Annotated in this window: 47 protein-coding genes and 1 tRNA gene; 29 read left to right on the plus strand and 19 right to left on the minus strand. The window is 64.5% G+C overall.

Going from position 1 to position 47,034, the window contains the following annotated elements; translation table 11 throughout:
- On the plus strand, window positions 1-538 hold a 538-nt coding region (locus tag WDA27_10505; protein MFA5891358.1), incomplete at its 5' end, for a M48 family metallopeptidase.
- Window positions 539-544: 6 nt separating this feature from the next.
- On the opposite strand, the gene WDA27_10510 is transcribed toward WDA27_10505, so the two are convergent.
- Window positions 545-1,303, minus strand: a complete 759-nt coding sequence (locus tag WDA27_10510) for a maleylpyruvate isomerase family mycothiol-dependent enzyme (protein ID MFA5891359.1) — start codon at window positions 1,301-1,303, stop codon at window positions 545-547.
- Window positions 1,304-1,339: 36 nt separating this feature from the next.
- Here WDA27_10510 and WDA27_10515 point away from each other — a divergent pair, with 36 nt between their 5' ends.
- Window positions 1,340-1,819, plus strand: coding sequence for a hypothetical protein (locus tag WDA27_10515; protein ID MFA5891360.1), 480 nt, complete (start codon window positions 1,340-1,342; stop codon window positions 1,817-1,819).
- Here the strand turns inward: WDA27_10515 and WDA27_10520 are convergent.
- Both WDA27_10520 and WDA27_10525 read right to left on the minus strand, forming a co-directional pair.
- The gene (locus tag WDA27_10520; GenBank protein MFA5891361.1) at window positions 1,816-2,508 is read right to left on the minus strand and encodes a hypothetical protein; all 693 of its coding nucleotides are present in this window, start codon (window positions 2,506-2,508) and stop codon (window positions 1,816-1,818) included. The genes WDA27_10515 and WDA27_10520 overlap by 4 nt on opposite strands.
- Window positions 2,505-3,662, minus strand: a complete 1,158-nt coding sequence (locus WDA27_10525; protein ID MFA5891362.1) for a zinc-dependent metalloprotease — start codon at window positions 3,660-3,662, stop codon at window positions 2,505-2,507. The genes WDA27_10520 and WDA27_10525 overlap by 4 nt, the downstream gene beginning before the upstream one ends.
- Before the next feature lie 77 nt (window positions 3,663-3,739).
- Here WDA27_10525 and WDA27_10530 point away from each other — a divergent pair, with 77 nt between their 5' ends.
- The gene (locus tag WDA27_10530) at window positions 3,740-4,786 is read left to right on the plus strand and encodes an SDR family oxidoreductase (GenBank protein ID MFA5891363.1); all 1,047 of its coding nucleotides are present in this window, start codon (window positions 3,740-3,742) and stop codon (window positions 4,784-4,786) included.
- A gap of 1 nt (window position 4,787) precedes the next feature.
- On the opposite strand, the gene WDA27_10535 is transcribed toward WDA27_10530, so the two are convergent.
- Entirely contained in the window at window positions 4,788-5,891 is a 1,104-nt protein-coding gene (locus tag WDA27_10535; GenBank protein MFA5891364.1) for an AsnC family transcriptional regulator, read from the minus strand.
- 38 nt (window positions 5,892-5,929) lie between these two features.
- Between WDA27_10535 and WDA27_10540 the strand changes: the two genes are divergently transcribed.
- Genes WDA27_10540 through WDA27_10550 form a run of 3 tightly spaced genes read left to right on the plus strand, consistent with a single transcriptional unit; the run spans window position 5,930 to window position 8,432 of the window.
- Window positions 5,930-6,103 carry a hypothetical protein gene (locus WDA27_10540; protein MFA5891365.1) on the plus strand — a complete coding sequence of 58 codons (174 nt, stop codon included), beginning with the start codon at window positions 5,930-5,932 and terminating at the stop codon, window positions 6,101-6,103.
- Between the two features lie 14 nt (window positions 6,104-6,117).
- The gene (locus tag WDA27_10545) at window positions 6,118-7,119 is read left to right on the plus strand and encodes a rod shape-determining protein (protein MFA5891366.1); all 1,002 of its coding nucleotides are present in this window, start codon (window positions 6,118-6,120) and stop codon (window positions 7,117-7,119) included.
- A 32-nt stretch (window positions 7,120-7,151) separates the two neighbouring features.
- A complete protein-coding gene (locus WDA27_10550; protein MFA5891367.1) occupies window positions 7,152-8,432 on the plus strand; it encodes a S8 family serine peptidase in 1,281 nt (426 codons plus the stop codon).
- Here the strand turns inward: WDA27_10550 and WDA27_10555 are convergent.
- Window positions 8,417-8,800 carry a hypothetical protein gene (locus WDA27_10555; protein MFA5891368.1) on the minus strand — a complete coding sequence of 128 codons (384 nt, stop codon included), beginning with the start codon at window positions 8,798-8,800 and terminating at the stop codon, window positions 8,417-8,419. The genes WDA27_10550 and WDA27_10555 overlap by 16 nt on opposite strands.
- A 76-nt stretch (window positions 8,801-8,876) precedes the next feature.
- Here WDA27_10555 and WDA27_10560 point away from each other — a divergent pair, with 76 nt between their 5' ends.
- From WDA27_10560 to WDA27_10615, 12 genes are all read left to right on the plus strand, one after another.
- The gene (locus WDA27_10560; GenBank protein MFA5891369.1) at window positions 8,877-9,953 is read left to right on the plus strand and encodes a PDZ domain-containing protein; all 1,077 of its coding nucleotides are present in this window, start codon (window positions 8,877-8,879) and stop codon (window positions 9,951-9,953) included.
- Between the two features lie 112 nt (window positions 9,954-10,065).
- Window positions 10,066-12,891 carry an ATP-binding protein gene (locus WDA27_10565; GenBank protein ID MFA5891370.1) on the plus strand — a complete coding sequence of 942 codons (2,826 nt, stop codon included), beginning with the start codon at window positions 10,066-10,068 and terminating at the stop codon, window positions 12,889-12,891.
- Window positions 12,888-14,114: a hypothetical protein gene (locus WDA27_10570; protein MFA5891371.1), complete on the plus strand. Its 1,227-nt coding sequence runs from the start codon at window positions 12,888-12,890 to the stop codon at window positions 14,112-14,114. Before WDA27_10565 ends, WDA27_10570 begins: the two co-directional genes overlap by 4 nt.
- Window positions 14,115-14,164: 50 nt before the next feature.
- The gene (locus WDA27_10575; GenBank protein ID MFA5891372.1) at window positions 14,165-16,981 is read left to right on the plus strand and encodes a UPF0182 family protein; all 2,817 of its coding nucleotides are present in this window, start codon (window positions 14,165-14,167) and stop codon (window positions 16,979-16,981) included.
- A 46-nt stretch (window positions 16,982-17,027) separates the two neighbouring features.
- Window positions 17,028-17,101, plus strand: a tRNA-Met gene (locus WDA27_10580).
- A 218-nt stretch (window positions 17,102-17,319) separates the two neighbouring features.
- On the plus strand, window positions 17,320-18,189 hold the full coding sequence (locus tag WDA27_10585; protein MFA5891373.1) for a hypothetical protein: 870 nt from the start codon (window positions 17,320-17,322) through the stop codon (window positions 18,187-18,189).
- Window positions 18,171-18,905: a hypothetical protein gene (locus tag WDA27_10590; protein MFA5891374.1), complete on the plus strand. Its 735-nt coding sequence runs from the start codon at window positions 18,171-18,173 to the stop codon at window positions 18,903-18,905. The genes WDA27_10585 and WDA27_10590 overlap by 19 nt, the downstream gene beginning before the upstream one ends.
- 142 nt (window positions 18,906-19,047) lie before the next feature.
- Window positions 19,048-19,425, plus strand: coding sequence for a histidine phosphatase family protein (locus tag WDA27_10595; protein ID MFA5891375.1), 378 nt, complete (start codon window positions 19,048-19,050; stop codon window positions 19,423-19,425).
- A gap of 442 nt (window positions 19,426-19,867) precedes the next feature.
- Window positions 19,868-20,173 (plus strand): hypothetical protein, encoded by a 306-nt coding sequence (locus WDA27_10600; protein MFA5891376.1) that lies wholly within the window; start codon window positions 19,868-19,870, stop codon window positions 20,171-20,173.
- Window positions 20,174-20,288: 115 nt separating this feature from the next.
- Window positions 20,289-21,194, plus strand: coding sequence for a DMT family transporter (locus WDA27_10605; protein ID MFA5891377.1), 906 nt, complete (start codon window positions 20,289-20,291; stop codon window positions 21,192-21,194).
- Complete coding sequence (locus WDA27_10610; protein ID MFA5891378.1) at window positions 21,191-22,627, plus strand: hypothetical protein; 1,437 nt, start codon at window positions 21,191-21,193, stop codon at window positions 22,625-22,627. Before WDA27_10605 ends, WDA27_10610 begins: the two co-directional genes overlap by 4 nt.
- Before the next feature lie 160 nt (window positions 22,628-22,787).
- On the plus strand, window positions 22,788-25,073 hold the full coding sequence (locus WDA27_10615) for a TIM-barrel domain-containing protein (GenBank protein ID MFA5891379.1): 2,286 nt from the start codon (window positions 22,788-22,790) through the stop codon (window positions 25,071-25,073).
- A gap of 6 nt (window positions 25,074-25,079) precedes the next feature.
- On the opposite strand, the gene WDA27_10620 is transcribed toward WDA27_10615, so the two are convergent.
- Window positions 25,080-26,072 carry a peptidoglycan DD-metalloendopeptidase family protein gene (locus tag WDA27_10620; protein ID MFA5891380.1) on the minus strand — a complete coding sequence of 331 codons (993 nt, stop codon included), beginning with the start codon at window positions 26,070-26,072 and terminating at the stop codon, window positions 25,080-25,082.
- 168 nt (window positions 26,073-26,240) lie between these two features.
- Between WDA27_10620 and WDA27_10625 the strand changes: the two genes are divergently transcribed.
- Entirely contained in the window at window positions 26,241-26,852 is a 612-nt protein-coding gene (locus tag WDA27_10625) for a sigma-70 family RNA polymerase sigma factor (GenBank protein ID MFA5891381.1), read from the plus strand.
- On the plus strand, window positions 26,816-27,058 hold the full coding sequence (rsrA, locus tag WDA27_10630) for a mycothiol system anti-sigma-R factor (protein ID MFA5891382.1): 243 nt from the start codon (window positions 26,816-26,818) through the stop codon (window positions 27,056-27,058). Before WDA27_10625 ends, rsrA begins: the two co-directional genes overlap by 37 nt.
- 11 nt (window positions 27,059-27,069) lie before the next feature.
- On the opposite strand, the gene WDA27_10635 is transcribed toward rsrA, so the two are convergent.
- The 8 genes from WDA27_10635 to WDA27_10670 form a co-directional block, all read right to left on the minus strand.
- Window positions 27,070-28,320, minus strand: coding sequence for an HD domain-containing protein (locus WDA27_10635; protein ID MFA5891383.1), 1,251 nt, complete (start codon window positions 28,318-28,320; stop codon window positions 27,070-27,072).
- Entirely contained in the window at window positions 28,289-29,554 is a 1,266-nt protein-coding gene (locus WDA27_10640; GenBank protein ID MFA5891384.1) for an HD-GYP domain-containing protein, read from the minus strand. The genes WDA27_10635 and WDA27_10640 overlap by 32 nt, the downstream gene beginning before the upstream one ends.
- Window positions 29,555-30,040: 486 nt before the next feature.
- A complete protein-coding gene (locus WDA27_10645) occupies window positions 30,041-30,274 on the minus strand; it encodes a helix-turn-helix domain-containing protein (GenBank protein ID MFA5891385.1) in 234 nt (77 codons plus the stop codon).
- A 235-nt stretch (window positions 30,275-30,509) separates the two neighbouring features.
- Window positions 30,510-33,221, minus strand: coding sequence for a BREX system ATP-binding domain-containing protein (locus WDA27_10650; protein MFA5891386.1), 2,712 nt, complete (start codon window positions 33,219-33,221; stop codon window positions 30,510-30,512).
- 362 nt (window positions 33,222-33,583) lie between these two features.
- Window positions 33,584-34,114 carry a DsrE/DsrF/DrsH-like family protein gene (locus WDA27_10655; GenBank protein MFA5891387.1) on the minus strand — a complete coding sequence of 177 codons (531 nt, stop codon included), beginning with the start codon at window positions 34,112-34,114 and terminating at the stop codon, window positions 33,584-33,586.
- Between the two features lie 23 nt (window positions 34,115-34,137).
- Complete coding sequence (locus tag WDA27_10660) at window positions 34,138-34,452, minus strand: TusE/DsrC/DsvC family sulfur relay protein (GenBank protein MFA5891388.1); 315 nt, start codon at window positions 34,450-34,452, stop codon at window positions 34,138-34,140.
- 13 nt (window positions 34,453-34,465) lie between these two features.
- Window positions 34,466-35,707 carry an FAD/NAD(P)-binding oxidoreductase gene (locus WDA27_10665; protein MFA5891389.1) on the minus strand — a complete coding sequence of 414 codons (1,242 nt, stop codon included), beginning with the start codon at window positions 35,705-35,707 and terminating at the stop codon, window positions 34,466-34,468.
- Window positions 35,704-36,384 carry a helix-turn-helix domain-containing protein gene (locus WDA27_10670; protein MFA5891390.1) on the minus strand — a complete coding sequence of 227 codons (681 nt, stop codon included), beginning with the start codon at window positions 36,382-36,384 and terminating at the stop codon, window positions 35,704-35,706. The genes WDA27_10665 and WDA27_10670 overlap by 4 nt, the downstream gene beginning before the upstream one ends.
- A 400-nt stretch (window positions 36,385-36,784) precedes the next feature.
- Between WDA27_10670 and WDA27_10675 the strand changes: the two genes are divergently transcribed.
- Window positions 36,785-37,462, plus strand: coding sequence for a hypothetical protein (locus WDA27_10675; protein ID MFA5891391.1), 678 nt, complete (start codon window positions 36,785-36,787; stop codon window positions 37,460-37,462).
- Window positions 37,463-37,465: 3 nt separating this feature from the next.
- Here WDA27_10675 and WDA27_10680 read toward each other — a convergent pair whose 3' ends face one another.
- Window positions 37,466-38,173 carry a DUF5317 domain-containing protein gene (locus WDA27_10680; GenBank protein MFA5891392.1) on the minus strand — a complete coding sequence of 236 codons (708 nt, stop codon included), beginning with the start codon at window positions 38,171-38,173 and terminating at the stop codon, window positions 37,466-37,468.
- Between WDA27_10680 and WDA27_10685 the strand changes: the two genes are divergently transcribed.
- The 7 genes from WDA27_10685 to WDA27_10715 all read left to right on the plus strand — a co-directional run bounded on the left by WDA27_10685 (window position 38,172) and on the right by WDA27_10715 (window position 44,228).
- Window positions 38,172-39,008, plus strand: coding sequence for an enoyl-CoA hydratase-related protein (locus WDA27_10685; protein MFA5891393.1), 837 nt, complete (start codon window positions 38,172-38,174; stop codon window positions 39,006-39,008). The two genes, WDA27_10680 and WDA27_10685, sit on opposite strands and share 2 nt — an antisense overlap.
- A gap of 113 nt (window positions 39,009-39,121) precedes the next feature.
- Entirely contained in the window at window positions 39,122-40,768 is a 1,647-nt protein-coding gene (locus tag WDA27_10690; protein ID MFA5891394.1) for an acyl-CoA carboxylase subunit beta, read from the plus strand.
- On the plus strand, window positions 40,768-41,097 hold the full coding sequence (clpS, locus tag WDA27_10695) for an ATP-dependent Clp protease adapter ClpS (protein MFA5891395.1): 330 nt from the start codon (window positions 40,768-40,770) through the stop codon (window positions 41,095-41,097). Before WDA27_10690 ends, clpS begins: the two co-directional genes overlap by 1 nt.
- Window positions 41,098-41,141: 44 nt before the next feature.
- Window positions 41,142-41,621 carry a DUF2017 family protein gene (locus WDA27_10700; GenBank protein ID MFA5891396.1) on the plus strand — a complete coding sequence of 160 codons (480 nt, stop codon included), beginning with the start codon at window positions 41,142-41,144 and terminating at the stop codon, window positions 41,619-41,621.
- 28 nt (window positions 41,622-41,649) lie between these two features.
- Window positions 41,650-42,516: a 3-keto-5-aminohexanoate cleavage protein gene (locus WDA27_10705; protein MFA5891397.1), complete on the plus strand. Its 867-nt coding sequence runs from the start codon at window positions 41,650-41,652 to the stop codon at window positions 42,514-42,516.
- A 1-nt stretch (window position 42,517) separates the two neighbouring features.
- The gene (locus WDA27_10710) at window positions 42,518-42,733 is read left to right on the plus strand and encodes a biotin/lipoyl-binding carrier protein (GenBank protein MFA5891398.1); all 216 of its coding nucleotides are present in this window, start codon (window positions 42,518-42,520) and stop codon (window positions 42,731-42,733) included.
- A gap of 55 nt (window positions 42,734-42,788) precedes the next feature.
- Window positions 42,789-44,228, plus strand: coding sequence for a histidine kinase N-terminal domain-containing protein (locus tag WDA27_10715; protein MFA5891399.1), 1,440 nt, complete (start codon window positions 42,789-42,791; stop codon window positions 44,226-44,228).
- 6 nt (window positions 44,229-44,234) lie between these two features.
- On the opposite strand, the gene WDA27_10720 is transcribed toward WDA27_10715, so the two are convergent.
- Window positions 44,235-44,438, minus strand: a complete 204-nt coding sequence (locus WDA27_10720) for a hypothetical protein (GenBank protein ID MFA5891400.1) — start codon at window positions 44,436-44,438, stop codon at window positions 44,235-44,237.
- Window positions 44,439-44,472: 34 nt separating this feature from the next.
- Window positions 44,473-44,718 carry a WhiB family transcriptional regulator gene (locus tag WDA27_10725; GenBank protein ID MFA5891401.1) on the minus strand — a complete coding sequence of 82 codons (246 nt, stop codon included), beginning with the start codon at window positions 44,716-44,718 and terminating at the stop codon, window positions 44,473-44,475.
- 173 nt (window positions 44,719-44,891) lie between these two features.
- Between WDA27_10725 and WDA27_10730 the strand changes: the two genes are divergently transcribed.
- The gene (locus tag WDA27_10730; protein MFA5891402.1) at window positions 44,892-45,632 is read left to right on the plus strand and encodes a glycerophosphodiester phosphodiesterase; all 741 of its coding nucleotides are present in this window, start codon (window positions 44,892-44,894) and stop codon (window positions 45,630-45,632) included.
- Here WDA27_10730 and WDA27_10735 read toward each other — a convergent pair whose 3' ends face one another.
- Together WDA27_10735 and WDA27_10740 are read right to left on the minus strand one after the other, a co-directional pair.
- Window positions 45,633-46,544: a diacylglycerol kinase family protein gene (locus tag WDA27_10735; protein ID MFA5891403.1), complete on the minus strand. Its 912-nt coding sequence runs from the start codon at window positions 46,542-46,544 to the stop codon at window positions 45,633-45,635.
- A complete protein-coding gene (locus WDA27_10740) occupies window positions 46,541-46,771 on the minus strand; it encodes an Rdx family protein (protein MFA5891404.1) in 231 nt (76 codons plus the stop codon). The genes WDA27_10735 and WDA27_10740 overlap by 4 nt, the downstream gene beginning before the upstream one ends.
- Window positions 46,772-47,034 lie beyond the last annotated feature (263 nt).

Below are 47,034 nucleotides of genomic sequence, written 5' to 3' on the forward strand. Positions count from 1 at the left end.
TGAACGGAGGGTGTCGCTCTCCGCATCCCGGAAGGTGTCTGATTTGAAGCTCAAGGTCGAGGTCGTTCGCAGCCCTCGTCGCAGTAAGACCATCGAGGCGACGAAGGAGGGCAACAAGGTGGTGGTCCGCCTGCCGGCGACTTTGACGCGCGCCGAGACTCGCAAGTGGGTGCGAGTGATGGTCGAGCGTATCGAGCAAAGCGAGCACGTGAGCCGTTTGAACGAGAAGGCCGACATCGAACGCCGGGCCCGCGAGTTGCACCAGCGGTACTTCGACGGTCGTCCGGCGCTGAAGCGCATTAGCTACGTAGCCAACCAGCGGGATCGATACGGGTCCTGCACTCCGGCCGACGGCACCATCCGCTTGTCTCACGTGCTGGCCGAGTTCCCCGACTGGGTTCGCGACTACGTCATCGTTCACGAACTCGCGCACTTGCGCGCTCCCGACCACTCGTCCTACTTCTGGCAACTGGTGCATCGGTATCCGCACGCCGAGCGCGCGCGCGGTTACTTGATCGCTAAAGGCATCGACGGCTGACTCGCGTCAGACCACGCGCCAGTTCTTCAAGAGGTTCTCTGCCGCTGCGTAGTCGCCTTCGATCTTGGTCGATGGTCGTACTGCTTCCAGAGAGCGTCGTCCCGTCGCCAGCAGCACTAGGTCCTCGGCGGCGAGGGTGACCCGCGAGGGGGCCTCGCCGGCGCGCGCCAGTTGCCAGCGGCCGTCCCGGCCGTCCACGACCCAGCGATCTTCGGCGCCCGTCACGGCGATCTCGACCGCGCTCTTTGCCGGCACCCGCAGGCGGTGAAGCGTGAACGGAGCAGCCCGAACGCAGAACTCGACCAGGAACGGCAGGCACGCGCTCCACAGAGGCTCCGCATCCAGCGCGTCGGTGAGGTCGTGGCCGTGCACGCTAAGGTCGAACAGCTGCAAGCGCACCAGTTGCGCGATCGTTGCGCAGCCGAACACTTGAACCGGCGCGCGCCACGTGTCGACGCTGAGGGCCTCCAGCGCGCGCTGTGTGGCCGTTCCGTGATGCCAGAGCGTCGCACGCACCGCTTCGCCCGGCAGCGGTCGCCACTTCTTGACCCCCTCCTCGGCGTCGATCGGCCCGGACTCGCGGATCTCACCGCGATAGACGCGGCCGAGTGTCAGGTCGCCTTCGAGCAGGTGTGCCAGGACGTCCTTGACCGTCCACCCCGGGCATGCCGTCGGTCGAGACCAGTCGTCGCCGGTCACGTTCGCGAGAAGCGCGAGCAGACTCGCTCGTTGGTCGCCGATCAGTGACGTGAGGGTTTCTCGCATGGCCGGCAGCATACGTTCGGTGGGTAAAGTACGGCCATGTTTCGCCGAGTTCTCTCCGCATTGATCCTTGTTGCCGCCACGGTGGCTTGTTCTTCGCAGGCCGTCTCGGACGGCGGCGCGAGCGCGAGCGCGACCGCAGCGATTCGCCGGGGGGCGTCGGTTCCGCGGCAGGCGCCGCCGGCGCGGATGTTCGCGGGAGTGGATTCGGTCGTCGGTGTCTTGACCCGGTGGTGTGTCGGGGATGACTGCACGCGGGGTACGAGGCGGCCATCGCGTTATCTGAAGGGCGACCCCGCCGGATTCGTTTACTTCGCAGTTGCTTCCGCGCCGGCGGCCGCGCGCGTGGAGGTGCGTCGCGGGAAGAAGGTGGTAGGGCGCGGGTCACTCCGCCCGGGAACGAGCATGGCCTACGCCCTCGATGTTCCTCCGGGACGGTACGTGGTCACGCTCATCGCCACATGGAAAGGCCGCGAGGCCCGATGGGTATTCGGCCTGACGGGTCCGTCAAGGACCTAGAGCATCTCCAGCAGGCGTCCGCAGTCCTGGGCGCCTGTGGAGTTCGAGAAGATCACCCAGCCGATGCGGTCGCGCACTGCCAGCGCGACGCGCTTGAGGTCCTCATCCTTGATCGTGGTGCGGCCCGATCGACCTCCGCGGAAGCGCAGGTACACGAACTCGCTCTCAGGGATGTCGTTCTGAGTAGGTTCGGTGACCGGGAGCGCACCGATGCGTTGGCACAGATCCAGTGCCTTTTGCTCAGGCCAGGATCCCGGTGCCCATTCCCACGCCAGGGCTAAGCCGGGACGCATCGCATGGGCAACGAAGTTCTCGAGGCGCATCGCGTGTTCGGCGGAAGATCGAAACGACGTGGGCGTCGGAAACACCACTGCTTGCGCGCTTAGGGCGCGCGCGAGCGCGTCGGTGTGCGTCCAGGCCTCGTCGGTCCAGCGGGACCTGTCGAAGTGGCCCACCGCGGCATGCTCGGGTGGAGGATCGGTCATCGTGCGGTATCGGGGGTCGTTGCGCCGGTGCGTGAGCACGTGCCAGCCGAGCATGGTCGCCGACCGGTCTCCAATGATTTGGCGGATCTCGGTCGCCGAAGGCAGGTCGACGAAGTCGGCCCCGACTTCGACATGGGGAGCCTGTGGCGCGGGGGCGCGCATCGAGCACGAGACCCCGACGAAGAGCTTGTCCGGATCGATCATCCGGCGACTCTTCGGAGCCAGAGTTCCGGTTCGGAGATCTCCTCGACGGCCGGCAACGCGTCGGGGTCGTCCCACATGCGGTTCAGCCGCGGCCACCCGCCGCGCGCCAGAACGGCGCGCACGAAGATCGCCGCAGCGCGGGGGTTCGAGGGTGCATCGAGTCCGATGAAGTCCCGCAGCAACCCACGTCCGGCTCCGCCCGTCGCAGCGCGGCGCGCGAATGCCTCAGCGAGGCGTCCGGCGTCGCCGGTACGGGTTCCCGCCTCCTCGGATGCGGCTGTTGTGTGCGCGTCCACCAGTGTCAGCAGTCGGTCTATGCGCGCAGCCGCAGCGGCGGTCTGCGGCGACGGCTGTGCCGCGAATAGGCCGCCTCGTTCGCCGAGGACCTCCTGCAGTCGCGCCGGATCGCTTAGATCCAGTTCCCGCAACTGCTCCATCCCTTGAGCCAGATCGACGTCCAAGGATGCGACGTAGTCGTGGTACTGGGCGAAGAAGTGGGCACGCAGCCAGTGGAAACCTTCGAAAGCCGTGCGGTGGGCCGCGGCGCGCAGTGCGACCCACTGGCGCACCAGCCTGCGATCGATCCGGTACTCGGTCGCGATCGCGTCAACGGTGTCGAGCACGATCAGCAGGCCGTCGTCTGAAACCGGCATCCCCAACTCGTGCGCGCCGGTGACCTCGCGCGCGAGTGTGCCCATGATCGTCCCGGCCTGGATTCCAATGAACATCGGAGCCATTTGTCCGATCGTTTGTGCGATCACCGCTTCGGGACCTGCTCCGCCGGGCATCTGGGACGTGATGGCGTTTGAGAACTTCGCCGAGATCGGCTCGATCAGCTCGCCGAACATCGAGGGGGCGCGGTCGGCCCAGTCGGCCGGAGTCGCGGCGCGCGCGGTGACCAAGTGGCCGGCCTCAGGCATGCCGGCGGTTTCGGCGAGCCACAACTCCGCGATACGCACATGTTCGGCGACTTCCGCATGGTCGGCGTCGTCGACGGCGGGTGCCGGGTTCTCTCCGGCCGCGATCGACACCCCGACCTGGCGGGCCAGGTCCCAGTTGATCGGACCTCCACTCCACGACAGTACCTTCGATAACTCGGCGAACAGCGGAACCCGCCGGAGCACGTCGGGAGGGAGGTCGAACGGATCGTCCATCGCCTTCATCCTAGTCCCATCGCCGTTGTCGCTGCCGGGCTGCGTAGAATGAGGACCCGAACCGTTGGGGGGACTGGATGAGCGTCGTTGCCGTCACGGGGGTTGCCGGATATCTGGGACAGCGATTGCTGTCGCGGCTGGAGGCTGATCGCCAGGTCGAGCGGGTGATCGGCGTTGATGTGTCTGAACCGGTGACGGGTTCGCCAAAGCTTGAGTTTCATCAGATCGACGTCCGGGACGCTCGCTTGTCCAAGCGGATGGCCGGAGTATCGACCGTCGTGCACCTCGCGTTCCAGCATGACCCCATTCGCGACGAGGAGCGCATGGGGTCGGTGAACGTGGAGGGGACGGCCAACCTGCTTGCGGCCGCGTCGGAAGCGGGAGTGAGCAAGATCGTCTATCCGTCGAGTTCGACGGTATACGGGGCGCACCCCGACAACGACTTCCCGCTGACGGAGGAATCCCCCCTTCGCGCGAATGAGGATTTCGCGTTCTCGCGACACAAGCTCGAAACCGAGGATCTGGTGCGGCTCTTCCGACAGGAGCACCCCGGGGTCATCGTCACGCTGTTCCGCTCGGCCGTTGTGTTCGGCCCGGGCATGGAGAACTTCGTGTCGCGCATGCTCGAGGCTCCGCGCCTGCTGACGGTCAAGGGGCACAACCCTCCTATGCAGTTCGTTCACGAGGATGATGTGGCTTCGGCGCTGGCTTTCGCGGTGGAGACTTGTCTGGACGGTGTCTACAACCTGGCGGCCGATGGCTGGTTGTCGGGTAGCGAGGTTGCCGCGCTCGCTCACCGCCGGCGCGTTGAGTTGCCCGAAGCGGTGGCGTTTTCGATTGCAGAGCGCCTGTGGAGGGCGGGACTTACCGTGTCTCCTCCGGGCGAGTTGCACTACATCATGCACCCCTGGGTCGTGGATAACTCGAAGTTGCGGGCCGCCGGATGGACGCCGCAGTTCTCCAACAAACAGGCCTTGCTCGAAGCGATGGAAGTTCACGGCCGGTGGGTGGCTATCGGGCGCGCGCGAGTGCGTAAGGAGTCCGCAGCCAAGGGTACGGCGGTAACTCTTGGCGCGGCGGCGGCACTGCTTGCAATGCGGCGCGCCCGGCGTTCGTCGAACTGACTCAGGCGGACGGCGATGCGGAGCTGCGCGCGTCGGCAAGGTGCGTGTGTTCCCAGGCTGCGACGTCGTCTTCGAAGTACCGGACGCGGACTTTCTTGTACTCCTTGGTCGAGAACAGCAGAGTGTGATCGGCGACGGCGATCGCGTCGGCGATCGCCTCGGCAGTGCGCTCGCACTCTTCTCGGCTTCGGGCGTGCAGCATCCCGAAAAGGTTGTAGTGCCAGTCGGGATACGTCGGCCGCTGGTAGCAGTGCGAGACCGCGGCGAATCCGGACATGATCTCGCCGCACTCCTCGATCCGTTCTTCCGGCACCCGCCACACGCTCATGCCGTTTGCCGTAAACCCGGCATGGCGGTGATGCAGCACTGCGGCGAAGCGGCGCGCGCGCCCCTGCTCCAAGAAGCGTTTTGCCGACTCAAGGAAAGCCTCATCGTTGACGCCGGCCGCGCGCGCCCCCGAGGCGAAGGGCTCGACATCCAAGGGAAGGTCGTTCTGCAGGGCACGCACGAGCGCGATGTCCTTTGCGTCCAGTGGCGGAAGATCGAGCGCGCGCGCCGGAGCGACGCGCTCGCCCTGTTCGGATTCGCGCGCGCCGGTCATGTCGAAGTCGACGCCGATCTTGAACATTCGGATCGTCGGCATCAATCGGGTGACCTCGGCGCCGGATAGGGCGTGCAACGCATCGACGTGGTCGCTAAGGACCGAGCCCGGGGGAACCGCGATCGTCCACCACAGGTTGAAGTCATGCTCGCGCCGGTAGTTATGAGACACGCCTGGGTGCGCGTTGATCGCCTCGACGGCGCGCGCCACCGCTATATCCGGAACTCTCGAGGCGACGAGGGAACTGTCGTATCCCAGCGCGCGCGAGTCAAAGATCATCGAAATCTGACGAAGGACGCCGGACTCCTTCAATCGCGCCGTGCGCTCCAGGACTGCCTCCTCCGAGATCTGGAGCACCGCCGCGATCGAGGAGAAAGGCCGTCGTACCAGGGGGAAGTCGCGCTGGAGGACGTTAAGCAGGCGCGCGTCGACGGTGTCTAGGTTGGGCGCGGTGACCATGTCGGCAAGGGTAGCAGGAACGGGTTTTGCCGATGTGGTGCGCAAATGGCTATTCTCGTCTGCGTCTTCTGGAGATATCCATCATGCCACCTGCATCCGCGTTTCTGCTGTTCGGGGTCGTCGTCGCGACGGTCTTGTGTTCGGTTGCGTGGTGGCGCGCGCGCGTGCCGCGGCGGTCGCCGCTTCGCAGTGTGGACGACTTCAACGTGGCGTTGCGTGCGCTGTCTCCCGGGGGCACGCGCCGGCGGGATCGCTGACGTGAGGGCGCTTCGTGTTGCGTGAAGTTGCTATCGACCTGGGGACCGCGAACACGCTCGTCTACGTCCGTGGACAGGGGATCGTGCTGAACGAACCCACTGTGATCGCCATGAACGAGCGGACGGGACAGGTTCTGGCGATGGGCGACGAGGCCTGGCAGATGATCGGCCGCACGCCCGGGTACATCGTGGCGGTTCGGCCGTTGCGGCATGGGGCGATCACCGACTTCGACGTCACAGAACGTCTGATCAAGCTCGTATTCCAGCGCATCGGCGTGGGGCGGTTCACGCACCCGCGCGCGCTGATCTGCGTTTCATCAGCCATCACCTCCGTCGAGCGCCGTGCGGTTGAAGAGGCGGCACTGTCGGCCGGCGCGCGCAGCGTCGTGCTCATCCAGGAACCGATGGCCGCGGCAATCGGGGCCGGACTTCCCGTCGACCAACCGTTGGGGAACTGTGTGATTGACGTTGGCGGAGGCACGACTGAGGTGGCGGTCATCTCGATGGGGGGCGTGGTCGCGTCGCGGGCGATTCGCGTTGGAGGGTTCGACCTGGACGATGCGATCCAGCGTTTCCTGCGACGCGAGTACGGAATGGCGATCGGCGAGCGGACCGCGGAGGCCATCAAGAAGGAAATCGGTTCGGCCTTCGCCACAGCGCTTGATCCCAAGGCGGAGATTCGCGGGCGCGACTTGGCGACGGGCATGCCCAAGACGGTGACGGTCGGTGCCGACGAGATGCGCGTAGCACTTGAGGAGCACGTGGCCATGGTCGTGGAAGCAGTCCGTGAGGCGCTGTCGGAGAGCCCGCCTGAGCTGGCTCACGACGTCTTGGAGCGGGGGATGTTCTTGACGGGAGGCGGGGGATTGCTGCGCGGGCTCGATGCTCGGATCTCGGCGGAAACCCACATTTCGGTGCACGTCACCGAAACGCCGCTGGAAACGGTGTGCCTGGGGGCCGGGCGCGCGCTGGAGTCTCTCGATCGGTTGCGCGAACACGGCGTCCTGTTCGGCTGAACCGTTCCGAAGCCACTCGTTACACTCTTTGCATGCGATGGACCGCGATGACCCTTGCCGCCGGCCTCGTGCTGGCGCCGCTCTCCGCGCGCGCCGCTCCGAACGATCCTGCATGGCTATATCAGTGGGGGATGGTCCAGGTGCGCGCAGAGCAGGCCTGGAAGGTGTCTCGCGGAGGGGGTGCCGTCGTGGCCGTAATCGATACCGGAGTGGACTCCACGCACCCGGACCTGCAGCGACAGGTCCTCGCCGGTAAGGATTTCGTCGACGACGACGGTACGACGCAAGACGCCAACGGACACGGGACGTTGATCGCGGGAATCATCGCCGCGTCAACCGGCAACGGCATCGGGATCGCCTCGGTCGCTCCGGACGCGGTGATTCTGCCTGTGCGCGTCCTGGGGCCCGACGGAACTGGAACTTCCGACGACGTCGCCGCAGGGATCGCCTGGGCGGTCGAACACGGGGCCGGCGTAATCAACCTTTCGCTCGCGCAGGACAAGCCGGGCAGCCCGGCATTAGCCGAAAACTTGTTTCGAGATCCGGCCGTCGACCGGGCGATCCGCGACGCGGCTGCCGCCGGATCGACCGTGCTGGTGGCTGCCGGGAACTCCGACGACGGAGGGCGTTCGGAAACCGCTTACGACGCGCGAGTCCCAGGTGTGATCGTCGTGGGCGCCGTCGCGCGCGACGGCAGGCGCGCGGCGTACTCGAACTACGGACCCGGCCTGGACGTGGTGGCACCGGGAGGCGGGAGCGCGACCGATCCATCTCGAGCCGCGTGCGACGAGCACAACGGAATCGTGAGCACCTGGTGGAACTCTTCGACCGACGAATCGGTGTACGGGGCCGGGTGCGGCACGTCGATGGCCGTCGCCTTCGCGTCCGGTGTCGCCGCATTACTTGACGCGCGAGGGCTCTCCAACGAGCAGATCGTTGCGCGGATTGTGGGTTCGGCGCGTGATCTTGGTCCGGCGGGATGGGACGACGAAACGGGTGCGGGCCGAATCGACGCTGCCCGCGCGCTGGGTGTGCGCGCGTCGCCTGCGGCGGTGCGTCCGTCCTCGACGGCGGCACCGCCTTCCGTTCGGTCCGCTGGAAACGCGGCCGGCGTTGCAGGCCCTTCGCCCGTGCGGTCGCCGCCGCCGACGCCTCCACCGGTGACCTCGGCGATGGGTACGCCCAAACCGATGTCGCATGTGCCGCGTGAGGGAGTTGCTGTTCTCGCGACGGTCCTTGCGGCTGCGGTGACGGCGGGGCACTTGTGGAGGTTGCGCTCCCGCGCGCGCGCGCGACGTCAGGCGCCGGCGTAGCGACGGAGTAGGCGGCCCAGTCCCATCCCGATCACGATCAAGGTGAAGCCGAACACGGCTCCGAAGAAGAACACGATGAGCCCAAGGCGGATCGTCGCTGCCAGACGCGCCATCGGGGGATCGCGGACGATGACTTCGGTCTGAATCAGCCGGTCCGGATCGGGCCGCAGGTGCGGGGCGCCGTAGCCCACGATCACCACATCCGGTGGTTCGGTGAACACGCGACGAGCCTCGAACCCGTCTTGCGTTTCGTCTTTCAGGTGGTTTGTGGTCGGCCTGTGCCGTGTGGCGGCGTCGGGTCCCGTTGCGTCGGACACAGCGACGACGGCAGTCAGCACAATAAGGATCACGGCGATAAGAAACAGCATCGGTGCCTCACGTTCGCGACGACAACGTCATGCTCTATCCTGGCACGATGAGCCTCTCTTTCGCGCGAGGATGTTGATGAGCGATTCCCTTGAGGATACGTCGGGTTCGGATTCGACCGTTGCACCACAGAGTCCGAGTCTCTTCCCTAGGTGGGCGCTCCGGCTTGTCGTGCTGATCGTGGTCGCGGGCGCTGTGGGTAGTTTTGTTAGGGTTCCGTACTACAGCCTTGGTCCCGGCCCTTCGTCGAACGTCTTGGAGATGCTGGAAGTGCGGGGAGCCACGACGTATCCGTCGGACGGCCAACTGCTGTTGACGACCGCATCGGTGTCGGGAGGCCGTCTGAGTGCGTGGGAAGCAGTGTGGGTGTGGCTCGATCCCAGTCTCGGAGTGAGACCTGCGCACGATCTGGTACCTGCCGGGGTGACCGACCGGCAGCAAGAAATCATGAACTTCCGGGACATGGAGCGCAGCAAGATCGATGCGAAACTGGCGGCTTTCCGCGCGATTGGCGTGGAGATCGAGAGAATCCCGGGCGCGCAGGTTTTGACCGTCGTCGTCGGCATGCCCGCTGAAGGCAAGCTCGAGCCGGGGGACGTCATCGTGGCCATCGACGACGCCGACGTTGCCACGCCATCGGAGGCGGTCGAGGAGATCCAGCGTCGCAAACTCGGTGCGGACGTCCGAGTCGGGGTGCGCAGGGGGACCGCGCGGAAGGAGTTCGTCGTTTCGACTGTTCGCGGTTCGTCCGGAGACGATGCCCCGACAATCGGGGTGACGCTGGACACTCCCTATCGATTCCCCTACGACGTCGATATCGACACCCGGAGCATTGGGGGACCCTCGGGTGGCCTTGTGTTCGCCTTGTCGATCGCAGATGCATTTACGGTCGAGGACCTCACGCGCGGTCATGTGGTTGCGGTGACGGGAACCATCTTTCTGTCCGAGGACGGGACGGCGGTGGTCGGACCGATCGGAGCCGTCGAGGAGAAGGTCCGCTCGGCTCTTCGAGCCGGGGCGGATGTTTTCCTGGTTCCAAGTGAGGAGGTCGAGCAGGCGCGCAGGGCGGCGCCGAAGTCCTTGAAGGTCTACGGCGTACACACACTGGATGAGGCACTTGCGACTCTTCGCGGGCTTTCTGCCGCCTCTTCCTGAGGATCCCTAGCGCTGAGGCGTAGTCACTTGTGTCTAGATGCGTGATCATTCCTGACCAAATGTTATGCCGTAGACAAAACTAGGTCTTTTTCGCCGATATACTCCGCAGGTCATGGAAGGCACGCTTGCAGTTCCCTTCCACTTTGCCGTCGAGTTCCTGGTCATCGTCGTCGCAATCGGCGCTGCGCTCGACGCTGTTCGCGCGCGCCGTCACGGGGCAGGGTTGTGGGCTGTCGGGCAAGCCTTGGGCTTTCTGTCTCTGGCGGTCGCGCAGTACTTGCACGGCGCACTGATCCTGCAGGCCGACGCCGATCGCACCGTTCTCGCGCTGCGTGCCGCGGGGTTCCTTCTCCTCGCCCTGTTCTCTCGTCCCGCCGCCGCGGTCCTGCCTGCATTCACTCCTGCGGCGGCATCTGCTCCCGCTCTGTTCTTCGCGGGTCCGCAAGCATCCTTGGCGTTCTTGCCGGGACTGGGTGCTTTGGCAACGGCGTTGCGTGGAATCCGGGCGCATCGCGTCGACCAGGACCCCGTGACGTTCGCATTTGCCGGCGCCTTCCTTGCCTTCGCGGCGGCGGAAGGAGCAACGGCGTTGTCCACCCCGGCGGACGGGGCATGGATCCTGGGTGCGCACATCGCTCGACTGCTGGGAGCGTTGCTGCTCGCCAGGTGGCTGTGGAGTTCGATCGCGCGCAGCGTCCGAATGCGGTTTGTCGCGACATTCGTGATTGTGTTGACCGTCGGGGTCCTCGTAGTCAGCGCGACCCTGAACGTTGTAATCGGAAACACCCTCAAGGCCGACGAGCAAAAGCGTCTTGCCGCGGCCGGGCACGGCCGGGTTACCGCGTTGCTCGATCTCGGCGACAGCGCGCGCAGTACTACCGGGACTTTCGCGTCGAGCGCCGCATTCACCGACGTGTTTGTAAGTGGAGACGGATGCGACGGGGCCGTCCAGGCCCTGCCGATCTTGCCGCCCAATGCCGACTTCCTGGTGCTGGTGGACGCCAAGCACAAGGTGATCGGCTCAGCCGGAAACACTGCGCTGCAGGACCCGACGCTGCGTCTTCCGCCCTGCGTGCAGGGGACTCATGAGTTGCGACTGCCCAAGACCGAGGAGATCGCGCTCGCGGGCACCGGTCCGGTCTCCGAAGCGCTTGGTGGGCGTCCGAGCGCCAGTTCCGTCCCGGTGACGTTCGCTACGCCCGAGGGATCCGAGCAGTCCCAGATAGTTGTGGTCGCGGCTTATCCGTCGCGGCGCGGGTCACGTGTCGTTGGTGCCGTAGCGATCGGGACTCGAATCGATGTCGCTTACCTTCGCGGAGTGAAGCGGGACACCGGAGCTGAAGTCACGCTGATGGTGGGCGACCGAGTGACGGGCACGACGCTCGGCGAGGTCGCGGAAGTGCAGCCTGCGATCAATGTCTTTGCGGGTCCACTGCGGGTGGCGCGGGAGAACGGCGTCGCGTTTGCGCACTCGCTGGCGGTGGACGGGCGGGTGTACGAATCGGCGTTTGTGCCGGTGTCCAGCGCGGACGGTCAGACCATCGGGCTGATGGTGCTGTCGCAGGAGTCCTCGGTGTTGATGGCGGCGCAACGCGATGCGACGCGAGTGCTGTTTCGCGTCACGCTGTTGGCGGTCATGCTCGCCGCGCTGCTGGCGTGGCTGTCGGGCGGACGCGTCACAGGGCCGATCCGGTCGCTCACTGCAGCGGCGCGAGAACTCCGTTCGGGGAATCTGGACGCGCGCGCGCGCGTCGTTTCGGTCGACGAAGTTGGGACGCTCGGAACTGCCTTCAATGAGATGGCTTCAGAACTCGGGCGCACGACCGGTGAGTTGCGCACTGCGGCGGAAACTGAAGCCGGCTTGCGCGGCCGGCTGGAGGCGGTTGTGCAATCGATGGGGGACGGGCTCATCGCCACCGACGCCGCCGGCCACATCGTCACGTTCAACCGTGCGGCCGAGCGGATGTTCGGCCGCCGGGCCGACCGCGTGCTCGGCAAGCGCATCGGCGATGTAGTCCACGGCACGACCAACTCGGGTAGCCCTCTGGTCGACGCTGCGATCCAAGCCGGCGCGGCCGAGGGCAAGGTGCGCGGTGGTGGGGAGGGCCTGTCGGTCGACGTTGCGATGACTGCCGCGCCGCTGCTGGACGCGGCTGGTTTCGAGACCGGCCGTGTCGTGGTCGTACGCAACGTCAGCCGCGAGCGCGAAGCAGAGCGCATGAAGAGCGAGTTCCTCTCCAACGTCTCCCACGAGCTGCGTACACCCCTAACTCCGATCAAGGGCTATGCGGAGATCTTGAGTCGCAAGGACTTCCCTCGCGAAAAGGCCATGAGCTTCCTTGAGGGGATTCTGGAGTCGACTGAGCGCCTTGAGCGCATCGTAGAGATCCTCGTGGACTTCGCCGCGATGGAGGCCGGTCGCCTAAAGCCGCGGGCCGAGCCGGTGTCGGTTCGCTCGCTGCTGGACGGGGTTGCGTCCCGCTGGCGAGGCCGCGACGGTCAGCACAAGTTCGTCCGAAAGGGCGGCATCGGGCTGCCGCCCATCCGAGGGGACTTGCGGCTGCTCGATCGGTCGCTCGACGAACTGGTCGACAACGCCGTGAAGTTCTCACCCAAGGGCGGGCGGATCGAGATCAGCGCCGAGTCATGTAAGAACGACACTCGCAGTCGTAAGACGGCAAAGATTCGCATCACGATTCGCGATCACGGGATCGGGATCGATCCCGAGAACCTGCCCGAGATGTTCCGGGACTTCCGTCAGTTGGACGGGTCTGAGACCCGGAACTTCGGGGGGCTCGGCTTGGGGCTGGCCTACGTCAAGCGCATCGCGACGGCGCACGGTGGGGAAGTTGAGGTCGTCAGCGCACTTGGGCAAGGAAGTTCCTTCAGTATTGTGCTGCCGGTTGCCGAAACAACCCCCAGGGGTGGCAAGAAATGAGACGGGTCGGTCGTGTTGTTCCGTTGGCGCTGCTAGCGCTGCTTTCGACGTCGTGCATCGGGCGCGGGTCGGGTTCAGACGCGCGCGTGTTCACGGTCGGCAAAGTTGCCGGCGGGTGGCAGGTGCGCGCGGCGGAGAGCGGCGACTGGCGTGTGGTCACCGAAGAGATGACTGTGGAGGCAGGGTCGGTCCTGCGCATCTGCTCCCCGGAAGCCGACCGCACGTGTGCGTCCGATTCGGCACCGTTTGTGCTTCTTGCTCGAGGCGACAAGAGCAGTCTCGAGTTGCGTCCGTACCAGGGGATAGCTGAGATCCGCGTGCAATCGCCGTCGTTGGTAAGCATCGTGACCGGGGACGCACTTGTTACAAGCGATCCCGGCGCGCCGATTGCAGCCGAATCCCAGGGGATGGAGGCCAGCGCCTCGGGTGGTGTGTTCCGTGTCGACCGGCGACTGTCGCTGCGTGTCGGCGTGTACGAGGGTGCGGCGACGCTCGCTTCAGCAACCGGCGACCTTGCGGTTCCCAGCCTGCGCGAGGGAACGGTTGCCAGCCGGGTCCTGCCGCGGGTTCCGACACCCCTGACCGTTCATCCGGAGGACCCCTGGGACGCCCGCATCCTGGGAAGCGTGATCGATCTGGACCGTGAACTAAGGGCGCAAGCCGCGGGGTACGAGGGAGAATTCGGCGCGCGCGCGCTAGGTATCGCCGAGTTTGATCCGATCGCCCTCGACGCCCAGTTGGGCACTCTGAGTTTTGCGACCCCGTATCTCAGCCAACTTGATTCCGCCGACGTGCTGATCGGCGTCGTCTTTTCACTGTTGGTTCAACGCAATGATGCCCGGTCCCCGGCGCAGGTGTTTCCGCGACTCGTCGCGTTGCTTAATCAAGGGGCGTCCTGGGGGCTGCTTGCCCGCGAGTACGGGGTTCCCTCTGCGGATTTGTTGAGTGCCGTCGTCCGAGGCGTGGGATTGCGCACCGGCGAGGTCCGTCCCGGGTCTGGGACCAGCGTGTTGAATCCCCCGAGTCCGAGTCCGACTCCGACCCGGCGGGTTAGCCCACGACCGACAACGTCGTCGCGACCGACAACGTCACCGAAGCCGACTGCGTCGCCCAGCCCCAGTCCAAGCCCGTCCCCGAGTCCGAGCCCGTCGCCGAGCCCGTCGCCGAGCCCCAGTCCGAGTCCTACGTGCGGCGCCGTCGACTCCTTGCTCGGTCGCTGCTGAGTTCCGGCCTCGGCCCGCGGCCAACGGGTGAGTGATAGGCTCCCCGGCCGATGAAACTTGCCACTTCTCGCGGGCGATCGCGTCCCCGCCCACTTGCCCTGATCGCCGTCGCCGTCGCCGTCGCCTTGCTGCTGCTGGGCGGGGTTGCGAACTTCTACACCGACGTCTTGTGGTTCCGAGAGGTCGGTTTCACGAACGTGTTCACGACCGGGATCCTTACGCGCCTGGGCCTTGGGGCGGCCTTCGGTGTCGCGTTCGCCTTGGTGCTGCTGTTCAACCTGTGGATCGTCCAGAAGATCACGCGTCCCGCGCGGTACTTCTCGCTTCCGGATCAGGTGCTTGAGCGATACCGCACCTCGCTGCAGCCGTACACGAAGTGGCTTGTGATCGGCGTTGCAGTTGTTCTCGGTCTGTTCGCCGGCACCGGTGCCAGCGTCGAGTGGCGCGAGTATCTGCTGTTCAGTCACGCCACGAAGTTCGGCGGCGCGGTTGACCCTGTCTTCGGCCGCGACATCGGCTTCTACGTATTCCGCCTTCCGTTTCATCAGTTCTTGTTCGGCTGGGGCTTCTCCACGCTGGTTCTGCTGACTGTGGTGGTGGGTCTGGCTCACTACTTCATGGGCGGCATTCGCCCTCAGGCCAAGGGGGAGCGGGTTTCGCCGGAAGTGCGAGCGCATCTATCGGTCCTGCTCGGACTGATCGTGCTGCTGAAGGCTTGGGGATATCGCCTCGACCAGTTCAACTTGCTGTACTCGCCGCGCGGACAGGTGACCGGGGCGTCCTACACCGACGTCAACGCGCAGTTGCCGGCCCTGAAGCTTCTTGTGGTCATTGCCGTCGTTTGCGCTGTGTTCTTCTTCATGAACGCGCGCTTGAAGAACTGGCTGCTGCCGACTGCCGGAATCGGCCTGCTTGCGCTCACCTCGATCTTGGCCGGCGGGGCTTACCCGACGGCAGTTCAACGCCTTCGGGTGACGCCGAACGAGCGCAAGTTTGAGAAGGAGTTCATCCAGCGCAACATCGACGCCACGCGATTGGCGTACGGGCTCGAGAACGTTGACGTTGTGCCGTTCCGCGCCACGGCGCCGCTCAAGGCGACCGACATCCGTGACAACAAGTCCACGATCGAGAACATCCGCTTGTGGGAGCCGAACGTTCTGGTGAACTCGTACGTCAGCTTGCAACGAATCAAGCCGTACTACGAGTTCCTCAACGTCGATGTCGACCGCTATCAGTTCGACGGCGGCCGGCGACAAGTGATGCTCGCCGCGCGCGAGATCTCCTTGAGGGGTCTGTCCACGGAGGCCCGGACCTGGCTCAACGACCACATGTTCTACACCCACGGGTACGGGGTTGTGGCCAGTCGCGTCGACCGCGTGCAAGGCGAAGGCGAGCCCGACTTCATTCTGAAGAACATCCCCCCGGCGTCGTCCGACGGCGGCCCCAAGGTGACGCAGTCGCAGATCTACTTCGGCGAGAACCAAGACGTGCCGTTCGTGATCGTCAACTCGAATCAGCCTGAGTTGGATTATCCGCAGGGGGAAGAGAAGTACGCCCAGACCAGTTATGACGGTACCGGCGGAATCCCTATCGGCGGGGTTGTCAAGCGGGCAGCTTTCGCGTGGCGGTTCAAAGACGTGAACTTGCTCATCAGCAGCGCGGTCAACTCGAAGTCGCGCTTGATCTTCCGTCGGAACATCGTGTCGCGCGTACAGCGCGTCGCGCCGTTCTTGCGCGTGGATTCCGACCCCTACATCGCGATCGTAAACGGCCGCCTAGTATGGATGCTCGACGCTTACACGATGACGAGCATGTATCCGTACTCGCAGCGGATCAGCTTTACCTCCGTCACGAACGGCGGCGTGTACGGCTCCGGGAACTACATTCGCAACTCGGTGAAGTTCATCATCGACGCCAAGAACGGGAACATCGACGGGTACGCGTGGGACGAGAAAGACCCGATCCTGGCGTCGTGGATGAAGGTGTTCCCCGACCTGTTGAAGCCGAAGTCGGCATTGTCGGGAGATGCGCTCAAACACGTGCGGTACCCCGAAGCGCTGTTCATGCTGCAGTCGGATCGCTACGCGAACTACCACGTGACCGACGCGGACAGTTTTTATCAGAAGGAAGACGCGTGGTTGGTTGCCAACGACCCGACGCAGAGCTTGAACGTTCCCAGCGGCAGCGTTGCCGGGATCAACTCGCCGGTGCCTCCGTACTACGTGCTGATGCGGCTGCCCGGTGAGAAAAAGGTGGACTTCGTTCTCGTGCGGCCGTTCACGCCGGTCGGCCGGGCGAACATGACCGCTTACATGGTGGCTCATGGGGACCCAGAGAGCTACGGCAGGCTTGTGACCTACGCGTTTTCCCGCTCGGACTCGATCTTCGGTCCGGAGCAGATCCAAGCCCGCATCAACCAGGATCCTGCCGTCAGTGGGCAGGTTACGTTGTGGAACCAGCAGAACTCGCGCGTCATTTACGGAAACCTTCTCGTGGTACCGCTGGGGGAGTCCCTGCTGTACGTGCAGCCGATCTTCCTGCAGGGTCAAGGGAGCACGCTTCCGGAGTTGAAGCGTGTCGTCGCCGTGGCCGGACAGAAGGTGCGCATGGGAGGCACGCTTGCTGAGGCGCTGGCGGCGATCTTCGGCGCCCAGGCCGAGGAGGTTGTCCCCGGGGTCACGACGCAGACGCTGGTCGAGTTGTTGACGGATGCGATCGCCGCCGACGCGCGCGCTGAAGCATGTCTGAAGCAGGGGGACTTTGCGTGCTACGGCCGCGAGCGAGAGGCTTCCAGGCGCGCGCTCGGGAAGGCTGCGGAACGTGCCGGCGCGGCGCCCGCGCCGAGTCCGTCCCCGAGCCCGAGTTGAGGATCTAGCGAGCATCGAACCCGCCTGGTAGCATGACACTCCGCGACGCGGGGTGGAGCAGTTCGGTAGCTCGCTGGGCTCATAACCCAGAGGTCGTAGGTTCAAATCCTACCCCCGCTACTCAAGGAGACCCAGGTCAAACGGCCTGGGTTTTCTCTTTGCCGGTGGCTCAGGCAGCCAGGAAGCAGTGCTCGGCGCGGAAGACGGCAGTTTCCGGGCCTGATTAGCAGCGAGGCAATCCAGGCCAACCATCGAAGGGCGCTGCAATGGGCTTGTCGAGGAGTGTGCCATATGCCGACAGTGGCATGCCACCCTTGGCATATGGCACACTGGAAGCCGTGAGTCCCATCAGAGACGTCCTCGAGCGTGCCCTGCCCGGCGCCAAGCTGACCGAACGCAAGGGCGAGATCGAAGTGCTGCTTCCCGGCGGTCCATCTGCGCGGTATCGCATCGTGACCGACGCTGATGGTGTCGACGGGACTCAATCCCAAACGGTGCTCTTTGCCGAGCACGCGGATCCGCACACCCTGGCTGTGCTTCGGGAGGCGAGATCATCCTTCGTTACGGCGCAGGGGATCGTCTTCCTCGTTGGCCCGGGCTTGTACGTCGACGTGCGCCCGCCGCGTGCGCTGAGCGATCCCGATCGAACACGGAACCCGTTCAGCACCGGAGGACGGCGGGTTTGCGTCTCGCTGCTTCTGCACCCCGAACGAGATTGGACCGTCCGCGATCTTGCGACCGCCTCGTCGGTATCCGAGAGTTTCGTTTCGCGCGTTGTCGGCGCACTGGAGGATCAAGGCTTCGTGGATGTGGACGAGAGGCGTTTCCGACCGCGCGTCGAGTTTCTGTTCGCGGCGCTCGCCGAACACTGGCCGAAACCGAGCGTGTTCTTCTCCGGGCGAGCGCCCACCGGGAAAGGCGACGCGGTGATTGGGGGCGGTCCCGCCTACGAGAAGCTTGGGCTGGTGGTTCCGGCCCTGCCCCGTGCCTATGTTCCGACCCGCGATCGATTGCGTTCGCTGATTGTGCAGACCAACTCCACTCCCTCAACGTCGCGGATGGCGCAATGGGAAGCGGTCATTCAGCCTCTGCCGCTCACGAATGGACTGGCCCCGGGACTAATCTGTGCACTCGAACTCGCGCGTGACGCGCGCGGCAGGGAAGTTCTTCGAAACCGGGACCTCGTGCCATGGCCGATTCACGTTTGATCACTGTGCCGCGTGTGATTGTTGACGTCCTGGCGTCCCTGAGCCGCGCCGTCGGCACGCCGGTGATGTTGGCGGGAGGCTGGGCTGTTCATTGCCGTCTCGCGCTCGTGAACAGAATGGCGAGGCCGACCGAGGACATCGACGTGGCGCTTCGCCGGGGGATGCGACCCGCGAGGGCAGCATTGGCCGCGATCAACGCTATGCAGGATGATCCGCAGCATGCCGCGCGACTGAGCGGATTCCCGTTGATCGTCGATCTTCTTGCCGATGATGTTGACGAGGCGCTCAAGGCCGAGCCCGGCCTCGTGCGCGACGTGGACGGTCTCCAGATGATGGTCCCCCCGTTCGCCGATCTTCTGGCGCACCGTGTCGAGCTTGTGACCCTCGACGCCGAAGGAGTCTCCACGGTCATCTTGCTTCCACGTGCCGGTGCCTTGTTCGCCTCGAAGCTCGGCTGCCTTTACCTTGAGTATCGGGAGCCGAGGAAGAAGGCAAGCGACGGCCTCGATGCGCTCGCACTGCTTGAGGCGTATGGACCTACGGCGCTGGCCGAAGACGTCGCACGGACTCCACCGGAGAGGCGAGCCCTCTTGGCAACCCGGCTTCAGGGCGTCGGATTCAGCGCGCTGGCTGCACAAGCGCGCGTTGCGGGTGGCGAGCCGTACCCCGAAGGCGCGGTCGCGGTCGCTGAACTCGTTCGACTTCTTCGGACGTAGGTGGGTGGAGATGTTAAAGGCGATGCTCGACCCCAAGAACCAAGGAATCCCGGCGGGACGCAACCTGTCATAGGTCTGACGGAGAAAAATGCGTGACGAGTACGACTTCGATGGAGGGAGCCGCGGCAAGTATGCGGACCGGATGGGCACGGTCCGATTCTTGACGCATCCCGATGTGATTCTAGATCCCAAGGTGGCGGTCCCTCAGTGGGGTCTTTCCGAGCGCGGCTGTTCGAGGATGGCCCGCGCAGCGTCCGGGTCATGGGTTTCGCGACTTTCGGCAATATGGTCGAGCGACGAGCGGAAGGCGATTGAGGCCGGCGGGATCTTGGCCGAGGCCGCAGGATTGACGTTGGAAGTGCTGCGCGAACTCGCGGAGATCGATCGCTCATCGACGGGCGTCTTGCCCGGCGACGAACACCTTGACAACACCGCGTTGTTCTATTCGCAGCCGGATGTGAGCGCGCGGGGATGGGAAACCGCCCGGGCCGCTCAGCAGCGGATCCTTCAAGCGGTTTAAGAGGTTGTCTCTTGTTCGCCGGAAGGCGACGTAGCCATCGTTTCGCACGGCGCCGTAGGAACGCTTCTGCTGTGCGCGCTCAAAGGCGTCGAGATCGATTCGCGTGAAGACCAGCCTGGACAAGGTCATGCGTTCTCCTTCGACCGAAAGACGCGCGCCCTTCGACACGCATGGATCTCGATCGAGGACTTGTCTTAGGCATCTCTTCTGCCGTCCAGCCTTGTCGGATTTGGCTCCCAAGGTCTATGGCCGTCAAGGTCGCCGAAGCGCTCGGCATTCGACCTTGTGAATTTGCGGGGTAGCGCGCTAGCGGCATCTTTCGCTAATGCGAGTGGATCAGTCGCCGTGCACTCATGCAGGTCAGCGAAGTGACGCGGTGTTGGTCGAGCCTTGGACAATCGCACAACCATGGCATTCGATCCCTATTAGTGAGAGGAGTCGATTGGATCGGGCGGCGATCCGATCCGCCGGCCGGCTGGAGGCGGCCTGGATGATGGAGGACGACAAAGTCGGGGAGGTTCTCTCGACTTGCGTTGGACTCGCACTCGCGTCGGTGCAGGAATCGTACGAGGCCTGGGGGTTGCTGCTTGCGACCACCGACTTCGAATCCGAGCAGATACTGCAGGGCATGGCCATTCTGTTGGAGGTCGTGACGGCCCTGCTCATCTCGGAGACGGACACCCGCGGGAGTGTCGAGGACTGGCTCAAGCGATACGCGCTCCAACTCGCGAAGGGAGGAGTGAGGTAGAGGGAAGTCCTGCGGTTCTTTGACCGCGGGACAAGCGTGTTGGTACGGTCCCCCCGTCCCGAACGGCGCGTTTCGAAGGCGCCGTCTCGAGAGGTGGTCCGCCGGGGGAGACTGGATGGTCGGTGCGCTCGTCGCCCTTGCGGCGGCGGTTGTCAGCAGCACGGGACTGGTGTTGCTCAAGCGCGGGGTGGACGACATCTCTCGGGTCACGTGGAAGCCGAGCCGGCACGTCGCCCGTGAGTTCTTCCGCAGTCGCATTTGGCTGACGGGCTTCGTGCTCCAGTTGTTCTCGCTGGTCTTGTTCATCGCGGCACTCAACTTGGCGCCGGTGACGGTGGTGCAACCCGTCAAGAGCTCGGGCGTCTTGGTGCTCGTATTCCTTGCGGCGGTCTACCTGAAGGAGCGGATAACCCTCCGCGAAAGATTCTGCATCGCCTTGGTGGTGGCCGGACTTTGCATGCTGGGACTCAGCCTGTCTCGGGTGGAGGGAGTCCCGCCGGTGGTCGCTCACGGCCGCTTGGCTGCTTTCGGTCTGATCTCGCTCGCGGCCACCGGTCTGCTTCTGGGGATCGCGGTCGCGATGAAGCGCGCGCCGGATTGGGGAGTCGGACTCGGACTGATCGCGGGGGTGCTCTTCGGACTGTCCACGCTGGTGACCAAGGCGGTCACCATCGTGCTGGACCTGCACCCGTTCCTGAGCCTGCCGGGCCTGACGTATGTGGGGTTCATGGTCGCGCTGACTCTGTTCCCGTTCCTGCTTGAGCAGGCCGCCCTGCAGCGGGGCAAGGCTTCGACCGTGGTGCCGATAATCGCGGCGTTGGTGGCGACCTTGCCCGTGCTCGGCGGATTCTGGGTGTTTTCCGAACGGCTTCCCGAGTCGGCCCTGCAGCAAGCGGCGAGGCTGGGCGGCATCGTCGCGATCCTCATCGGGGCCGTGGCGCTGTCTCAGTTCAGTCAACCCAAGGTTGAGCGCGTGATCCACTTACCCGAGACGGCCGACGCGGTGGAGGTGAGTGGATGAAGAACGTGGCGCGCGCTTCTCACCTCGCGGCTTTCGTGGCCGCACTGGCTGCCGTCTTCGCAGGCGCGCTGCCCGGCGCCGCCGCTGGAAGTTCGAACATCGTGGTGCGCGCTGACGCTCCGTCCGGCGCATCGAACCAGAAACTCACCGGCGTGGGGTGGAACACGGGGACTCTTGACGGTGTCGCCGGTCTCGAGCCTCACCAAGTGCGTATCGACGCGTCTCTGCAGTCGGCCGCCCCATCGCTGGGTGTCCTCGATCTCACGCAAGTCAAGGAGCAGGTCGCCGCGGTGCGTGCGATCGGCGCCGAACCGCTCGTCGGTCTCTGGTACATGCCGCGGTGGTTGGGGGAGCCCCTTGCGGCGGGACGCGACCCGATGCTCGTCGCGCCCCACGACTTCGACGTATGGGAGGCGCTGATCCGCGACGTCGTGCGCGAATTGGCGACGGCGCCGGAGCCCGCGCTTCGGTTCGAGGTCTGGAACGAACCCGATAGCCCGATTTTCTGGCAGGACACGCCGGCGGCGTTCTACGAGGTGGCGATCCGCACTCACCGCGCGGTCGCGGCGGTTGCCACGGAGACCGGGTTGCCGCTTGAGATCGGTGGTCCGGCCGCTACCTTCCCCGACCCACCCTTCATGCTTGGCTACCTCGCGGCCCTTCGGAACGCCGGCGTGCCACTCGACTTCGTGTCGTGGCACTACTACGGTAACTACCCGTTCCTCGGTCCAGACGGCGCGGAGGCAACGATTCCCGAACCTGCGCGTCCGATTACGTTGGTCTGGGGTCAGCGCAATCCCGCAACCACGCCGGCGATCTACGGCGTCGGGGTGGAACTCGTGCGCGCGCTGACCGACTCGGCCCTTGCCGGGAGCGCCCTCGACCCGAGGTTGATGATCACGGAATGGAATCTCTCGGCAGGCGGTCACGATGTCCGCAACGACTCCAACGTCGGCGCAGCGTTCGACGCCGCAACCTTGATCGAGATGGAACGTTCAGGCCTGGACGCTGCCGACTTCTATCGCGCGTCGAACAGTCCGAGCGAGACCCGGCCCGGGGATTGGGGACTAGTGTGGGCGGACGGGTCGCCGAAGCCTGCGTGGTGGATCTTCCGGGCGTGGCTTGAGACGGCGGGCGAAGTTCTGCCGATCGAAGGTGACGATCCCGCCGGAGGCTTGTGGGCGCGCGCCACCGCATCGCCCGGTCGCATCGACGTTCTTCTGGCGTCGTTCGTCGCCACGGGCGGATCGGCGCGCGATGTGACCGTTTCTCTGGCGGGCGCGTGCGCCGGCTCCGCGGAGGTCCGGGCCCTAAGCGAAGCTTCCTCGGATCTCGCCGCCGCTACCGACGTGGAGGTTGGTCCGAACGGTCTGTCGCTGGTTCTTCCGCCTGAGTCTTTGACTTGGGTGCGGTTCTCGACCGGCTGCGCGTGACGTTTCGGCCGCCGCCGCGTTCGGCGACGCCTGTGGGAACCTGATTCAGATCTACCAGGAGTGACTTCGCGCGCGGCAGGGGATCGGGTCTTGCGCGGCGAACCTGATGCACACGCGCGCGCCTTGGCGCGCGCGCATCAGCCGGGTGCGAGGGAGGGTCATGAGGCTTTCAAAGATGAGTTCGGCGCGCGCGCCGAAGAGCGTGGTCGCGTCGGTGCTCGTGCTCGTGCTCGGGCTGTCCCTCGCGGGGCGCGCGGACGTGGGCGAGGTCGAGATCGCAAGCGGTCCGCTGACGGCCGTTGTGCGTCTCGATCCGTTCGGTGTTTCGTTTCAGCAAGACCGGGGAGAGGGCTTCACAGATATTCCATCTGACTTGCTCGGCCGGTACGGGACCCTCGGCTTCACCGTGGACGCGCGCGTGGACGCGCAGAGTCCGGCGGCCGGGTACGGGCTGTTTGCCGATGCGCCCGGTCCCTGGTTTCACGCCACGCGCGCGACGGAGACCGGCCCCGGCAAGTTCCTGGTTGCGACCGACGACCCCACCAGGACCTTCGACCTGATCGTTTCCGCCGGCGCGGACGGCGTCATGCAGGTGCGCGCGACGCTGAACAACGCTATCGGGGTCACCGCGACGGGTTGGTCGTTCGAGGCGGCCGAGGGCGAGCGTTTCCTCGGATTCGGCGAGCGCGCGAACGGAGCCGACCAGACCGGAAATATGGTCGAGACCTGGAACGAGGAAGGCCCGTGGTCGGGTGGATCCCTCAAGCCTGTGACCGATCCGGCGCTGGGCGATCGCTGGCAAGGTCCGACACCGTTCCCCGGTACGAACTTCTCGATGCCGTGGTTCGTCAGCAGCCGTGGCTACGGGTTCTTGCTGGACACCTCGTACCCGAGCCGCTTCCGCATGGGCTCGGATCGCAAAGACGCCTGGAACGTCGAGAGCCGCGATCCGGAGTTCGCCTTCCGCGTCTACGCAGGGCCGACGCCGGCGGACGTGGTTGCGCGCTTCAGCGCCGACGTGGGCCGTCAGCCCGAGCCCTCGGAGTGGTTCTTCGGACCCTGGTACCAGCCGTCGGGTTCGATCGGAGGATCGCTCGCGGCCAAGTGGCGCGACGAGTGGGACGTTCCGATGACCGTTGCCCAGACCTACACGCACTACCTGCCTTGCGGCGCGCAGGTCGGCAACCGCGACGCGCGCAAGGCCCAAACCGAGGCCTATCATGCGCTCGGATACAAGATCACGACCTACGTGAACTCCTTCGTCTGCATGGATCATCCCGAGGGCGCCTACGACGAGGGCGACGCCAAGGGGTACTTCATCAAGACCCGCGCCGGCACCACGTATCCGGTTCCGTATGCGGCTTACTACGACTCGCCCTGGCACGGGATCGTGGACTTCTCCAACCCCGACGCCGGCGAATGGTGGCGGGGGCTCATCACCCAGGCGCTCGAGGACGGTTACGACGGTTGGATGGAGGACTTCGGCGAGTACGTGCCGCCCGACGCTGTGATGTTCGACGGCCGTTCGGGCCTGGAGGCGCACAACGACTACTGCAACCAGTATCACGAAGCCTCCGATGTGCTGACGCGCGCCCGGGAGTTCGCCCAGTTCGTTCGCTGCGGCTACACGGGGTCGGCCAAGTACTCGCGCCTAGTGTGGGGCGGCGATCCGTCCGAGGACTTCTCCAAAGCCGATGGTCTGGCGGCCGCGGTGAGCCAGGGGATTTCCATGGGACTCTCCGGCGTCGCCTACTGGGGTAGCGACATCGGGGGCTTTCACGCGATCTTCACCGACCGCACCGACGCCGAGTTGCAGTCTCGGTGGCTTCAGTTCGGGGCGTTCTCCGGCATCATGCGTACCCAAGGCAACGGGTACCCGCGCCCCGGGGATTCCACGCCGCGCGCGCAGCCTTGGGACGACGACGTCCGCCCGATCTGGCGTAAGTTCGCCAAGTTGCGGACTCAGTTGTTCCCCTACATCTGGGACGCGGCGCAGGAGTACCGCAGCACCGGGATACCGATGATCCGTCACCTTGGGCTGGCGAATCCGGCGGATCAGGGGGCTTACTCGCCCGAGGCGGAGTACGAGTACATGTTCGGCCCGGACATCCTTGTGGCACCCGTGATCGAGTCGGGAGCGACCACCCGGGATGTCTACCTCCCGCCTGGGGAGTGGGTGGATTTCTGGCAGGCCGTTGCCTACGACGAGGCAACCGGGTCCTTCGATCGCGTGGGGTCGGCGACGACCGTCACGGGAGGCCGGGTGGTAAAGGCCGACGCTCCGCTGGATCGGATTCCGCTATTCGTGCGCGCGGGCGCATGCCTGCGACTGCTTCCGGCCGACGTGGATACGCTGGCCGATCTTGGGGCAGAAGTGGACGGGTTGGTGCGCCTGGCGGACGTCACGCAGACGCGCGCGCTCGACTTTGGTGGGTGCTCGGGCTAGGGGTCGCTAGCAGGCGGCGCTGAGGATCCGGTACGGGTTGACCGGGTTGCCGCCGTTGGGGTGCCACTCGAAGTGCAGGTGCGGACCCGAGCAGTTCCCCGTACACCCGACTCGACCCATGAACTCGCCCATCTGAACCGACTGGCCGACTCTGACCGAACGGCTGGACAAGTGCGCGTACCACCACTCGTCTCCACCGGAGTCGCGGATGATGATTCCAAGGCCCATCCAGTTGCCGGTCGGGGTGTCCACCACGCGCGCAGGCATCGCTGCTCGTACGGGCTGACCGCTGTTGGCGCGAATGTCGTTCCCCGCGTGCGGACCGCCGCGCCGGGCGTCGCCCCAGTCGTTGGAAACCGATACGGGACCGCCGACCGGACACAGGAATCCGCGACCACCGGATCGCGATGCGCGCGCGCCCAAGCGCGCGCCGAACTTCTTGACCAGCGCCTGCAGCTTCGTCAGCTCCGCGAGTTTCGCGTTGAGTTCCTTGCGGCGCGCGCTCATCTCGTTGCGGCCGGCCGTGGCGCGCTTGACTGCCGACCGCAGAGCGGCGGACTGGACCCTCGACCGAGCGCGAAGCGCCTGGACTTCTTCGAGGAGTTCCTGCTCGCCCATCCGGACCTGCTCGAGGTAACTCATGCGATCGATCGCACCGGCGAGGTCTCCGCCGATGGTCAGGGCGGGGGCGTTGTCCTCGACGCCCATGATGTATAGCTCGGCGGCGCGATGGCTGATTGCTTGGCGCAGGAACGTGTGGCGGCCGGAGGCGGCTCGCAAGGCCCCACGGTGCGCGGCTGCGGCCTTCTCGGCGAGTTCGAGCTTTGTGGTTGCAACGTCGAGGCGTCGGCTGATCACGCTCATCTGCGCGCGCACCGCGGAGATCTTGGTGCGGATCTCGGGGAGGGTGAGCGCGCTCGCGGGCTGGGCGCTTGAAATGCTCGACAGGACCATCGCAAGAACGATGGCCGGCTGTAGTGCCGTCTTTTTTAGTCTCATGGGCTGGGGAAGCGCCTCGCGGGCTGCCGAGACGCCGGAATACCCGTAGCCAGGCTGCCAGAGACCTCCGGAGGGGTCAAATCGAGCTAGTCACCAAAACTGACGCGCGCGTCAGTTTTGCCCCGGCCGCCAGGTCAAGGTCGAGCCTCTGTGTAAAGTGTTCGCGAAATGACAGGAGAGACTGCGGGGGCGGCGACGAAGGAGCGGTTCGAGGCCGAAGCTCTTCCCTACCTTGACCAGCTCTACGCTGCGGCTTTGCGGATGACGAGGAACCCAGCCGACGCCGAGGACCTCGTCCAGCAGGTGTTCATGCGGGCCTACACCGCCTTCCACCAGTTCGAGTCGGGAACCAACTTAAAGGCCTGGCTCTACAAGATCTTGACCAACACATTTATTTCGGGCTACCGCAAGAAGCAGCGTCAGCCCCGGACCGTGTCGGCGGACGAGTACGAGGACTTCTCGCTGTACGACACGATGGTCGAGCATCGCCTAACCCCAGAGGCTGAGCTGCTGGATCGACTGCCCGACGAAGAGGTCAAGGCCGCGTTGGACTCGTTGCCGGAGCAGTTTCGGACGGCCGTCTTGCTGGCCGACGTCGAAGGATTCAGTTACCAGGAAATCGCAGACATCATGGGAGTAGCGATCGGAACCGTCATGTCTCGGCTCCATCGTGGAAGGAAGGCGCTCCAGCGAGCGTTATGGGAATACGCAAGGACTCGCGGGCTGGTAGAGGATAGGGAGCCATGGAGAACCCCGAGACGGACTGTAGATCCGTCCTAGAGCGCCTGTATCTCTACCTGGACGGAGAGATCGCGCCGGAAGACGGCACGGATATTGGGCGGCACATCAGGGACTGTTTGCCGTGTCAGGACCATGCCGACTTCGAGCAGCACTTCAAGGAACTCGTCAGGCGGAAGGTGTGCAAGGAAGACGTGCCGGCGCACCTCCTGGAGCGGGTGCGCGCCAATCTCGAATCGATGACCTGAGCGGCAGCGAATTACCACTCCATCGAAGTTCCGCGCTTCTCGAGCACCTTCGCCAGAGCCTGAATGACTGCCGGGTCGTATTCGTAGGTCATCCCCAGGTACAGCCTTTCCAGGGCGTCTCTTGGGTTGAGTCCGATTCCGCCGGGCTTGGTGATGTCGTCGAACGCGCTCGCCACCTTGATGATCTTGGCGCCCGCGGACAGGTCCGGGTCGGCATCCTCGCCGCGACGGCGGTACGGATCGTGCTGGCGCTCGATCATGTCGGCGACCTTCGGGAAGTGGCCGGTCTCCCTCACGATTCCTGCTCCCACCACGGCCAACTCCCTGCGGTCGGGCTCGCCGGCCGCCGGATCCGGAATGCTCACCCGGCCGATGTCGTGCAGTAGCGCTGCGTACTCGATCTCGTTCAGCGCTTGGTCGGTGATCCCCAGTTCGCGCGCGATCGCCACCGAGAGGTCCGCGACGCGGCCGGAGTGCCCGCGCGCGGTGTAGCCCGCGAGTTCGGGCACCTTGGAGAGCGCGCGGATGGTCTGCAGGTAGGTCTTGCGGATCGAGGCGAATTGCCGGAAGGCAAACTGGGTTGCGGCAAGGGGGGCGAGGAACAGCGGGAACGCCCAGTAGTCCAGCGACGGATAAGAGAGTGCGAGCAAGGCACCCACCGACAGGATGGACAAGTGCAGAGCCGATGTTGAGCGCAGAGTGCTGACGAAGACCGGAAGGAATGGGATCCGCTCCCGGTCGACCTGATGGAACGCGTGCAGCAGCGTCTCCATGAACAACAGGGTCACCAAGATGACGAGCAATCCCTCCTTAGAGATGCTCGTGCCGGCCGCGCCGCCGGCCGGGGAGTGGTTGCCGAACGGTTCGAGCACCGATATCCCGGCGATGGAGTAGTAGACGGACATCGCAGCCGCCAGTACGACGACTCGGCGCGCGCTGTCGAGGAGTCGAGTGGGCTCGCGGAGCACTGCGCGCATGGCGGTCGAGATCGTAAGTCCGCAGGCGAGAACCGTTACCGCCGCGGGAACGTCGATGCCGGCGAGGAAGGCGAAGCCGAGAGCGGGCGCAAGGCCCATCGAGTACTGACGGTCGTTCGGAAGGGTCACCTCGAACATCTCGCCGGCCGCTACGAGGGCGGCGAACGCGCCGAATACCCGCCAGTCGCCGGGCACAAGAAAGACCACCGACACCGTGACGACACATAGTGCGCCGGCCGCCGTGATGACGTCGCTAGAGCGAAGCCGCGTACGCGCCGCTTCCATCGCCTTCCTCCTCCAGCGTGATGTATTCCTCTGTTGTGGGTTCCCAGTGCCGCTTTGCCAGCGCCTTCTCGAGGGCAGCGACCGCGCGCCCATCGAACTGGCTGCCCATGCAGCGCCGGAGTTCCACCAAAGCGTCCTGAATAGGTATCGCCTTCCGGTACGTCCGAGTTGAGGTCATGGAGTCAAATGCGTCGGCCACCGAGATCAGGCGGGCGAACAGGGGGATGGCATCGCCCGAGAGTCCGTCGGGATACCCGCGACCATCGATTCGCTCATGGTGGTGGCGCACACCCTCGATGGCCTCTTCCAAGAGGTCGATCTCGGAGATGATCTCGACTCCTCGTTCGGGGTGGATCTTCATGTGGTCGTATTCAGCGTCGGTCAACTTGCCTGTCTTTCTAAGGACCGAACCCAGGATCGTCAGCTTTCCGACATCGTGCATGAGGGCCGCGTAACGGATGGCCCGGCATCGGGGCTCCGAGAGCCCGTAGGCGCGCGCCGTCCACTCGGCCAATCGCGAAACCCGCTCCGCGTGTCCTCGGGTGTAGGGGTCCTTGGCCTCGATCGCCTCGACCAGGCTGCGAACCGTCTTGTCGAAGGCCCCCTGCATCGTGATCGCGGCTTGAAAAGCGTGGCGCGCGACCAGCAGCGGCATAAGAAGGAACAGCACAGAAGCCCAAGACACTTGCCGGTAGAGCAACCCAAGCAGTAGTCCGAGCAGGGCAAACGCAACGTAGGTGCCTATTAGGCCTGCGTACTGGGACCGCCAGACGCGGATCATCGACCGCTTCTCGCTGATCGCTACGGCCCCCGATACCAACAGGGTATTCGCGAGGAAGTTGACGGCCGTGCAGGCCAGCAGGGGGACGAGAACGCCGCCCAGAACCGAACCGCTGAGCAGGGAGGAGCCGACCCCCGAGGTGATCCGGATCCCGCCCGCCCACTCGTAGACGAGACCGGCCAGCCCGGCGCTGATGGCGAGTTGCGAGGCGTTGAAGAGATGCCGGATCGGGGACCGCCCGCGCGCGTTGCGCAAGCTGAGCGTCCCCAGCAGCGTCGCGACGATCGCTTCCGCAGGCCCCGCCGTAACGATCGCCGCGATCGTGACCACAAAACTAACCGAGTACGTCGTGCCGTTGGCCATTTCGACTGGGAATTGCTCGGCGAGAAAGGCGAGCACGCCGAGGCCAAGGGCGAGCCCCCACAGCACTCCGACAGGAGTGCTCAGCGTCAAAGCCGAGACTCCAGTGGCGCTTAAGAAGCAAAAAGCTACGTATAGGCGGATAGAAGGCCGCATAGGTCTCCGCTCATAGGTCTCTGAGCCAAGAGGGTGGGGTCAGGCGGCGCCGCTTACGCCCGGTCGGTTCATTTTCTAGATCTCACCACTTCGCATTTGCCCCAGCTGCGAGGAACATCGCTGCCAGGGTCGCAAGCATCGCAAGGACGCGTTTCATGTTTAGGCGTCAACTCCCTTCGAACGGATTCCCCTCGTCCGCTAGTGAGGGGTGTGTCCGCTCCGCTCAGGGCTGGTTGGCGCCGCCGCCCGATCTCACCCGATTTGTTGTTGTCAATCCGGCGTTGGATGGGATCGAACGCAAGAGAACTCCCCCCGGTACCGGCAAAGCACTACTTCCAGGGGGAGTTCCTAATCCTGACCTTCCGGTCAGGGAGCGCACCTATGGTGTCACTACGCAACACAAATTGTCAACAGTCACTCCTGTCACGGTAGCGGGAGGAGGGGGTTCGGGGCGAGAGGTTCAAGAACCGACTCCAGGGATGATAGGTCAGCAACCAGTTGTTCGATTGTCGACGCGGGGAATCTCCGATGCCCGCCCAACGTGGCGAGATACGGCAACCGGCCTTCCTTGGCCCAACGGGCAATCGTCTTGGGCGAAACGTGGAGGCGACCGGCGACCTCCGAGGTGCGAAGGTATTTCTCTCTGCGTGCCATCATCTTCCATCCTCCGATAAGGGGTTTACTCGGCAGGGGACCGGGGTGGAGCACGAGATGGCGTGTTCCGGGAGCAATTTCGAAGTCTCCCGCGCTGGCGCGACATGCGGGTTGATCCGTTTGCTGGGTTGGGGCTGTTCATGGCCGCATTCTTGGATCGAATCGTCGAAGCGGCATCCCCCAAGGGGTGTAACTAATCTCGGTCGGGTGGCGTAGATAATCGGTCGGGGCAGGGGGGTTACCCTGATGTTGAGTGCGAGATCCCGGCACGATTCGCCGCGGTAGGGATCTGGGCCCGCCGTGAGACCCCGAGCTTGCGCCTGATGTTGTCCACGTGTTTCTTCACGGTCGCCCGGCTCAAGAAGAGCGTGGAGGCGATCTCGCTATCCAGCATTCCGTCGGCGACCATGACGAGGATCTCAAGTTCGCGATCGGTTATCCCAGAGGGGTGCGCTGATCTCGGTCTTCCTCTGGTCGCGGGTCGCGTCCGCTCGATGAACCGTTCTAGGTCGGCGGATCTCTTCTTCGCGCCTATGAGGCTGAAGGCGTTCCGGGCTGCGGCGGCCTGTGCAAGGCCTTCGGTTCGCCGTCCGCTCTGAAACAGCGCGCGTGCGGCGATCTCCCGGATACGGGCGGTCTCGTAGGGGAACGTCACCCGACTTTGAAGCCACGGCTCACTTGTGAGGAGGGCTTCTTCCCATCGGCCCGTGGCCAGCTCGATCTGTGCGGAGACCCGGCGCACAGCGATCTCAAGGGTCTGAGCGTTGGGCAAGTGCTTGCATGCCGCAGCTTGGTATCGAACGGCTGCCTCGACGTCGTCGAGATGGAGGCACGCCTCGGATAGCACAACGAATGTGAGGCTAAGTTCCCGCGGTTCGAGGGCCCCGTTCGCCAGAGTTGGAATCTGTTGCAGGTGTTTCCTGCTTTCTGCCGGCCTGCCAGCCTCAAGGAGCGCGAGGCCAAGGGCGTCTAGGGCGGCAATCTTGCAGGCTGGGTTCCTGGACTGTGCGGCGAGGTCAAGTGCGCGGCTTGCTTCGTCGAGCGCGTGGGGCAGATCCCCCGCCCACGCGTAGAGTCGCGCCGAGCTGCAGCACAGCGTCGCCGCATCCCAAACGTCGCCGCCAGATATCGCTGCGTCAAGTGCGCGCGTGATCATCTCTCTCGCCGAGTTCCATTCGCCAGCCACGATCTTGAGCCAGACAAGATTGGATGTAATCCACCGGCGGTGTTCTTCCGAATTCGTCTCCGTCAGCGCTTCTTCCCACAGCCGCCGGGCCCGCGAGACTTGGCCCTTGGTGAAGGCCACCAAGCCCAGGTGGCCGATCGCGCGCGCGCGCGTCGGTGTCCCGTGCGCATCTTTCACCAGAGCGCGGAGTTCTGTCTCTGCCTTGCCGACGTGTCCGGCGATGCCGTGCAGAACGGCGATCGCGTGACGCACGTTGAGGGCATCGGAATGGTCGGCGAGCGGAGCAGCCTGCTTGAGATCTGCCAGGGCGTCGGCAAACGAGCCGCACATCCGATGGGAATGGCTCCGACCGATGAGGATCCTGGCACGCGTGGCGTTGGTCGGTGCGACATCAATTGCGAGCGCGTAGAGCGCGGCCGCGCGTTGAGGATCGAATCGCGCGGTTGCCTCTGCTTGCGACGTCAAGACGGAGCATCTTTCTCCGTCGCCGCTCGGGATCTCAGACACGAGGTGTCCGTACCAATCTGCTGCCTCGCGGTAGCTTCCCGCCTGGAATGCTTCGAGCGCAGCGTCCCGGAGGTGATTGGTGAGGGTTGCGGGCGGGCGGAGCGCGTTGAGAGCGTGATGGGCGAGTTCTGCCGCGCTGGTGTGGGCGGCGCTCTGCTGTGACAGGATTGCGTAGGCTCGCTCGTGCATCGCGGAGCGCGACAAGGGACCCATCACCCGGCGAAGGACTGCATCGTACATCGGGTGGGCCAACTGAAAGCGCGGATGTGGCAGGAGGTCTCCGTTGACCAACCCCTGTTTCATCAGGTCTTCCAGGGTGGCAACAAGAAGATCGACATCCAACTTGGTGATTCCTGCGAGTTCGTCGAATCGAACATCGCGACCAAGGACTGCGAGGGCCTGGGCGACCGTGTTTGAGGGCTGGCGAAGCTGCCCCATCCGATGTTCGATCGCCTCCTGAAGGGCGCATTGCCGTGCTCCTGGGCCGTGCCCTTCTCGTACGCGCCAGTAACCGCCGACCTGTGTGACGACGTCCTGTTCGCGTAGGGCGCGGAGGGTTTCCATCATGAACAAGGGATTCCCGGATGTCTGGGCGTACAAGAGGGATGCGAGAGAGGGAAGCACGGGACCGTCGAGCAGGTGCTCCGCCAGTGCTTGCGTCGAAAGAGCATCGAGACCCGAGACGTCGAGGCGATTGACCCAGAGGTCGGCTGATGGCTCGTACGGAATGGGTGCGCTAGACATATGGGAGCGCACGCTCGTTGCCAGGAGATATCCACCGTCGGCACCGCGAATCGCGGGAAGGAGCAGGAGGTTGGCGCTGTCGGGTGGGATCCACTGGTAGTCGTCGATGAAGATGCCGATGGGGGCGAGGGCTGCGGTGGCTTCGAGCGCGCGCGCCACTTGGGGTAGGTCTGCCGGATACTCGTTGGCGGACGTTGTTCCTCGGAGGGTGCCTACGACGCGGATCAGGGGGTCCGGCGGGGAGAGATGCCGGGCGTGGCAGGCTTCGACGAGCCCGGAAAGCAGGTCTCCAATCGGGAAGCGCGGAGGTAGGCCTGCCGCCGCGGGAACTCGAACGAAGGCGGTCAGGAACCCGGTCTCAACGGCTCGCTGGTGGACCCAGCGAAGCAGGGCGGTCTTTCCGATGCCGGCGGGGCCGGACAGGACGAGGCCGCGTTTTGCCCCGGCGGCGACTTGCTCGAGGACCGGCTCGAGCTGATGCAGTTCTCTATCTCTGCCTATCAGTTCTCTCATCGCGGCTTCCCCCAATGGCCGACGATCGGACAATGGTGACAAATCGGCAGATGAAAGTCCAGTCGAGGTCTTCCACCCCGCGCATGGAGGGCGAAGAAATAGGCGGGCACCTCGTCGCCGGTGGCGCAGTGCTGGACCGACGACAATGTGGTCTTCTAAGTATTGAAGTCACGGGCTGTGCGGCCACCTGCGACTGGTGTGAACAACTCGGCGATCGCAGTCGTTCCGTGGCCCGAACTCCGGTGACCGTTGCGAGTCGCGAGTTGATGCCGGTGCCATCCTCAACCTAGACCGAGACCGGAAGTTGAGACACCTTCAGGGCGCGCGGGATCCGGAGGTCGGAACCCTCGCCAAGCGCGTAATCAGATGAAGAGGATCTGCGCGCCGCGGGTCATCTCGATGAACTGCGACGCGTTGATGATTCCCTCGATGTCATCGCGTAGATCGGCTTCTGTGAGCTTGTTCATGTCGGCCGACATCCGGCACGCCCACAGGTGTCCACCCGACGCAACGATCTGATCGAGGAAGTCCGGCACCTCCGGAATCCCAAGATCCGAGAGCTGCTTCTTCAGCATGTGTGTCGCCATTGCCTGCATCCCCGGCATCGGAGCCAGTGCCTGAGGAATGCGCGCGTCGCCGATCGGAAGATGCATGGCGGCATTGCCTGTGGGGGTGAACTTGAGGTTCCACATCCGCGACTTCGTAATCATGTCGAAGCCCCAGAAGGTGAAGAACAGGTGCGTCTCGACCCCCTCTCCGAGCGCGGCGTTGGCCAGCACCAAGCCGGGGTAGGCCATGTCCAAGTTCCCCTTGGAGCAGATCAGGGCGAGTGTGCGATCCGTCTTCTCGTCGTCGAACGTCGGAACGATCGGCGTTGTCTGTGTAGTCGTCATGGCTGGGCCTCCACTCTCGATGTTCACACGCAGCCTTGCGGTTTGGGTAATCCGGCGATGTACGCCATCTTCTTCGCAGGCTTCTTGGGGAACAGCAGGAACTGTTCTTTGATCGGCACGCCGCCGAGGGATTGCACACGGCGACTGGTTGCGGTTTCGCCCTGCTGCTTGTAGTCCTCGCGGAGGAACCGGATGACCTTCCAGTGCGCGTCGGTCATCTCGATGCCGATCTGCACGGCAAGCGCCGCGCCCAGTTCCTCGTTCCACTCGTCGTAGTCGGTGAGGAATCCTTCCTCATTGACGTGAACCTCGTGGCCGCCGATTGTGGTCACAGGCATTGGTTGTCCCTCCTCAATTGGTGCTTTCGAGGTGCTTGCCCGCCATCGACATCAGCGCGGGCAACGGCATCGGGCGGCCGGGGAGCAGAACGTTCCAGTACAGCCAGCGGAACATCATCTTCCCCCGGTGGTTCATCTGGGTTTCTTTGAGCAGACTGAACGGTCCCAAGCCCGGCAGCGGGTACTTGCCGGGCAACGGCTCGATGTCGTAGTTGAAGTCGATGAGCATGGCTTTGCCTTTGCCACATTCAATGAAGCAATTGGCATGCCCGTCGAACTTCTTGGTCATCTCCAAGCCTTGCGCGTGACGCACGAAGTTCTCAGGAAACAACTCCATCGAGAAGTGCGCGACCGATCCCGCTTTCGACGCGGGTATGTCTGATGCGTCGCCGACTGCGAAGATGTTCTCGTACGCCTTGGACAGCAGCGTGTGTTTGTCGACCGGCACGTAGTTACCCTCGTTGCCCAGCCCGGAACGAGCTATGTAGTCCGCGCCCATGTTTAGTGGGGTGGTCACCAGCAGGTCGAAAGGAATCTCCCGCTCATCGAACGAAACCAGCGTCTTGGCGTCCGGATCGATCCGCTCGACGACGAAGTCACCCTCGAACTGGATCTTGCGCTCCGTGAGCATCCCGCTGAGGTGCCGGGAAGCCACCGGCTTGGTGAACGGGCCCTCCAGCGGCGTCACATACGTGATGTCGACGCGGTCTCGCATGGCGCGTGCGGTGAAGAATGCATCGGCAAGAAACGTGAACTCCAGTGGAGCCACTGGGCACTTGATCGGCATTTCGACGATGTGCACGGCCAGTCGGCCACCGTTCCACGTCTCGAGCTTCTTGCGTAGCGCCGTCGCACCCTCGTACGTGTAGAACTCGTGAATGCTCCCACGCCACTCGCTCCCCATCATCCCAGGGGTCTGATCGGGTCGCGGCGATGTTCCGGTAGCGATCACAAGGTAGTCGTATGGCAGAGATGTGCCGTCCGTGAGAAGCACCTTGTTATCGTCCGCGGCCACGCGGTCGATCTCGCCGCGGATCAGATCGACCCCATCCGGAATGAACCGGCGCGTTGGCTTGACGATCTCGTCGTGGCGGTAGATGCCGAACGGAACGAACAAGTAGCCCGGTTGGTAGTAGTGCGTGTCGCTCTGCTCGACGATTGTGATCGCCCACTCCTCCGGGCGAAGGCGCGGACGGAGCTTGTTCACTGCCATCGTCCCGGCCGTGCCGGCGCCGAGCACCAGTAGTCGTTTCATCCTCCGCTCCTTGCGTCGCTTGTGTCATAAGGATGGGTCTGTGTGGCGAGCCGCGACAGCGCCGCGGCCACCTTCGGCAATGCGGTGAGAGCTTTCTCCCTGCCGACACCATCGAGCTGGTACAGCGCGGGATCATTCGTTCCTTCGGGCGCGATGCCCCCGATCAGAACCATCCCGATGAGCTGAGACCCGCGACGAACCAAGGCGCGCGCGCACTCAAACCCCAGCCGACCCGCCTGGAGACGAGCCTCGAAGTCGAGGTGGTCCGCAAGCGCGCGCCACTCGGCAATGCACGCTGCCGCAACGTCCGGATCACCGGCCCGATCGGTGAACCACGGGCATGGGTTGGCGACCTGCGTGATCGGGTGACCGGCCATGTCGGTCACCACCATCATGACGCCGAGCAGTTCCGCCGCCATGTCGATCACCGGCTGCGCCACGTTCGGAAGGAGCGCGACGGTGCTCTCAACCGCTGGGTTGTGCGCGCGGGCTGCCACTCCTAACCGGACCAGCTCATCCACGCGACCGGCAGGGAAACGCCACTGCCGGCCGACCTTCACGGCCGGCAGCCGCCCTGAGCCGGCCATGCGGTAGATCGTCGAGGTGTCGACGTCGAGCAACCGGCTCAACTCCTCAGCGGTGAGCAAACCCTTCGCAAGTTCCTGCCTCTCCTGCATGACTTGCAGGGTATGCTAACTCATGCATGTGGACTAGGGACCAAGGACCCACGGACAAAGAGGCTTTCGCCGTCACGCCCGCCTGGAAGACCCGCAGGGGCATCGTGGACGGAGCCACCGAAGAAACGGCGTGCCATCAACGCGGTATATTTACGGTTTGCGTAGATCGGGGGTGAACGCCCTTGGACGCATTGCGACGGGATCCGGAGGGCGGACACGTGTTTGACGATTCACGATCTCGCGGAGCAGGAACCGGCTGCTCGCGCTCGAAATGAGTGCTAGGGCGGGTTTTCCCCATGAACCCGGCTTCGAAGAGGTCCCGATCGAGGTCGTGTATCGTCGCCTGAGGGAATCGATTCCGGGGCTGCCTCGTCCGGGGCGCCCCGTTGGCGGACGGAGCGTGAGTTCGACGGAACCTGACGGCCACTCGAATGGGCACTCGGCGACCGAGACGCGGATACGGGAACTTGAGGCCGCTTTGTTGCGCATTCCGAGCATTACGGGCGCGCGCGTTGTAGCTACGCCCGCCGGTCGGATCGCTGAGGTGCATATTCTCTCGCGCCGCGATCGAGGGCCCAAGCAGTTGGTCCGAGACGTTCAGAGCGTTGCGGTGGCGAGCTTCGGGATCGAGATCGACTACCGGACGGTCAGCGTTGTTCAGCTCGAGGACGTCGCAGTCGAATCGGAATCTGAACCAGCCGCTCCCCAGGTTCGGGGCACCAGGGTGGAACTGCTCGGGGTTGCCGCCGAGACCAGTGGGCACGCGACCGAGATCACGGTGCGGCTCCGGCTTGGTGACCACGAGGAGATCGGTCGCGCGCGCGGTCCGGGCTCGTCGGGGATCCGGCTTGTCGCGCGCGCGGTGGTTGATGCGGTGGGCGAGTTCATGGGCGACTCCGCGCTGGACGTGGATTTCGCCGACGTCGTCCCCGCGGGACTCCATTCGGTTGCGGTCTCGGTGTTGCGACTCGCGACGCCGCGAGGGGACCAGATCGTTTCGGGCTCCGCAGTGGTGCGCAAGGATGCGGCCGACGCGATTGCGCGCGCATCCCTCGCCGCTTTGAACCGCCTGGTCTAGGTCCTAGTCCACGCGCGCCCGTGGTGGCTGCGACTCGCGGATGATTCGAACGGACTCCCCCGGGTCGGTAGCGATTGACCTTGCCTCGCCGACGGGCGCTGCGTCTCGGACGTCGATGATGACGCCTGGAGCGGAGGTTGCGCTCGATCCGACGGCTCTATGCGCACCTATGGTCCTGCGTCCCCGTGGGCCGTGCATCAGATCCTGAATTAGAAGGACCATCCCGGCCCAGATCACGAGGTCTCCGACGCTTGCGACCGCCGGCGCGCCGCCTAACGGGATGATGTCCCCCAGGAACCCCAGGCGTGTTCCGCCGGCGATGTCGATGAAGTGCTTCCCGCGGATGACGAGTTGCTGCGCAGCCGGGCCCTTCCATCCTGCGCGCGCGGCGGCCTCGGCACTGATCGGCATTCCCTGGTTCGCCAGGATCACGATGTAGTTCAGAGCCGCACCGAGGGCGATGAACCCGACGCCCGAGCGGCGCCAGTTCGCGCCGGCGAAGGCGAATAGCGCCGCGTATGAGACGATCACGAGGCCGTAGGCGAGCATGTTCGCGGATCCCGGAATGAATTGAGCTGCCGTTTGCAGGCCGACCCCAACGAAAACCAGCCAGACCAGCGGCATGCGCGCGTTTGCGAGGTTGCTTATCGTGCCACGGCGTGCGAAACCGGTTCCGAATCCGAGGACCAACACGGTTATGAAAGCGAGCATGAGTGGTATATACCTGCGGATCGGAGCCGGATCGAGGATGCGGGGGAAAATTGTGGATCTCACCTCTGTTCTTTATGAGACCAGCGCGCCGGTGGCGCGGATCACGATCAACCGCCCCGAGAAACGCAACGCGCTGAACGTAAGCGTCATGACGGAGCTGCGGGAGGCGTTCGGGCGCGCGCGCGCCGATTCTTCCGTAAAGGTCGTCGTTCTTACGGGCGCGGGTGAAAAGGCATTCAGCGCCGGCGGCGACCTGGGCGGGTTTACGGCGGAGCAGTCCAAGGTTGAACAGCATCTGATGCGAGGAACGCTTTCGGATCTGCTCGAGGATATGACTCGCTTGGGCAAACCGGTGATCGCGCGCGTCAACGGCCACGCACTCGCCGGTGGATTCGGACTTGTGTGTGGGTGCGATCTGGTCGTCGCGTCGGATCACGCGGAGTTCGGCATGCCCGAGGTGAACACCGGGTTGTGGCCGTTCATCATCACTGCGACGGTCCGCCGTTGCATGCCGGAGCGAAGGGCGCTTGAACTGATGATGACCGGCGATCGCATCGGCGCGGAAGAAGCGCAGCGTCTCGGGATCGTTAGCCGTGTCGCTTCTCCGGAGTTGCTCGACGAGGCTGTCGACGATTTGTGCGCAACGCTTGCGTCGAAAAGCTCGATGATTCTGCGGCTCGGAAAAGACGCGTTCTACGCGTCGCGCGACATGTCGTTTCGCGAGTCGCTGGACTACATGCACGGCCAGTTGGGAATCTGTTTGGAGAGCGAGGACGTCGTCGAAGGCGTCACGGCGTTCCTGCAGAAGCGAACGCCGGAGTGGAAGAACCGCTAGCCGCCTTTGTGTGTTGCGCAACGCCCGGGCGATAATGCCCGGACCACCCAGGCGGGCCCCGGTAAACCTCGGAGGATTGTCCTTCGGCGACGGGCCCCCGGAAGGGAGGAAACGTGACCGACGTCACTCCATCCAGCACGCCCCCGGCTGCCGGACCCGCCGGCGGCGAGAAGCGCGAAATGCCGACCCTTGCGTACGAGGGACCGACGCTTGCGCAGGCAGCAGCCGACCTCGTCGCACGCAAGGATCACCACCGCGCCGGCGGCGGACCCGACAAGGTCGCGCGCCAGCATTCACTCGGCAAGCTCACGGTCCGCGAGCGCATCGACAAGCTTTTTGACGAAGGGTCCTTTGGCGAGTTCGGACTTCTAGGTCATCACCAGTCGCAGTCCCCGCAAATGCAAGGCAAGTTCACGCCTGCGGACGGCGTGGTAACCGGCGTCGGCAAGATCGATGGACGGCGTGTGTGCTTGATCGCGTACGACTTCACCGTGATGGCCGGCTCGATGGGCATGGTGGGGGAGATCAAGGCGACGCGCATGCGCGAACTTGCGTTGCGCGAGCGGATTCCGATCGTATGGCTGATCGACTCCGCCGGCGCGCGCATCCAAGAAGCGGCCGGATCGCAATTCGCGCGCACCGGTGAGTTGTTCCGTGAACAAGTTGTGATGTCGGGAGTCATCCCGCAGGTGGCGGCAATGATGGGGCCCGGTGCAGCCGGAACCGCCTACATCCCCGGTCTCGCCGATTTCGTGCCGATGGTGAAGGGAATTTCGTCGATGGCTCTCGGGGGCCCGCACTTGGTCAAGGCAGCCGTCGGTGAGGACGTGACCGAGCAGGAGATGGGCGGTTCGCAAGTGCACTGCAAGGTCTCCGGAGTGGCCGACCTCGAGGTCGCCGACGACGACCAGTGCCTCGAGGCCATTCGGCACTACTTGTCGTTCTTCCCGTCGCACAACTGCGAGAAGCCCCCGGTGCGGCCCGCGTCGGATCCGGTGGACCGGCGATGCGAGGAGTTGTACGACATCGTTCCGGCGAACCCGCGCCAGGCCTACGACGTTCGCAAGGTGATCAAGGCGCTTGTGGACGACGGGGACTTCTTCCCCATGAAGCAGGATTGGGCGCGCTCGATGGTCACCGGGTTCGCGAGGTTCGGCGGCCGACCCGCAGGAATCGTGGCGAACCAGCCGATGTTTCTCGGTGGCGCTATCGACGTCAATGCGGCCGACAAGGCGGCACGTTTCGTGTGGCTGTGCGATGCGTTCGATATCCCGCTGGTGTTCCTGATGGACTGCCCCGGATTTCTCGTCGGATCGGCGGTCGAAAAGCAAGGCATCATCCGGCATGGATCCAAGATGCTGTTCGCCGTCAGCGAGGCGACCGTGCCCAAGATCACGGTCGTGATGCGCAAGGGTTACGGCGCGGGCTACTACGTGATGAACGGTCGCGCATTCGAGCCGGACAAGATTGTCGGCTGGCCCACCGCGGAAATCAGCGTGATGGGTCCGGAAGGCGCGGTGAACATCATCGGCCGCTCGATTCTCGAGAAGATCCCGGAAGAAGAGCGTGACGCCAAGCGCAACGAGATGATCGAGGCGGTGCGTTCTTCGATCGGCCCGTACGTCGCGGCAGGCTGGGGGTTTGTCGATGACTTGATCGACCCGGCCGATACTCGCTCGGTGATCTGCGAGGGTCTGGCGTACGCGGAGGGCAAGGCAATCGAGCGGCCGTGGCGCAAGCACGGAGTGCTGCCGGTTTGATGCGCGGCGGCGCAGCCGTCGTGCTTGCGGTCGGCGGGACCGTGACGACTCCGACTCGGGTCGAGCACCCCGGGACGGACGAGACCAATCGCGGTGATCGGCCGTGGCTTGTCATTGTGTGGAACGATCCGATCAACCTGATGAGCTACGTCACGTACGTACTGCAGAAGTTGTTCGGGTTCTCCAGAGAGAAGGCCCACAAGCTGATGATGCAGGTGCACACCGAGGGACGGGCCATCGTTTCCAGCGGCGCGCGCGAGCGTGCCGAGGCTGATGTCGCGCGCCTTCACCACCACGGCCTTTGGGCGACGATGCAGCGGGACTCGTGATGGCGGTTCGCCCCTTTACCCTGCTGTCGAACGGATCCGTACGGATGAGGTTGGCGACCGACGCCGCTCTTGCCGTTCGCCAGGTTGCCGAGGAAGTGCTGACGTTGCTTGAGGCGCCGGAGGACGAGGGGATGTATCGGCTGTTTCCTCCGGCGTACGCGGACGACGCGAACCGAGAAGAGGAGTTCCGTCGGATGACGAGGGACGACTTGATCGAGGCGAAGAAACACGCCGCGCGCGTCGTTATCGCCGGCATCGACGATGCGACGCGTGGGCGGCGGCGGTTGCTGTCGATGACGCTTGACGAGGAGACGGTGGGGGCGTGGCTCGGCGTGTGTAACGATGCCCGGCTTGTTCTGGGGACCCGGATTGGAGTTGCTGAAGACGCCTTCGACGAAGCGTTCCCCTCGGATCACCCCGACGCGCCGGCGCAGAACATGTACCTATATTTGAGCGCGCTGGTGGGCACGCTCTCGGAGGAGCTGCTCGGTGCAATGCCGGGTGACGAAGGGGCGCCGGAATGAGCGCGCTCGCGGGGAGGAGAGGAGCCAAATGGGCATCAACGATAAAGCCGTAATCACCGTCGCTCTTTCGGGCGTGGTCGCCAACCGGGCGCAGTGTCCGGGGATTCCCTATACCCCGGAGGAATACGCCGCGGAGTCCAGGCGCGCGTACGAGTCCGGGTGCACGATGGTGCACATTCACGCGCGCGAGTCCGACGGAAGTCCGACGCACCGCGTCGGCGCCTATAAGGACATCCGCGACGCCATCGTTTCGGAGGTTCCGGAGATCATCATTAACTTCTCGACGGGGTCGATCGGCATCCCCGTTGAAGAGCGCATTGCTCACGTTCGCGAACTCAAGCCCGACATCGGGGCACTGAACATGGGGTCGATGAACTACGCCAAGTACTCACCGAAGCGCAAGAGTTTGGTGTTCGATTTGGTGTTCTCCAACCCGTTCGCCGACATCATGAAGTTCCTCGAGGTGATGAACGAGGTCGGCGTGAAGCCGGAACTGGAGTGTTTCGACTCAGGCCATATTGGAAACGCTTTCCCGCTGATCGACATGGGCGTGTTGTCGGCCCCCGCGCACTTCTCGATCATCCTCGGCGTGCTGGGCGGAGCGTTGCCGACGACGCAGTCGCTTGCTTACCTGTCGTCGATTCTTCCCGAGGGATCCGACTGGGGAGTCATTGGGGTTTCGCACGAGCAATGGCGACTGGTGGCCGCTTCGGCGACGCTGGGCGGGAACGCTCGGGTCGGATTCGAGGACAACTTCTACCTGCCGAACGGCGAGATGGCGGCCTCGAACGGGGATTTGGCTGCCGCCGCGGCAGACATCATTCGAAAGACGGGACGAGAGATCGCCGGGCCGGACGAGGCGCGCGCGATCATCGGACTTCCGCCGAGGAGATGACATGGGAATCAACGTTGAAGCAGAGATGGTGGCCAACGTGTGGAAGGTGATGGTGTCTGCGGGCGCCGGCGTCGCCGAGGGGGACACGCTGGTGATCCTGGAGTCGATGAAGATGGAGATTCCGGTTGAGGCTCCTGTCGCCGGGACGGTGAGCGTGATCAATGTCGAGGAAGGCGGCGTCGTTCAAGAGGGCGACGTCATAGCCGTTATCGACTGAGTGACCCAGCGCGGCGCCCGGTGGGGAGGTCCTCACCGGGCGCTATGCTCAAATCATGTCGGGTCTGAGCGGTCTTGCCGGTCGCCACACCACGTTGTCGGCTAGAGACGTCGAGCACTTGCACCGTCTTTTGGCTGAGTGGCAACTGCTGGCCGACCTTGCCTTCTCCGACTGTCTGCTGATGGCGCCGACCGTGGGGGCGGAGCGGTTTCTGATCCTTGCGCAGGTTCGTCCGTACCCCGCGCAGACGCTCTATCAGGAGGACATGGTCGGCCGCTTCGTGGATGTGCTGAATCGTCCGAAGGTGGCCCTCGCGTTCCGCGAGGGGCGGATCGTTCGCGAAGGGGACCCCGAGTGGCACGGCGGAGTGCCGGTGCGAGAAGAGGCCGTCCCGGTCCTTCTTGAGGGGCGTGTCCTCGCGGTGATCAGCGCCGAGCAGAATCTCGCGGCCGCCCGCACGCCGTCACACCTGGAGTTGTCGTACCTGCGCGCCGCCGGTGATCTCGAACGGATGATCGCCGAGGGGACGTTTCCCTACATTGTCGAGGAGGAGTTCGAGCGAGAACTGCTGCCCCGCGTCGGGGACGGATTCTTGCAGCTCGATGCCGAGGGCAGGGTTACATACGCGAGCCCCAACGCGGTCTCCGCCTACCGACGACTTGGTTTGACCGCGAACATCGCAGGGGAGCGGCTGGTCGATTTGGATCCGGCCGCTCCGAGCGTCGCGCGGATGCTCGCGACGTGCCGGCCGGTCGAAGATGAAGTCGAGGCGAACGGGACATGGGTGCTCCGACGTTTCTTGCCGGTAGTCCACGCAGGTGATCTGGTCGGAGCTGTCGGGCTCGTTCGGGACATCACGGAGTTGCGGCGGCGAGATCGCATGCTTTCGATCAAAGACGCCACGATTCGCGAGATACATCACCGAGTGAAGAACAACTTGCAGACGGTGGCCTCGCTCCTGCGCTTGCAGGCCAGACGGCTCGGAACCAGCGAGGCGCGCGCCGAACTCGAGGAGTCGGTTCGGAGGATCTCGTCAATTGCTCTCGTCCATGAGACCTTGTCGCAGAACGAGGTCCCCGAACGAGTCGACTTTGACCGCGTCGCCCACGGGGTCTTGGACATGGCGGCACACTCGCTCGTGGGGCCCGATCGTCCGATCGAGTTTGCCGTGGTGGGCTCGAGCGGTGACTTGTCGAGTGACGTTGCCACGCCGTTGTCTCTCATCCTGGCGGAGTTGATTCAGAACGCGGTGGAGCATGCCTTCAAGAACTCCGGCGGGTCGGTGACTGTCGAGATGCATCGAGCGTCCAAGGAACTTCGCCTTGTCGTGATTGATGACGGCGCCGGGTTGCCGTCGGATTTCGCGCTCGAGTCGAGCGCCAACCTTGGCCTGCAGATCGTTGGGACCCTGGTGCGGGAACTCCGCGGGGACATCGACTTGCAGAGTTCAGGCGGAACGCGCGTGGAGTTGGTGATCCCGATCGGTCGGGAGTGAGCCGCCTTAGGATCCGCCGGGAAGCGTGCTCTCGATGCCCGCGCGCGACGGTTCGTCCGCCGGGGGATGGATGACGCGGTTCACGAGCAACCACGAGATGAGCAATACGAATCCGGCAAGGGCGATCCGGCCAATCCAGCGCCGACGCTCGCCGGCAGGTTCGCGCGCGATTCCGACGGGCCCGAGGTACTGCTCTCGGCCGGGGGTCATGGGAAGTTCTGTTTCTCTGCCGCGAACGGGTGACTCAAACGGCTACCGCCTGCCGAGCGGATCGCCTGGCTTCCCGGCGCTCCTCCTCGGTGCTGCCTCCCCAGATACCTGCGTCCTGACCCGTGTCCAACGCCCAGTCGAGGCAGGCCGACTGCGTGACGCACGTGCCACAGATAGCTTGAGCTGCCTGGACCTGCGCAAGAGCTGGGCCTGTTGTCCCGACGGGGAAGAAGATCTCCGGATCAGCGTCGCGGCACGCCGCCTGACCTCGCCAGTCCATTTCCAGTGCCCTCACCCGTCCCTTCGACGCAAAAATCCCATAAATTGTGAAAGGTTTCTCCAGTGCCGGAGCGGTAGCGACTATAAGACCGTGCTCACGGGCAAGGCAAGACCCCACAAGGAAAAAGGTTTCGCCGACTCCAATTGCGTTCACGTATTCACAAGGATGAGAAGATGATCGTGATTGCGCACCGGGGCGCATCTCTGACTGCACCTGAGAACACCCTTCCGGCGTTTGAGCAGGCGCTGGATGTCGGGGCCGACGGGATTGAGTTCGACGTCAGGGTCACGGCCGATGGGCGCTTGGTGGTCATTCACGACGACAACCTTGAGCGAATCACGGGTGATTCGACCCGGATCGCGGACATGACCTTCGACGAGGTTCGCCGGGCTGATGTAGGGCGCCGGCGGGAGTGGGGCGCGCGACTGCAGGTGCCGTGCGTGGAAGAGGTGATTGAGCTTGCTTCGGGTCGCGCGCGCCTGTTCATCGAACTCAAGGCCTCCTGGCGCGACGGCGAGTTCCGGTCGGCCGCGCCGGCCGCGGAAGCCATCCTGCCGCTGGTAGCCGGCGTTCCGGGTGTGACTCTGTCGTCGTTCGACCCGCTTGCCGTTGCGGCTGTTCGTGCTCTTGCCCCCGAGATCCCCACGGGAATCGGTTGCGCAGAGGCTCTTCCTCTGGACTGGTGTCTTCAGACCGCGGTGTCCGGCGGCCATGAGGAATGCCACGTGTCGAACGGCGCGGTCGAGGTCGGCTTCATCCGGCGCGCGCACGACGCCGGGCGACGGGTTTTGGTTTGGACGGTGAACGAACCGAGCCGGCTGCGCGAACTGCGGGACATCGGTGTCGACGGGGTTTTCACCGACGACCCGGCGGGCGCGCGCGCTGCCTGTGCACCCCAGGTGGGGACTCTATGATCACGCCAGGACGTTGAGCGCCTGGGGAAGTACCTCGAAACGGAACTGGGTGTCCTCCCCGGCGAAGTCACCGTCTACTTGGTACGGAACAGGTCTGGACGACTCGACACTGAAGTCGCTCAAGTCGTGCAAGGCTCGCACGTGCCGGAGTCGCGTGTGTCCGCCCGAGCCGAAGGCGCGCCATACCATCCGAAGCGTTCCTGCCGTCCCGAGTTTGGTGAGCGCCATAACGTCCAGCCCTAAGTCCTGATCGGCCTCAGGGCAGACCTGAAACGGTCGCCGGCCCAGGAATGTGAACGGGTTCGAGTTGGACGACGCGACCTCGTGGAGGTGGGTGATGGACTCGCCGCCGGCGTGAAGCGTTAGCGGCGGATCGTGTCGCGGGTACACGAAGAAGAACGTCCGCAGTGTCTGGGCGACGAACAAGCCCTCGCCGATCTTGCGCTTCAGGCGAAACCGGCGCTCGACGGCTCGCACCACTGCGGCGTCGAAGCCGATTCCTGCGCAGAAGGCGAATGCTCGCCCGTTGATCTTCCCGAGGTTGATCCGGCGGGCGGGGGCGTTCTCAGCGATCCGTTCCAAGACGACACCCGTCGCTTCGATCGGGTCGTTGGGAAGCCCCAGCGTGCGGGAGAACACATTCGTCCCGCCTCCCGGCAGCGCGACGACGGTGACGTCGGTTCCCGCGAGGCCGTTGACGACTTCGTTGAGTGTGCCGTCTCCTCCCAGCACCGCGACGATGTCGAATCCCTCATGCGCTGCCCCGATCGCCAAGTGGGTGGCGTGGTGGCGCCGCTTTGTCTCTGCGACGTCCAGTTTCAGCTCCGAGGCCAAAGCATGGGCGATGACGTCGCGCACGCGTGGAGAGACGCTCGTGGCTTCCGGGTTGAATACCAGCAGTCCACGTCTCATCGGCGGCTGATCGCATCCATGACTTCTCCCGCCTTTGCGTGTCGTCCGAGTTCCTTCTTCGAGAAGACCAACGTCCCGTCCACGCTGACCTCGAACACTCCACCCGAGGATGGCACGAGTTCCAGGGATTCGATTTCCTGCTCGTTCTCTTTCAGTACCTCAGCCGCCAGACCGACGGCTTTGTCTGCGTATCCTCAAACCGCGCAGTACTCGATCTGGATCTTCACGTCGCCTCCTTAGGGCAAGTCCAGGTGCATGCTACTCATTCCCGGCATCCTGCTGCCGGAACATGCACGCGTACCGGGATCCCCCGAAGTCATCCGTAAACGGCACAGGGGCATCTTCCCCACTCTTTTTGGGGCAGGTGCCTCAAGTTCGGCATGACATGGTTGGGACTGCCCCCGATCTGGTTGACTCGTAGCTTGTGAGCCTTTCACGCTGCAAGGGCTCCTTCGTACACGGCCTCAAACTCTACGGGAGTTAGCCGCCC

This window comes from Actinomycetota bacterium (assembly GCA_041658565.1).
Lineage (GTDB): Bacteria > Actinomycetota > AC-67 > AC-67 > AC-67 > JBAZZY01.

What these genes read in the sequence shown, in the direction of transcription:
- WDA27_10510 (MFA5891359.1), bottom strand. Translation starts at nt 1,303, where the DNA reads ATGCGAGAAACCCTCACGTCACTGATCGGCGACCAACGAGCGAGTCTG.
- WDA27_10515 (MFA5891360.1), top strand. Translation starts at nt 1,340, where the DNA reads ATGTTTCGCCGAGTTCTCTCCGCATTGATCCTTGTTGCCGCCACGGTG.
- WDA27_10520 (MFA5891361.1), bottom strand. Translation starts at nt 2,508, where the DNA reads ATGATCGATCCGGACAAGCTCTTCGTCGGGGTCTCGTGCTCGATGCGC.
- WDA27_10525 (MFA5891362.1), bottom strand. Translation starts at nt 3,662, where the DNA reads ATGGACGATCCGTTCGACCTCCCTCCCGACGTGCTCCGGCGGGTTCCG.
- WDA27_10530 (MFA5891363.1), top strand. Translation starts at nt 3,740, where the DNA reads ATGAGCGTCGTTGCCGTCACGGGGGTTGCCGGATATCTGGGACAGCGA.
- WDA27_10540 (MFA5891365.1), top strand. Translation starts at nt 5,930, where the DNA reads ATGCCACCTGCATCCGCGTTTCTGCTGTTCGGGGTCGTCGTCGCGACG.
- WDA27_10550 (MFA5891367.1), top strand. Translation starts at nt 7,152, where the DNA reads ATGCGATGGACCGCGATGACCCTTGCCGCCGGCCTCGTGCTGGCGCCG.
- WDA27_10555 (MFA5891368.1), bottom strand. Translation starts at nt 8,800, where the DNA reads ATGCTGTTTCTTATCGCCGTGATCCTTATTGTGCTGACTGCCGTCGTC.
- WDA27_10560 (MFA5891369.1), top strand. Translation starts at nt 8,877, where the DNA reads ATGAGCGATTCCCTTGAGGATACGTCGGGTTCGGATTCGACCGTTGCA.
- WDA27_10565 (MFA5891370.1), top strand. Translation starts at nt 10,066, where the DNA reads ATGGAAGGCACGCTTGCAGTTCCCTTCCACTTTGCCGTCGAGTTCCTG.
- WDA27_10570 (MFA5891371.1), top strand. Translation starts at nt 12,888, where the DNA reads ATGAGACGGGTCGGTCGTGTTGTTCCGTTGGCGCTGCTAGCGCTGCTT.
- WDA27_10575 (MFA5891372.1), top strand. Translation starts at nt 14,165, where the DNA reads ATGAAACTTGCCACTTCTCGCGGGCGATCGCGTCCCCGCCCACTTGCC.
- WDA27_10590 (MFA5891374.1), top strand. Translation starts at nt 18,171, where the DNA reads ATGGCCGATTCACGTTTGATCACTGTGCCGCGTGTGATTGTTGACGTC.
- WDA27_10595 (MFA5891375.1), top strand. Translation starts at nt 19,048, where the DNA reads ATGGGCACGGTCCGATTCTTGACGCATCCCGATGTGATTCTAGATCCC.
- WDA27_10605 (MFA5891377.1), top strand. Translation starts at nt 20,289, where the DNA reads ATGGTCGGTGCGCTCGTCGCCCTTGCGGCGGCGGTTGTCAGCAGCACG.
- WDA27_10610 (MFA5891378.1), top strand. Translation starts at nt 21,191, where the DNA reads ATGAAGAACGTGGCGCGCGCTTCTCACCTCGCGGCTTTCGTGGCCGCA.
- WDA27_10615 (MFA5891379.1), top strand. Translation starts at nt 22,788, where the DNA reads ATGAGGCTTTCAAAGATGAGTTCGGCGCGCGCGCCGAAGAGCGTGGTC.
- WDA27_10620 (MFA5891380.1), bottom strand. Translation starts at nt 26,072, where the DNA reads ATGAGACTAAAAAAGACGGCACTACAGCCGGCCATCGTTCTTGCGATG.
- WDA27_10625 (MFA5891381.1), top strand. Translation starts at nt 26,241, where the DNA reads ATGACAGGAGAGACTGCGGGGGCGGCGACGAAGGAGCGGTTCGAGGCC.
- rsrA (MFA5891382.1), top strand. Translation starts at nt 26,816, where the DNA reads ATGGAGAACCCCGAGACGGACTGTAGATCCGTCCTAGAGCGCCTGTAT.
- WDA27_10635 (MFA5891383.1), bottom strand. Translation starts at nt 28,320, where the DNA reads ATGGAAGCGGCGCGTACGCGGCTTCGCTCTAGCGACGTCATCACGGCG.
- WDA27_10645 (MFA5891385.1), bottom strand. Translation starts at nt 30,274, where the DNA reads ATGATGGCACGCAGAGAGAAATACCTTCGCACCTCGGAGGTCGCCGGT.
- WDA27_10650 (MFA5891386.1), bottom strand. Translation starts at nt 33,221, where the DNA reads ATGAGAGAACTGATAGGCAGAGATAGAGAACTGCATCAGCTCGAGCCG.
- WDA27_10655 (MFA5891387.1), bottom strand. Translation starts at nt 34,114, where the DNA reads ATGACGACTACACAGACAACGCCGATCGTTCCGACGTTCGACGACGAG.
- WDA27_10660 (MFA5891388.1), bottom strand. Translation starts at nt 34,452, where the DNA reads ATGCCTGTGACCACAATCGGCGGCCACGAGGTTCACGTCAATGAGGAA.
- WDA27_10665 (MFA5891389.1), bottom strand. Translation starts at nt 35,707, where the DNA reads ATGAAACGACTACTGGTGCTCGGCGCCGGCACGGCCGGGACGATGGCA.
- WDA27_10670 (MFA5891390.1), bottom strand. Translation starts at nt 36,384, where the DNA reads ATGCAGGAGAGGCAGGAACTTGCGAAGGGTTTGCTCACCGCTGAGGAG.
- WDA27_10685 (MFA5891393.1), top strand. Translation starts at nt 38,172, where the DNA reads ATGAGTGGTATATACCTGCGGATCGGAGCCGGATCGAGGATGCGGGGG.
- WDA27_10680 (MFA5891392.1), bottom strand. Translation starts at nt 38,173, where the DNA reads ATGCTCGCTTTCATAACCGTGTTGGTCCTCGGATTCGGAACCGGTTTC.
- clpS (MFA5891395.1), top strand. Translation starts at nt 40,768, where the DNA reads ATGCGCGGCGGCGCAGCCGTCGTGCTTGCGGTCGGCGGGACCGTGACG.
- WDA27_10700 (MFA5891396.1), top strand. Translation starts at nt 41,142, where the DNA reads ATGAGGTTGGCGACCGACGCCGCTCTTGCCGTTCGCCAGGTTGCCGAG.
- WDA27_10705 (MFA5891397.1), top strand. Translation starts at nt 41,650, where the DNA reads ATGGGCATCAACGATAAAGCCGTAATCACCGTCGCTCTTTCGGGCGTG.
- WDA27_10710 (MFA5891398.1), top strand. Translation starts at nt 42,518, where the DNA reads ATGGGAATCAACGTTGAAGCAGAGATGGTGGCCAACGTGTGGAAGGTG.
- WDA27_10715 (MFA5891399.1), top strand. Translation starts at nt 42,789, where the DNA reads ATGTCGGGTCTGAGCGGTCTTGCCGGTCGCCACACCACGTTGTCGGCT.
- WDA27_10720 (MFA5891400.1), bottom strand. Translation starts at nt 44,438, where the DNA reads ATGACCCCCGGCCGAGAGCAGTACCTCGGGCCCGTCGGAATCGCGCGC.
- WDA27_10725 (MFA5891401.1), bottom strand. Translation starts at nt 44,718, where the DNA reads ATGGACTGGCGAGGTCAGGCGGCGTGCCGCGACGCTGATCCGGAGATC.
- WDA27_10730 (MFA5891402.1), top strand. Translation starts at nt 44,892, where the DNA reads ATGATCGTGATTGCGCACCGGGGCGCATCTCTGACTGCACCTGAGAAC.
- WDA27_10735 (MFA5891403.1), bottom strand. Translation starts at nt 46,544, where the DNA reads ATGAGACGTGGACTGCTGGTATTCAACCCGGAAGCCACGAGCGTCTCT.